The organism is Brinjal little leaf phytoplasma (genome assembly GCF_978563805.1).
Window position 1 is genome coordinate 1 of record NZ_CEAFKD010000003.1, and the last position, 57,671, is coordinate 57,671.

The 57,671-nt window shown below is 23.8% G+C and carries 68 protein-coding genes and 5 tRNA genes (1 of these 73 running past the window's edge); 7 read left to right on the forward strand and 66 right to left on the reverse strand.

Annotated elements, in window-relative coordinates; genetic code table 11:
* Nucleotides 1–235: 235 nt before the first annotated feature.
* Nucleotides 236–445, forward strand: coding sequence for a hypothetical protein (locus ACTCUI_RS00890; RefSeq protein ID WP_463430882.1), 210 nt, complete (start codon nucleotides 236–238; stop codon nucleotides 443–445).
* Nucleotides 446–1,145: 700 nt separating this feature from the next.
* The gene (gene truB, locus ACTCUI_RS00895) at nucleotides 1,146–1,997 is read left to right on the forward strand and encodes a tRNA pseudouridine(55) synthase TruB (protein ID WP_463431037.1); all 852 of its coding nucleotides are present in this window, start codon (nucleotides 1,146–1,148) and stop codon (nucleotides 1,995–1,997) included.
* Between the two features lie 111 nt (nucleotides 1,998–2,108).
* On the opposite strand, the gene metG is transcribed toward truB, so the two are convergent.
* The 48 genes from metG to rpsT form a co-directional block, all read right to left on the reverse strand.
* The gene (gene metG / locus ACTCUI_RS00900) at nucleotides 2,109–3,668 is read right to left on the reverse strand and encodes a methionine--tRNA ligase (RefSeq protein WP_463430884.1); all 1,560 of its coding nucleotides are present in this window, start codon (nucleotides 3,666–3,668) and stop codon (nucleotides 2,109–2,111) included.
* Between the two features lie 20 nt (nucleotides 3,669–3,688).
* The gene (gene rsmI / locus ACTCUI_RS00905; RefSeq protein WP_463430886.1) at nucleotides 3,689–4,537 is read right to left on the reverse strand and encodes a 16S rRNA (cytidine(1402)-2'-O)-methyltransferase; all 849 of its coding nucleotides are present in this window, start codon (nucleotides 4,535–4,537) and stop codon (nucleotides 3,689–3,691) included.
* Between the two features lie 10 nt (nucleotides 4,538–4,547).
* Nucleotides 4,548–5,486, reverse strand: a complete 939-nt coding sequence (locus ACTCUI_RS00910; protein WP_463430888.1) for a hypothetical protein — start codon at nucleotides 5,484–5,486, stop codon at nucleotides 4,548–4,550.
* Complete coding sequence (tmk, locus tag ACTCUI_RS00915; RefSeq protein WP_463430890.1) at nucleotides 5,476–6,099, reverse strand: dTMP kinase; 624 nt, start codon at nucleotides 6,097–6,099, stop codon at nucleotides 5,476–5,478. The genes ACTCUI_RS00910 and tmk overlap by 11 nt, the downstream gene beginning before the upstream one ends.
* A 16-nt stretch (nucleotides 6,100–6,115) precedes the next feature.
* Nucleotides 6,116–6,850, reverse strand: a complete 735-nt coding sequence (truA, locus tag ACTCUI_RS00920; RefSeq protein WP_463430892.1) for a tRNA pseudouridine(38-40) synthase TruA — start codon at nucleotides 6,848–6,850, stop codon at nucleotides 6,116–6,118.
* Nucleotides 6,851–6,904: 54 nt separating this feature from the next.
* Entirely contained in the window at nucleotides 6,905–7,921 is a 1,017-nt protein-coding gene (locus ACTCUI_RS00925; protein WP_463430894.1) for an energy-coupling factor transporter transmembrane component T, read from the reverse strand.
* Nucleotides 7,922–7,940: 19 nt separating this feature from the next.
* The gene (locus ACTCUI_RS00930; protein WP_463430896.1) at nucleotides 7,941–8,780 is read right to left on the reverse strand and encodes an ATP-binding cassette domain-containing protein; all 840 of its coding nucleotides are present in this window, start codon (nucleotides 8,778–8,780) and stop codon (nucleotides 7,941–7,943) included.
* Nucleotides 8,756–9,577 carry an energy-coupling factor transporter ATPase gene (locus ACTCUI_RS00935; protein WP_463430898.1) on the reverse strand — a complete coding sequence of 274 codons (822 nt, stop codon included), beginning with the start codon at nucleotides 9,575–9,577 and terminating at the stop codon, nucleotides 8,756–8,758. The genes ACTCUI_RS00930 and ACTCUI_RS00935 overlap by 25 nt, the downstream gene beginning before the upstream one ends.
* 104 nt (nucleotides 9,578–9,681) lie before the next feature.
* Entirely contained in the window at nucleotides 9,682–10,038 is a 357-nt protein-coding gene (rplQ, locus tag ACTCUI_RS00940; protein ID WP_463430900.1) for a 50S ribosomal protein L17, read from the reverse strand.
* A gap of 223 nt (nucleotides 10,039–10,261) precedes the next feature.
* Nucleotides 10,262–11,215 carry a DNA-directed RNA polymerase subunit alpha gene (locus tag ACTCUI_RS00945; RefSeq protein ID WP_463430902.1) on the reverse strand — a complete coding sequence of 318 codons (954 nt, stop codon included), beginning with the start codon at nucleotides 11,213–11,215 and terminating at the stop codon, nucleotides 10,262–10,264.
* A 30-nt stretch (nucleotides 11,216–11,245) separates the two neighbouring features.
* Complete coding sequence (rpsK, locus tag ACTCUI_RS00950) at nucleotides 11,246–11,659, reverse strand: 30S ribosomal protein S11 (RefSeq protein ID WP_463430904.1); 414 nt, start codon at nucleotides 11,657–11,659, stop codon at nucleotides 11,246–11,248.
* Between the two features lie 2 nt (nucleotides 11,660–11,661).
* The gene (gene rpsM / locus ACTCUI_RS00955; protein WP_463430906.1) at nucleotides 11,662–12,057 is read right to left on the reverse strand and encodes a 30S ribosomal protein S13; all 396 of its coding nucleotides are present in this window, start codon (nucleotides 12,055–12,057) and stop codon (nucleotides 11,662–11,664) included.
* A gap of 25 nt (nucleotides 12,058–12,082) precedes the next feature.
* Nucleotides 12,083–12,199, reverse strand: a complete 117-nt coding sequence (rpmJ, locus tag ACTCUI_RS00960) for a 50S ribosomal protein L36 (RefSeq protein ID WP_273585182.1) — start codon at nucleotides 12,197–12,199, stop codon at nucleotides 12,083–12,085.
* Entirely contained in the window at nucleotides 12,196–12,408 is a 213-nt protein-coding gene (locus ACTCUI_RS00965; protein ID WP_463430909.1) for a S1 domain-containing protein, read from the reverse strand. The genes rpmJ and ACTCUI_RS00965 overlap by 4 nt, the downstream gene beginning before the upstream one ends.
* 37 nt (nucleotides 12,409–12,445) lie before the next feature.
* Entirely contained in the window at nucleotides 12,446–13,189 is a 744-nt protein-coding gene (gene map, locus ACTCUI_RS00970; protein ID WP_463430911.1) for a type I methionyl aminopeptidase, read from the reverse strand.
* 48 nt (nucleotides 13,190–13,237) lie between these two features.
* Nucleotides 13,238–14,500 (reverse strand): preprotein translocase subunit SecY, encoded by a 1,263-nt coding sequence (gene secY / locus ACTCUI_RS00975; RefSeq protein ID WP_463430913.1) that lies wholly within the window; start codon nucleotides 14,498–14,500, stop codon nucleotides 13,238–13,240.
* A gap of 7 nt (nucleotides 14,501–14,507) precedes the next feature.
* The gene (rplO, locus tag ACTCUI_RS00980) at nucleotides 14,508–14,951 is read right to left on the reverse strand and encodes a 50S ribosomal protein L15 (protein ID WP_463430915.1); all 444 of its coding nucleotides are present in this window, start codon (nucleotides 14,949–14,951) and stop codon (nucleotides 14,508–14,510) included.
* 5 nt (nucleotides 14,952–14,956) lie between these two features.
* Entirely contained in the window at nucleotides 14,957–15,154 is a 198-nt protein-coding gene (gene rpmD, locus ACTCUI_RS00985) for a 50S ribosomal protein L30 (protein WP_463430917.1), read from the reverse strand.
* Nucleotides 15,151–15,687, reverse strand: a complete 537-nt coding sequence (gene rpsE / locus ACTCUI_RS00990; protein WP_463431039.1) for a 30S ribosomal protein S5 — start codon at nucleotides 15,685–15,687, stop codon at nucleotides 15,151–15,153. Before rpsE ends, rpmD begins: the two co-directional genes overlap by 4 nt.
* Nucleotides 15,687–16,040: a 50S ribosomal protein L18 gene (gene rplR, locus ACTCUI_RS00995; protein WP_463430919.1), complete on the reverse strand. Its 354-nt coding sequence runs from the start codon at nucleotides 16,038–16,040 to the stop codon at nucleotides 15,687–15,689. The genes rpsE and rplR overlap by 1 nt, the downstream gene beginning before the upstream one ends.
* 21 nt (nucleotides 16,041–16,061) lie before the next feature.
* Entirely contained in the window at nucleotides 16,062–16,604 is a 543-nt protein-coding gene (gene rplF / locus ACTCUI_RS01000; protein ID WP_463430921.1) for a 50S ribosomal protein L6, read from the reverse strand.
* A gap of 18 nt (nucleotides 16,605–16,622) precedes the next feature.
* Entirely contained in the window at nucleotides 16,623–17,003 is a 381-nt protein-coding gene (gene rpsH / locus ACTCUI_RS01005; protein WP_463430923.1) for a 30S ribosomal protein S8, read from the reverse strand.
* Nucleotides 17,004–17,018: 15 nt separating this feature from the next.
* Nucleotides 17,019–17,288: a 30S ribosomal protein S14 gene (rpsN, locus tag ACTCUI_RS01010; RefSeq protein ID WP_463430925.1), complete on the reverse strand. Its 270-nt coding sequence runs from the start codon at nucleotides 17,286–17,288 to the stop codon at nucleotides 17,019–17,021.
* Nucleotides 17,289–17,321: 33 nt separating this feature from the next.
* Nucleotides 17,322–17,876, reverse strand: coding sequence for a 50S ribosomal protein L5 (rplE, locus tag ACTCUI_RS01015; RefSeq protein WP_463430927.1), 555 nt, complete (start codon nucleotides 17,874–17,876; stop codon nucleotides 17,322–17,324).
* A 15-nt stretch (nucleotides 17,877–17,891) separates the two neighbouring features.
* On the reverse strand, nucleotides 17,892–18,245 hold the full coding sequence (gene rplX / locus ACTCUI_RS01020) for a 50S ribosomal protein L24 (protein ID WP_463430929.1): 354 nt from the start codon (nucleotides 18,243–18,245) through the stop codon (nucleotides 17,892–17,894).
* Between the two features lie 13 nt (nucleotides 18,246–18,258).
* Nucleotides 18,259–18,639, reverse strand: a complete 381-nt coding sequence (gene rplN, locus ACTCUI_RS01025) for a 50S ribosomal protein L14 (RefSeq protein WP_463430931.1) — start codon at nucleotides 18,637–18,639, stop codon at nucleotides 18,259–18,261.
* A 1-nt stretch (nucleotide 18,640) separates the two neighbouring features.
* Entirely contained in the window at nucleotides 18,641–18,907 is a 267-nt protein-coding gene (gene rpsQ, locus ACTCUI_RS01030) for a 30S ribosomal protein S17 (RefSeq protein WP_463430933.1), read from the reverse strand.
* A 112-nt stretch (nucleotides 18,908–19,019) separates the two neighbouring features.
* On the reverse strand, nucleotides 19,020–19,313 hold the full coding sequence (gene rpmC / locus ACTCUI_RS01035; protein WP_463430935.1) for a 50S ribosomal protein L29: 294 nt from the start codon (nucleotides 19,311–19,313) through the stop codon (nucleotides 19,020–19,022).
* Entirely contained in the window at nucleotides 19,310–19,738 is a 429-nt protein-coding gene (rplP, locus tag ACTCUI_RS01040; RefSeq protein WP_463430937.1) for a 50S ribosomal protein L16, read from the reverse strand. The genes rpmC and rplP overlap by 4 nt, the downstream gene beginning before the upstream one ends.
* Before the next feature lie 28 nt (nucleotides 19,739–19,766).
* Nucleotides 19,767–20,519 (reverse strand): small ribosomal subunit protein uS3, encoded by a 753-nt coding sequence (gene rpsC, locus ACTCUI_RS01045; RefSeq protein WP_463430941.1) that lies wholly within the window; start codon nucleotides 20,517–20,519, stop codon nucleotides 19,767–19,769.
* A gap of 5 nt (nucleotides 20,520–20,524) precedes the next feature.
* Nucleotides 20,525–20,878, reverse strand: coding sequence for a large ribosomal subunit protein uL22 (gene rplV / locus ACTCUI_RS01050; RefSeq protein WP_463430944.1), 354 nt, complete (start codon nucleotides 20,876–20,878; stop codon nucleotides 20,525–20,527).
* 20 nt (nucleotides 20,879–20,898) lie between these two features.
* Complete coding sequence (gene rpsS / locus ACTCUI_RS01055; protein ID WP_463430946.1) at nucleotides 20,899–21,180, reverse strand: 30S ribosomal protein S19; 282 nt, start codon at nucleotides 21,178–21,180, stop codon at nucleotides 20,899–20,901.
* 18 nt (nucleotides 21,181–21,198) lie between these two features.
* Nucleotides 21,199–22,029, reverse strand: a complete 831-nt coding sequence (gene rplB, locus ACTCUI_RS01060) for a 50S ribosomal protein L2 (protein WP_463430948.1) — start codon at nucleotides 22,027–22,029, stop codon at nucleotides 21,199–21,201.
* Between the two features lie 51 nt (nucleotides 22,030–22,080).
* Complete coding sequence (gene rplW / locus ACTCUI_RS01065) at nucleotides 22,081–22,374, reverse strand: 50S ribosomal protein L23 (RefSeq protein WP_463430950.1); 294 nt, start codon at nucleotides 22,372–22,374, stop codon at nucleotides 22,081–22,083.
* A complete protein-coding gene (rplD, locus tag ACTCUI_RS01070) occupies nucleotides 22,371–23,000 on the reverse strand; it encodes a 50S ribosomal protein L4 (RefSeq protein ID WP_463430952.1) in 630 nt (209 codons plus the stop codon). Before rplD ends, rplW begins: the two co-directional genes overlap by 4 nt.
* Nucleotides 23,000–23,653 (reverse strand): 50S ribosomal protein L3, encoded by a 654-nt coding sequence (gene rplC, locus ACTCUI_RS01075; protein WP_463430954.1) that lies wholly within the window; start codon nucleotides 23,651–23,653, stop codon nucleotides 23,000–23,002. The genes rplD and rplC overlap by 1 nt, the downstream gene beginning before the upstream one ends.
* 70 nt (nucleotides 23,654–23,723) lie before the next feature.
* Nucleotides 23,724–24,053 carry a 30S ribosomal protein S10 gene (gene rpsJ / locus ACTCUI_RS01080; RefSeq protein ID WP_463430956.1) on the reverse strand — a complete coding sequence of 110 codons (330 nt, stop codon included), beginning with the start codon at nucleotides 24,051–24,053 and terminating at the stop codon, nucleotides 23,724–23,726.
* Between the two features lie 352 nt (nucleotides 24,054–24,405).
* Nucleotides 24,406–25,332, reverse strand: a complete 927-nt coding sequence (gene rsmH, locus ACTCUI_RS01085; protein WP_463430958.1) for a 16S rRNA (cytosine(1402)-N(4))-methyltransferase RsmH — start codon at nucleotides 25,330–25,332, stop codon at nucleotides 24,406–24,408.
* 76 nt (nucleotides 25,333–25,408) lie between these two features.
* Nucleotides 25,409–25,624, reverse strand: coding sequence for a DNA-directed RNA polymerase subunit omega (rpoZ, locus tag ACTCUI_RS01090; RefSeq protein ID WP_463430960.1), 216 nt, complete (start codon nucleotides 25,622–25,624; stop codon nucleotides 25,409–25,411).
* A 3-nt stretch (nucleotides 25,625–25,627) separates the two neighbouring features.
* Nucleotides 25,628–26,260 (reverse strand): guanylate kinase, encoded by a 633-nt coding sequence (gene gmk, locus ACTCUI_RS01095; RefSeq protein ID WP_463430962.1) that lies wholly within the window; start codon nucleotides 26,258–26,260, stop codon nucleotides 25,628–25,630.
* A 40-nt stretch (nucleotides 26,261–26,300) separates the two neighbouring features.
* Nucleotides 26,301–28,754, reverse strand: a complete 2,454-nt coding sequence (leuS, locus tag ACTCUI_RS01100; protein WP_463430964.1) for a leucine--tRNA ligase — start codon at nucleotides 28,752–28,754, stop codon at nucleotides 26,301–26,303.
* A 48-nt stretch (nucleotides 28,755–28,802) separates the two neighbouring features.
* Entirely contained in the window at nucleotides 28,803–29,084 is a 282-nt protein-coding gene (locus tag ACTCUI_RS01105; protein WP_463430966.1) for an acyl carrier protein, read from the reverse strand.
* Between the two features lie 119 nt (nucleotides 29,085–29,203).
* Nucleotides 29,204–29,806 (reverse strand): lambda-exonuclease family protein, encoded by a 603-nt coding sequence (locus ACTCUI_RS01110; protein WP_463430968.1) that lies wholly within the window; start codon nucleotides 29,804–29,806, stop codon nucleotides 29,204–29,206.
* 45 nt (nucleotides 29,807–29,851) lie between these two features.
* Nucleotides 29,852–31,549: an arginine--tRNA ligase gene (gene argS / locus ACTCUI_RS01115; protein ID WP_463430970.1), complete on the reverse strand. Its 1,698-nt coding sequence runs from the start codon at nucleotides 31,547–31,549 to the stop codon at nucleotides 29,852–29,854.
* A gap of 130 nt (nucleotides 31,550–31,679) precedes the next feature.
* Complete coding sequence (locus ACTCUI_RS01120; RefSeq protein ID WP_463430972.1) at nucleotides 31,680–32,588, reverse strand: RluA family pseudouridine synthase; 909 nt, start codon at nucleotides 32,586–32,588, stop codon at nucleotides 31,680–31,682.
* Nucleotides 32,589–32,855: 267 nt separating this feature from the next.
* Entirely contained in the window at nucleotides 32,856–34,796 is a 1,941-nt protein-coding gene (gene ftsH / locus ACTCUI_RS01125; protein ID WP_463431041.1) for an ATP-dependent zinc metalloprotease FtsH, read from the reverse strand.
* A 111-nt stretch (nucleotides 34,797–34,907) separates the two neighbouring features.
* On the reverse strand, nucleotides 34,908–36,185 hold the full coding sequence (serS, locus tag ACTCUI_RS01130) for a serine--tRNA ligase (protein ID WP_463430974.1): 1,278 nt from the start codon (nucleotides 36,183–36,185) through the stop codon (nucleotides 34,908–34,910).
* 116 nt (nucleotides 36,186–36,301) lie between these two features.
* The gene (gene rpsT, locus ACTCUI_RS01135) at nucleotides 36,302–36,574 is read right to left on the reverse strand and encodes a 30S ribosomal protein S20 (protein WP_273585214.1); all 273 of its coding nucleotides are present in this window, start codon (nucleotides 36,572–36,574) and stop codon (nucleotides 36,302–36,304) included.
* Nucleotides 36,575–36,831: 257 nt separating this feature from the next.
* Here rpsT and ACTCUI_RS01140 point away from each other — a divergent pair, with 257 nt between their 5' ends.
* The 3 genes from ACTCUI_RS01140 to nrdF all read left to right on the forward strand — a co-directional run bounded on the left by ACTCUI_RS01140 (nucleotide 36,832) and on the right by nrdF (nucleotide 39,625).
* Nucleotides 36,832–37,482, forward strand: coding sequence for a CDP-alcohol phosphatidyltransferase family protein (locus ACTCUI_RS01140; protein ID WP_463430976.1), 651 nt, complete (start codon nucleotides 36,832–36,834; stop codon nucleotides 37,480–37,482).
* Nucleotides 37,483–37,556: 74 nt separating this feature from the next.
* Nucleotides 37,557–38,555, forward strand: a complete 999-nt coding sequence (gene recA, locus ACTCUI_RS01145; RefSeq protein ID WP_463430978.1) for a recombinase RecA — start codon at nucleotides 37,557–37,559, stop codon at nucleotides 38,553–38,555.
* Between the two features lie 35 nt (nucleotides 38,556–38,590).
* The gene (gene nrdF / locus ACTCUI_RS01150) at nucleotides 38,591–39,625 is read left to right on the forward strand and encodes a class 1b ribonucleoside-diphosphate reductase subunit beta (protein ID WP_463430980.1); all 1,035 of its coding nucleotides are present in this window, start codon (nucleotides 38,591–38,593) and stop codon (nucleotides 39,623–39,625) included.
* A 103-nt stretch (nucleotides 39,626–39,728) separates the two neighbouring features.
* Here nrdF and ACTCUI_RS01155 read toward each other — a convergent pair.
* The 4 genes from ACTCUI_RS01155 to ACTCUI_RS01170 form a co-directional block, all read right to left on the reverse strand.
* Nucleotides 39,729–39,803 (reverse strand) — tRNA-Trp (locus ACTCUI_RS01155).
* An 11-nt stretch (nucleotides 39,804–39,814) separates the two neighbouring features.
* A tRNA-Leu gene (locus tag ACTCUI_RS01160) sits at nucleotides 39,815–39,897 on the reverse strand.
* A gap of 17 nt (nucleotides 39,898–39,914) precedes the next feature.
* Nucleotides 39,915–39,989 (reverse strand) — tRNA-Gln (locus ACTCUI_RS01165).
* A gap of 38 nt (nucleotides 39,990–40,027) precedes the next feature.
* Nucleotides 40,028–40,103: transfer RNA gene (locus tag ACTCUI_RS01170), tRNA-His, on the reverse strand.
* Nucleotides 40,104–40,413: 310 nt separating this feature from the next.
* Here ACTCUI_RS01170 and ACTCUI_RS01175 point away from each other — a divergent pair.
* Nucleotides 40,414–40,839 carry an Hsp20 family protein gene (locus ACTCUI_RS01175; protein ID WP_463430982.1) on the forward strand — a complete coding sequence of 142 codons (426 nt, stop codon included), beginning with the start codon at nucleotides 40,414–40,416 and terminating at the stop codon, nucleotides 40,837–40,839.
* A 65-nt stretch (nucleotides 40,840–40,904) separates the two neighbouring features.
* Here ACTCUI_RS01175 and ACTCUI_RS01180 read toward each other — a convergent pair whose 3' ends face one another.
* Nucleotides 40,905–41,666, reverse strand: coding sequence for a hypothetical protein (locus tag ACTCUI_RS01180; protein ID WP_463430984.1), 762 nt, complete (start codon nucleotides 41,664–41,666; stop codon nucleotides 40,905–40,907).
* 280 nt (nucleotides 41,667–41,946) lie between these two features.
* On the opposite strand from ACTCUI_RS01180, the gene mscL reads away from it, so the two are divergent.
* Nucleotides 41,947–42,357, forward strand: coding sequence for a large conductance mechanosensitive channel protein MscL (mscL, locus tag ACTCUI_RS01185; protein WP_463430986.1), 411 nt, complete (start codon nucleotides 41,947–41,949; stop codon nucleotides 42,355–42,357).
* Between the two features lie 14 nt (nucleotides 42,358–42,371).
* On the opposite strand, the gene ACTCUI_RS01190 is transcribed toward mscL, so the two are convergent.
* From ACTCUI_RS01190 to rpoC, 13 genes are all read right to left on the reverse strand, one after another.
* Complete coding sequence (locus ACTCUI_RS01190) at nucleotides 42,372–43,232, reverse strand: DegV family protein (RefSeq protein ID WP_463430988.1); 861 nt, start codon at nucleotides 43,230–43,232, stop codon at nucleotides 42,372–42,374.
* Nucleotides 43,233–43,277: 45 nt separating this feature from the next.
* Nucleotides 43,278–44,039, reverse strand: coding sequence for a diadenylate cyclase (locus ACTCUI_RS01195; protein WP_463430990.1), 762 nt, complete (start codon nucleotides 44,037–44,039; stop codon nucleotides 43,278–43,280).
* A 547-nt stretch (nucleotides 44,040–44,586) separates the two neighbouring features.
* Nucleotides 44,587–45,186 (reverse strand): 30S ribosomal protein S4, encoded by a 600-nt coding sequence (gene rpsD, locus ACTCUI_RS01200; protein ID WP_463430992.1) that lies wholly within the window; start codon nucleotides 45,184–45,186, stop codon nucleotides 44,587–44,589.
* Between the two features lie 293 nt (nucleotides 45,187–45,479).
* On the reverse strand, nucleotides 45,480–46,295 hold the full coding sequence (locus tag ACTCUI_RS01205) for a lysophospholipid acyltransferase family protein (RefSeq protein ID WP_463430994.1): 816 nt from the start codon (nucleotides 46,293–46,295) through the stop codon (nucleotides 45,480–45,482).
* Between the two features lie 3 nt (nucleotides 46,296–46,298).
* Nucleotides 46,299–46,793, reverse strand: a complete 495-nt coding sequence (locus ACTCUI_RS01210; protein ID WP_463430996.1) for a dihydrofolate reductase — start codon at nucleotides 46,791–46,793, stop codon at nucleotides 46,299–46,301.
* Entirely contained in the window at nucleotides 46,790–47,656 is an 867-nt protein-coding gene (locus ACTCUI_RS01215; RefSeq protein ID WP_463430998.1) for a thymidylate synthase, read from the reverse strand. Before ACTCUI_RS01215 ends, ACTCUI_RS01210 begins: the two co-directional genes overlap by 4 nt.
* Nucleotides 47,657–47,748: 92 nt before the next feature.
* Nucleotides 47,749–47,837: transfer RNA gene (locus tag ACTCUI_RS01220), tRNA-Ser, on the reverse strand.
* Nucleotides 47,838–47,924: 87 nt separating this feature from the next.
* Nucleotides 47,925–49,112: an acetate kinase gene (locus tag ACTCUI_RS01225; protein WP_463431000.1), complete on the reverse strand. Its 1,188-nt coding sequence runs from the start codon at nucleotides 49,110–49,112 to the stop codon at nucleotides 47,925–47,927.
* A 423-nt stretch (nucleotides 49,113–49,535) separates the two neighbouring features.
* Complete coding sequence (gene tuf / locus ACTCUI_RS01230; RefSeq protein WP_463431002.1) at nucleotides 49,536–50,726, reverse strand: elongation factor Tu; 1,191 nt, start codon at nucleotides 50,724–50,726, stop codon at nucleotides 49,536–49,538.
* Between the two features lie 45 nt (nucleotides 50,727–50,771).
* Entirely contained in the window at nucleotides 50,772–52,844 is a 2,073-nt protein-coding gene (gene fusA, locus ACTCUI_RS01235; protein WP_463431004.1) for an elongation factor G, read from the reverse strand.
* A gap of 30 nt (nucleotides 52,845–52,874) precedes the next feature.
* The gene (gene rpsG, locus ACTCUI_RS01240) at nucleotides 52,875–53,345 is read right to left on the reverse strand and encodes a 30S ribosomal protein S7 (protein ID WP_463431006.1); all 471 of its coding nucleotides are present in this window, start codon (nucleotides 53,343–53,345) and stop codon (nucleotides 52,875–52,877) included.
* A 44-nt stretch (nucleotides 53,346–53,389) separates the two neighbouring features.
* A complete protein-coding gene (gene rpsL, locus ACTCUI_RS01245) occupies nucleotides 53,390–53,809 on the reverse strand; it encodes a 30S ribosomal protein S12 (RefSeq protein WP_463431008.1) in 420 nt (139 codons plus the stop codon).
* A gap of 179 nt (nucleotides 53,810–53,988) precedes the next feature.
* On the reverse strand, nucleotides 53,989–57,671 hold the 3' portion of the coding sequence (gene rpoC, locus ACTCUI_RS01250) for a DNA-directed RNA polymerase subunit beta' (RefSeq protein ID WP_463431010.1). The gene runs 484 nt beyond the window's last position; 3,683 of the gene's 4,167 nt are visible here — the last part of the coding sequence; the start codon falls outside the window, past its right edge; its stop codon occupies nucleotides 53,989–53,991.

Here is a 57,671-nt window from a genome sequence, read left to right on the forward strand (position 1 = left end):
TTTTTCTTTTGGTTCTTTTCTTTTTTTCTTTTTTCTTTGTTTAGTTAAATTTTAAAAAAAATAAAAAACTTTTAAATTTAACTTGACATAATGTTTTTTTATGTTATGATAAGTTTACAAACTATAAAAAACGTTTTGTTTAAAAAGATATAAATAAATTAAAAATTATATTTTTTTAAATAAAAATGTGGATTACCAATTGTACCGTTTTTAAGTAACGCTTCAGGCATCAGAAATGCTATTTTATGAAATCCCCAATAAAAGTCAAATTGCTAAAGGATGTTGTGACGATTTTAAACAAGTAAGAGAAATATTACAACAAAATCATAATAATTGCTCTTTCCAAGAATTTAGACAATATACTTTAGAATCAGAAAAAATTATTTCCCAAAATATAAAGATTGTAGAAAAAATGTTTGACAAATTAATAAATAAAAAAAAATGACAACTGAAAACGAAGAAGATTTAAAATTATTTAAAGATTGGTATGATGAAATTAATAAGATCGAATGAAATTAAATAAAAAAATAAAGCTTTATAGCTTTATTTTTTTGTATATATTAAAATTTATATACAAAAAAAATATAATATTTAGTGAAAATAAAATGTTTTATTAAATAAAATCATTAATACACTTTCAATTTTGAAATGTTAAATTGACAAAATTAACATTTCTTTTCTATTAATTTTTTTCGTTTTCATTAATTAAATTAAAATTGTTTTTTAATTAAAGTAATTTATTTTATTATGCTCAAAATTTTAAAATATTCACTGTTTTATTTTTACTTTAAAATAATAAATTATAATAATTTTTCTTTACAACGAAAAAATATCCCTTATAGATATAGGGATGTGCATAGAAACCCCCATCAGCAAAGGAAAGTTCCATAAATTAAAAATATCATCATTTATCTCTAAAAAAATAAAAAAAGAAAGTAACTTTTTTTAAGTAGAAAAAATATAATATAAAATTAATAGCTAAATAAATTCGAATAAACTTTTATTGTTTATAATTATAATTAGTTATCTCTAAATTTTTATATTATGGATAATATAAAAAAAGATAAATAAAATAATAATTTCTACAAACAACTTTTCATAATTTCATCAACCCAACAGAAAGATATAATTTTAATATGGCAGTTATAACAGGTTTTTTTTTAATTAATAAAGAAAAAGGAATGACATCCCATGATGTAGTTCATAAAATGAAAAAAAAATTTAATTTTATGAAAGTCGGTCATACTGGAATTTTAGATCCATTAGCTGAAGGATTATTAATTATTTTAATAAACAAAGCTACTAAATTATCTTTTTTATTCGAAAACTTAGATAAAACATATCAAGGTAGTATGATTTTTAATAAACATTTTGATACTTTAGATATAACAGGTAAATTAATTTATACAAAAGAAAATATTTTATGTTTAGAACAAATCAAAAAAAATTTTGCTTTCTTTAATAAAAAAAAATATTTGCAAACACCACCCATGTTTTCAGCCATCAAAATCAAAGGGAATAAAATGTATGATTTAGCAAGAAAAAATATTCAAATAGATATTCCGCCTAGAGAAGTTAATATTAAAAATTTAAAAATAACTTCTGCTTTAGTAAATGATTCAATCCATTTCGAAACTAAAGTCTCTAAAGGCACTTATATAAGAAGTTTAATCAGGGATATCGCCTCTAAAATGAATACATATGGCTCATTAAAAACTTTAAATAGAATTAAAGTAGGACCTTATAATATTAAATATGCTCATAACATTGATTCAATTGACATCAAACATTTAATAGACATTAAAATGCTTTTTAGAAAAGAACAAAAAATTATTTTAAATGATTACTTAATTAAATTAGTTAAAAATGGGATTGTATTAGATGAAAGACAAATTATAACTCAAAAACCTTTTATTGTTTTAAATCAAAATAAAAATTGGATTGCTTATTATACTCCCAAAAAAAAAAATAAATATTATCCTAAATATTTTTTTTAAAATTTTTTGCTTCGTACAAAAAAATAAAATAAACAAAAAGGATTCTTTATTTCAAAGAATCCTTTTATATTATGAAAAATAAAAAAATATTTTTTACAAATCAATTAAAAATTAAATAAAGTCTTCTGGGTTTAAACGTTGAAATAATTTTGTTTCTAATTTGATTTCTTTATCTTTAGTAATGCCAAAATTTTGTAAACTTTCAAAAGTATTTGATTCAGATTTAATTTGTTTTAAAATATTTTTAGATGTTTCTGGTAAAAAAGGTTTTAATAAAACACCTATAAAACGTATTGTTTCTACTAAATTATATAAAACAAAATCTAATTTATCTAAATTATCTTTATCTTTGTTTAAATTCCATGGTTGTGTTAAATCAATATATTTATTGCATAAACGAGATAATTTTAATATACATTCTAAAGAATCTCCTATTTTATATAATTCCATAAAACGGCGAACAGATAACAAAGTTTGAAAAGCTTCTTTAGATAAATCAATAACTTTGAATTCTTTAACAGGATTTAAATTTTTTCTTAATTTACCGTTTTTATATTTAACTATCATACCTAAAGTACGACTCAATAAATTACCTATAGTATTAACTAAATCAGTATTATATCTTTGAAATAAAAGATCATAAGTTAAAACACCATCAGAATTATAAGGGATTTCATGTAAAACAAAATAACGAATAGCATCTACAGAAAAAATTTTTAATAAATCATCTACATATAAAACATTATTTAAAGACTTAGACATTTTTTTATCATTAAATAAAATCCAAGGGTGAATTAAAAATTTTTTCGGCAAAGGTAAATCTAAAGCCATTAATAAAATAGGATAATAAATCAAATGAAATCTACTAATATCTTTGCCTATGACATGAAGACTACAAGGCCAAAATTCTTTAAATTTATAGCTTGAGTAATTATTCAAAAAAGGATAATTTAAACCTGTAATATAATTACTTAAAGCGTCTATCCAAACATAAACTACATGTTTTGGATCGAAAGTTAAATCAATGCCCCATTTAAAAGAAGTTCTAGAAATAGATAAATCAGCAAGAGGTTCTTTTAAAAGATTTAAAATTTCTTTTTTAATATGTGAAGGTAAAATTAAATGAGGATCATCATTTAAATATTTTAATAATTGATCTTGATATTTAAATAATTTAAAAAAATAAACTTCTTCTTTAGTCCAAATAGGTATTTCGCCATTAACTGTTTTACCATCAATTAAATCTTTTTCTGAAATATAACTTTCTTCATTAACAGAATACCAACCTTCATATACACCTAAATAAATATCACCTTTTTTTAAAAGTTTTTGAACAATATTTTGAACTCTTTTTTTATGTAATGGATCACTTGTTTTAATAAAAAAATCATATTCAATATTCATTTTTTTATAAATAGCTTTAATTTGATCAGAAATTTGATCAACATAATCTTGCGTCTTTAATTTTTTTTGTAATGCTTTTTTTTCTATTTTTTGTCCATGTTCATCTGAACCTGTTTGAAAATAAACATTATAACCTTCTAATTTTTTAAATCTTGCTACTACATCAGCTAAAATCATTTCATAAATATTACCGATATGAGGAATATCAGAAGCATAAACAATAGAAGTCGCGATATAAAAATTTTTTTTCTTAGATAATGCATTCATTCAACTTTACGCAACCTTTTTTAATTTTTTTGAACTTTAATTTTATTATAAATTATTTTTTTAGATATTTTACGCGCTTTAGAGACTTGAATTAAAGATTCTTTTTCGCTATAACCTTGTTCTAAGAAAAAAGAAACATGCTCTTCTAAAGTTACATCTTCATATAAATGATTTTGTTTATTAGTTTCTATCACTAAAACATATTCACCTTTTAAACATAATTCTTCTTTTACAATTTCACATAAAGAACCGTCAATAATAGTTTCAAATTTTTTAGTTAATTCTCTAGAAAGAGAAATATTTCTGTTACCATAACAATCATGAATCAAGGTTAAAGTATCTTTTATTCTTTTAGATGATTCATATAAAATTAAAGAACCTTCAAAAAAACGATATTTTAATAAAAATTTTTTTTTCATTTCTTTTTTTTTAGGCAAAAAACCTAAAAAAATAAAAGGAGCCTCAAAAGAAGAAAGAACAAAAGCAGATAAAAAAGCAGATGGACCTGGCACAATAGTTACATTAAAACCAGCTTTTTTTACTTCTTGAACCAAAAATAAACCTGGATCGCTTATCAAAGGAGTACCAGCATTACTGATCAAAGCTAAATTTTTTTGTTCTTTTAATAAAAATAAAACTTTTTGAATCCGTTCTTTTTCATTATATTTATGCAAAGAAATCAATCTATTTTTAAAATTATAAAAATTTAATATTTTAGAAGCTATTCTAGTATCTTCGGATAAAATATAATCAACCGTTTTTAAAATTTCTAAAGCTCTAAAACTCAAATCTGACATATTTCCTATAGGTGTTGCTACTAAATATAAAAGATTTTTCTTTTCAAAAAAAGTTTTTTGAATAATCACCATATATTTAAAATCAAACTTCCTTATAAGATTCTACTTTTTTCTCTATTTTAATTAATAAAAATATAAAACAAAAACGATGTTCTAAAATATTTTGATCTTGTTCTATTTGAATTAAAAAATTTAAAATATCTAAAGTTGATTGCATAGATAATTTATTATAAAACAAATGATCTAATAAAAAATTAGGCCAAATATAAACAAAATTATTTTTTTTATAATATAAATCTAAAAAAAAACTTATCAAAAGACATAAAAAATCATTAACAAAATATTTATTTTGAATCAAAAAACGAATATGAAAATATAATTGAGAAACTACTGTTTTTTCAGCCAAAGTATTTAAAAAAAATAAAAAAAAATCTTTTAAATCATAAAAATAATTATCTATTTCTATTTTACGATTTTTTTGTAAAATTGAAATAAAAGTTTTATCTAATTCATTTAGATCTTTTTTCGCAACTAAATCATAATTATATTCATCATCTAAAGAAAAAAACTGAGCCCGAGATAAAATAGTAGGAAGGACAACATAATGATCCCTTGTAAATAAAATACCTAAATTATTTTCGTTAATAGGATTTTCTAAAAAATAAAGCAAACTATTAGATGCTTTATAAGATATATTTTCTATGCCATCTATCACATAAACTTTTCTTTCTTGTACCAAAGAAGTTTTACTAAAATACAATTTCATTTCTAAAATTTGTTCTTTTGTTATATTCGTGTCATTAGCATCTAAATAATAAAAATTAGGATAAGAAAAAGTTTGTATATGTTCTTTGTTTAAAAATCCAGAAGAATTTTGGTTTTTTAAAAAATCATATACCAATTCAAACATAAAAGTTTTTTTATCTTCATCATTATTGCTTTCTATTAAATAAAGATGAGTTAATTTTTTATTTTTAATAATAATTTTAAATTTCTGTAATAAATTGTTTTTATCTTGCATATTTTTTTTCAATAATTTGATCAATTTTATGCTCAATAATTTTTTGAATTTTATCCCAAGGAAGAGCAGCATCTATTTTATAAATTCTATCAGGATATTGATTACAAAGTTCTAAATAGCCTTTTCTAACTTCTTCATGAAAATTATTAGGTTGCAAATCAAAATATTCTATTTTATTTTGTCTTTTAGTTTTTAATCTTTTAATTCCAATCATTGGATCTAAATCTAAATAAAAAGTTATTTTGGGTAAATATTGCATAGCTAAAAAATTAATTTGTTGAATAAAATCTATGCCTAGTTTTCTAGCATACCCTTGATAAGCCATAGATGAATCAAGATAACGATCACAAATAACAATTTTATTTTCTTTTAACGCAGGAATAATAACTTGTTTTAAATGTTCCGTTCTATCAGCTGCATATAATAAAGCTTCTGTATAAAAATCAATTTTTTTATAATATTGCATTAAAATTTTTCTAATTTCAATATTAAACAAACATCCGCCTGGTTCTTTGGTTAAAAGAACTGAATATTTTTTACTCATTTTTTTAAATAAAAAATGAGATAAAGTTGTTTTTCCTGTGCCTTCGCATCCTTCGAAAGAAATAAACATTATCATTTTCCTTTTTTTAATAAAAAATTTTTGTTAAACAAAGACCATTAGCCGGAGCTACAAAAGAGAATTTTTTATTATTTTGAATTTTAAACATATTCAATAAATCTTTTAAATTTTTTTTTCTTTGACCTATAAAAATCAAAAAACCTACTAAAAAAAGAATCATTTGTTTCAAAAATCCTTTTCCATGAAAAAATAAAATAAAATTATTTTCATTTTCTTCGTAAAAAACTTTATAAATTAATTTAACTGTATTTTTTTTAGAATCTTTATTACTAGTGAATAAAGCAAAATCTTTTTCGCCTTCTAATAAAAAAAGAGCTTCAACAATAAGAGAAAAATCAATATTTTCAATATATACTTGAAAACGATAATTAAAAGGATTTAATTGTTTTTTTGAAAAAACATATTTATAAATTTTAGATTTTGCATCATAACGAGCATGAAAAAGAGACTTTTTAAACTCAATGTTTAACACTTTAATATCCTTAGGCATTACTTTGTTTAAAGCTTTTTTTAAATAATCGGGTTCAATCCAAAAATAAGTATTAAAATGAAGAGTTTGTCCTTCAGCATGAACCCCTTTATCAGTACGACTAGCCGCTATAGTTAAAATTTTCTGTTTAGTAATTTTAAATAAAAAATATTCTAGGACTGATTGAATTGTTATCACATTAATCTGTTTTTGATAACCATGATAATTAGTCCCATCATAACTCAAGATTAATTTATAAGTAAATTTTTTCAAATAAAAAAACCTCTTCATTATTATTTTCTCATAAATTCAAAAATAATATTTTTTTTAAGCATAAAAACTAAATATAAAAAAAGACAAAAATAAAAAAAATATAAAAATATCATTTCTTTTTATTTTATAAACATTAAATTTAGTTTTGGGTTTGCCTAAAACATATCCTCTAGTTTCCATTGCGTTAGCCAAAGCAAAAGATTTTTTAAAAGTTAAAATAAGAATAGGAATTAATATTGAAACTAAATATAAAATTTTTTTCAAAATATTTTTAGTATAAAAATTAAGGCCTCTAGATAACTGAGCTTTTATAATTTTTTGACTTTCTTCTATCAAAAAAGGCATAGACAAAAAAATTAAAGATATCATAAGAGAAAACATTTCAACAGGAAATTTAATTATTTTAAAAGGTTTTAAAAGTAGTTCTAAACCATCTTTTATTTCGACGAAAGAAGTTGTTTTGCTAATTAAAAAATTAACCATAAAAAATAAACAAACACGAACAAAAATAAAAAAAATATTTAAAAGAAGTTTTTTATTGTAATATAATTTCAAAAAAAATTCTTGATCTTTATGTAAAACAGAAGGTAATAAACAAAAAAATATAAATATAAAAATAAAATAAATATTTTTATAAACTCTATTTGTAAAAAGCAAAAAAGATACAAAATATAAAAATAAAATAAGAAATAAAAATAAACTCAAATTATTAGGAAAAATAGAAAAAGAAAAAAAATTTTCTGTTTTAGGATTATTACTAGACACATTAAAAAAAAAACTTAAAAAAACAAAAAATTTTAAACTCAAAATTTGTCTTATTAATATTCTAAAACAATTAGAAACAATATTTGATAATAAATAAAAAATAAAAAGAAAAAATATAAAATAACAAATATAAAACAATATTTTATAAGATGTTAATTCAGAATTTAAATCTAAATTTAAACTAAAAATAATTTTAAAAATAAAAATAAATAAAATAATTTTTATAGAAGGATTAATTTTATATATAAAAGATTTTCTTTTTAAAGTAGATTCATATTTATCATTTTTTTTATTAATCATTTCCATAAAAAAATTATAACCTTTATTATAAATTTTGTTTAAGATATTTTAATAAATCTTCATAAGAAAATTTATATTCAAAAGGAATACCTAATTCATGATTTAAAAATTTTAAAAGTTGAAAAGTTTGCGGTTCAGATAAACCAAATTGTGATAAATTATGATTTTGAAAAAAATCTTCTTTTGGGCCGAAAAAAATAATTTTACCTTTATCCAATAAAATAATTTTATTAGCATATTCAGCTATTAAATCCATATCATGAGTAATAAAGATAATAGTATTGCGTTTTTTTTGATTTGTTTTTTTTAAAAAATTCATAATATCTTTTTTACTACAAACATCCAACCCTCTAGTAGGTTCGTCTAAAATTAAAATAGATGGTTCTAAAGCTAAAACACCAGCAATCGCAACTTTTCTTTGTTGTCCTCCAGATAATTTAAAAGGAGACTTTTCAAATAAATCTTGAGTTATTCCTACTTGTTTTAAAGCTTTTATAGCTTGCTCTTTTGCTTCTGCATCAGTTTTATTAAAATTTTTAGGCCCAAACATAACATCTTTTAAAATAGTGTTTTCAAAAATCTGATTTTCTGGAAATTGAAAAACCAATCCTATTTTTTTTTTCAAAGAAATTAAATTTTGTGGTAATACTCTTTTATCTATTATCTCTCCGAAAATATCTAAATATCCTTTTGAAGGCAACAATAAACCATTCATTAATTGAACTAAAGTAGATTTTCCTGACCCTATTTTTCCTATTATAGCTATAAAATCATCTTTAGATTCTATATTTAAATTAATATCGTTTAAAGCTGGTTTTTCTTTTTTATTATAATAAAAAGTTACATTTTTAAATTGTATTGCCACAAACAATCCTTTAATTCTTGTAATTTTTTTGGATTTATTTTAAATAAATCTTTATCTTTTTGCAATTCATAATAAATCTTCATTCCTAAAGGTAAATAATTAAAATATTTTTTTAAAAAAGAAAAATCTTTCAATAAATTTGAAATTTTATCATATTTCCATAAACAACATTTATCTAACGCCATAATTTTATCACTTCGAAAAGCAAAAGACAAATCATGAGTTATAGTAATCAAAATTTTATTTTTTTGTTTATGAATATTTTGAATAATATCGTAGATTTCTTTGGAACTTTGAGGGTCTAAAAAAGATGTAGGTTCATCAAAAATAATAATATCTGGTTCCATAGCTAAAACAGAAGTTATTGCTACTTTTTGTTTTTGTCCTCCAGATAATTCTTGAGGTTTTTTATGTAATAAATGCTGAATATCCAACATACTAGCATATTCATCAATTTTTGTGCGAATTTGTTCTCGAGGTAACAATTTATTTTCTAAACCGAAAGCAATATCATTTTCAACATCGAAACCTACAAATTGATAATCAGGATTTTGAAAAACAATGCCCATCGAAGAACGTAATTCTAATAAATTATCTTCTGTAGATTCTTCATTATTAATAAAAATTTGACCTGTATTAGGTCTTAATAAGCCAATTAAAAGTTTAGCTAAAGTAGTTTTGCCTGAGCCATTATCTCCGATTAAGGAAACCCATGTTCCTTTAGTAATTTCAAAATTCAAATTGTTTAAAATTTTTTTATCTTTATAATTAAAATTTAAATTTTTAACAATTATCATTTGAATAATTCCTATTTAATCATTTTTGTTTTAATTTTTAATATTTTTTTAATTAATATATAACAAAATATTGTAAATATAATGAAAAAAACATTATTAAAACATTAAACAAATAAAATAAAAGCCATCGGAGCTGAATCGCCTCTACGGCATTCACTTTTAATAATTCTTGTATAACCGCTTATTCTATCCTTATATTTAGGAGATATATCTTGGAATAATTTTTTTAAAACCGTTGTATTTGAATCAATTCTTTTATTAAATAAAAAAGTTGAAGCTAATCTTTTAGAACTTAAAGTATTTTTTTTACTTAATGTAATTAATTTATCAATTACTTTTCTGATTTCTTTAGCCCTAGATTCAGTAGTAAATATATGTTCATTTATAATTAAACTAGCAACTAAATTTTTTAATAAAGATTTTCTATGAGATGAATCACATCTTAATTTACTATAAGCCATAATATCACTATATATATTTACACCTTTTTTTAATTATTATAAATGCTTTTATTTAATTCTTTATTTATAAAAAAGTTATAAATTTTTTTCTATTATAAATAAAGAATTCTAAAAAAAATAAAATTCAAAAAAATTTATTTAAATAAATTTACATAAATAAATTCAAAAAGTTTTTATTAATAAAAAAAATCATTATTATGATATTTAAAAAAAATAGAAAAATCTAATTATTGCTATCTTGAAAATGCAAATCTAATTCTTTCATTTTTTGTTTTAATTCTTCAAAAGATTTTTTACCTAAACTATTTAATTTACAAATATCTTTTTCGTTTTGTTTAACTAATTCTTGAACTGTATTAATACCTGATTTTTTCAAACTATTAAATAATCTTACTGATATCTCTAATTGATCGATTTTTAAATTTAAAGCGTGATTATAACTTTCTATTTTAGGTTCATAAATAAAATTTTTATTGTGAACTTGTGGATTCAAATCAGTTAAAATATTAAAATGATCAATTAAAATTTTAGATGCTGTAGATAAAGCTTCTTTAGGAGAAATAGATTTATTTGTTTCAATTGCTATAACTAATTCTTCTTTATTATGTATTTTTTGTTCTACATTATAAGCTACTTTTACAACTGGACTATATAAAGAATCAATTGCAATAACTCCGAATTGATTTTTAATATAACTCTTATTGTTATCGGCAGATACATAACCAATACCTTTTTTAATAGTAACTTCCATTTTAAAAGGAATACCTTTAGATAAAGTAGCTATTGTTTGATCTTTATTAAAAATTTCAACGCCTGTAACAGATTGAAAATCAGCAGCTGTTACTACTTTTTCACCAACGACATCTATTTTTAATTTTTCTTCAAAATCTTCTTCTTCTGAATTAACTCTAATAACAACTTTTTTTAAATTTAAAATAATAGACATAACATCTTCATAAATTCCTGGTATAACACTAAATTCGTGATCTACACCTTCAATTTTAACATTTACAATAGCAGCCCCTGGTAAAGAAGATAATAAAATTCTTCTTAAAGAATTACCTATTGTAAGTCCTAAACCTCTTTCTAAAGGTTGAATAACAAACTTCCCGAAAGATAAATCTGATTCTTCTTGTTTAATTAGAAAATTAGGTTTTATAAATTTTAATTTTTTCATTATAATAATCCTTTTTTTATAAGTTAGTTATTATCCACGAGGACGTTTAGGCGGTCTACAACCATTATGTGGTATAGGTGTAACATCTCTAATAGCAGTAATTTCTAAACCAGATTCTTGTAAAGAACGAATAGAAGTTTCTCTTCCTACTCCAGGACCTTTTACAAAAACTTCAATCTGTTTCATTCCTTTTTCTTTTGCTAAAGAAGAAACTTTTTTAGCCACTTGTTGAGCAACATATGAAGTAGATTTTTTACTATTTTTATAACCTACTAAACCACCACTACACCAAGAAACAGCATTGCCTGCTAAATCTGTAATAGTTATAATAGTATTATTGAAAGTAGCTTTAATATGAGCTATTCCCACAGGAACATTTATTTTATTTTTTTTTAATTTAGTTCTTCTTTTTTTCTTAACATTTGAAATATTTTTTTGAGACATAATTAAACTGTTCTGCCCGCCCCTTTATTGAATTTTTTATCTCCTGCAATAACTTTTTTACGACTTTTTTTAGCTGTTTTAGCATTATTTCGAGTTTTTTGACCTCTAACAGGTAAACCTCTCCAATGATGAATGCCTCTATCACATCTTATTTCTTTTAATCTTTTAATATTTAAAGCAATCTCTCTTCTAAGATTACCTTCTATATTCAATTTATTACATTCGTTTCTAATAATAGATAATTGATTTTCATTCAATTCACCAATTCTAACATTTTCCTCAATATTTAATTTATTCAATATTTTCTTGGCAGTGGAAAGTCCGATACCATAAAAATTATTTCTTAAAACAATAAGTATTCTTTTATTACTAGGAAATGTTTTTAACATTTTGGCCATTCTTCAAAACACAACTCCTTTACTTTTAACCTTGTCTTTGATTATGACGACGTTTTTTTTTATTTATAACATAAACCCTTTTTTTACGACGTACAATAATATCATCAGGACTAATTTTTTTAACAGAAGCTCTAACCTTCATTGAGTGCTCTCCTTTTTTAAACGATAAATAATACGACCTTTATAATCTACTTGTACTTTATCACCTACTAATATATTTATTCTACGAGTTCTTATTTTACCAGAAATATGAGCAATAATAACTCTATCATCAGGGAGTTTTAATTTAAAAGTTGCGTTAGGTAATGCAGCAATAACTATAGCATCGGAAACTTTATTATCATTAACCATTTTTCTTAATACTTTCCTTAATTAATATTTTTTTTATTTATGTTAAAATTTCATATCCTTCATCAGTTACTAAAATAGTATGTTCAAAATGAGCACTTAAACTTGAATCTGAAGTAACAGCGGTCCAACCATCTTTTAATATTTTAACTTCTTTGCTTCCTAAAGTAAACATAGGTTCAACACAAAAAGTCATCCCTGGCATTAAAACATGATCTTTATCCACGAATTCAAAATTAAAAATATAAGGTTCTTCGTGAAGTCTAGTGCCTATACCATGACCTGAAAAAACTTCTATTATACCATAATTATGAATACGTCCCATTTCAGCAATAGCACGAGAAATATCTGAAATTTTATTCCCAGGTTTTATTTGATTTATTCCTAAATATAAAGCTTTTTCAGTATTTTCGATAAATCTTTTTACTTTCATAGGAACTGTTCCTAAAATATAAGTATAAGCGGAATCAACAAAATAACCTTTATATTTGATACCTAAATCAATAGTCACTATATCTCCGTTTTTTAAAAATTTTGTTTTAGAAGGTAATCCGTGAACCACAGCTTCATTAACAGAAATACAAATATGACCGCCAAAACCTTGATAATCTTTAAAAGCAGAAACAACTCCATTTTTTTTCATTAATTCGAAAGCGATCATATCTAATTCAAAAGTAGAAATACCTACTTTTAAAAAATTTAATAATTCTTTTCTTATACAGGATAAAATTTGACCTGCTTTTCTCATTATAACAATTTCATGAGAGGATTTAATCGATAACATAAAAAAATAAATAACCTCTAATTTATATATGATTCGCTTTTCGCAAATTTAAAAAAATTTACTATAAGTATTTTTTACATTCTTTTCTTTTTTAATATTTTGTATAGTTTCTATAGCGACACCAACAACAATTAAAAGACTAGTTCCGCCAAATTTAATATTTCGAGATATTTCGTTATTAAAACAAAAACTAATTACATCAGGAGCAGCAGCTAACAAAGTTAGAAAAAAACTCCCAATACAAGTTAATTTAAATATTTCGTAAGTTAATTTTTTAACAGTAGGTAAGCCTGGTCGAACATCTTTTAAATAAGCGTTTTGTTTTGATAAATGTTCTGAAAGTTCCATAGGATTAATAGTCATAAAAGATGAAAAGAAAGAAAACAACATAACTAATAAAAGATAAACAAAAAAATATATTCCTAAATAAGAACGTGATTCAATAAAAAAATTCATAAAATTAGTAGATTTAGGAAAAAACATTTTTATATAATTAGTTATATTTAAAAAAGTATCAGCAATAATAATCGGTAAAACACCAGATGTATTTAATTTAAAAGGAATATGATTATCTATTTTATCATTATGTCGGTCTACAGCGTAATTAATAGGAAGTTTTAAATAAGCTAAAGATAAATAAATAGTTAATATTAACAAAATAAAAAAAGAAAATAAAATTAACAAACGTTGAGTTAAAAACGGTTCATTGTAATCTAATAAATACTTAAAGGTATTAAATAATTTATCAATTATTCCTATAACTATTAAAATAGAAATCCCGTTTCCTACTCCTTTAGAAGTTATTAAATCAGCTAACCAAATAGAAATAAAAACACCAACCACTGAAAAGAAAACAACAATAAAATGAAATGCAATCAGGTTTTCATCTTTTATCGTAAATAATTTAGCCAAATGAATCGGATTTTGTTGTAACATGAAAAAACTTTGAGTTATAGCAATTAAAATTGTTAAAACTCTAGTTACTATATTAATTTTATACTTACCTTTATCTCCTTGTTTTTGCCATTCTTGAAAGAAAGGAAAAACTTTTTGAGCAAATTGAATTATGATGGAAGCGGTAACATAAGGTATAACACCTAATGCTAAAAGAGAACAAGAATTATTTGAAAACAAAAACTCATTTTTGCTAGATGTTTTTTTTAATTTTGATAAAAGCGAATAAAAATCTTCGCCTAGTAAAGGGATAAAAATTTTAGTACCAATAATATAAATAAAAATAATAAACAAAGTAAAAAAACATTTTTGAATTATTTTTTGTCTATCTTCTAAAAAATTAATCAATTTCGCCATCATAAAATTACCTTATTATTTCTGTATGGCTGCTACCATTTTTATCGATAATATCTTTTGCCTTCTGGGACATTTTACAATCTTGAACAATTATTTTTTTAGTAAATTCACCTTTAGATAAAATCTTAACAGGTAATTTATCGTTTTTAATTATTTTCTTTTTCAATAATAATTCTTTTGTTATTAAAGTACCGTTTTCAAATATTTCTAAATCTTTTAAATTAACTATATTATATTTAACTTGATTAAAATTATGAAAACCTCTTTTTGGAATTCTTTGTGAAAAAGGTGTTTGACCGCCCTCGAATCCTAATCTAGTGCCTCCGCCAGAACGAGCTAATTGACCTTTATGACCTTTACCTGAAGTTTTTCCATTTCCGCTTCCAGGGCCGCGTCCTAAACGTTTAATTGTTTTTCTAGCGCCTTTAACTGGTTTTATCAAATGTAACATTTTTTTTAATCACTCTCTTTGCTACAAATTTCTTTAATCAAAACTAAATGATTAATTTTTTTAAGAATTCCTCTAACAACTTGAATATCTTCTTTTATAACTTTTTGATTAATTTTTTTTAAACCTAAAATATTAGCATTTTTAACTTGATTAGGCGTTCTACCAATTAAACTTTTTTTTAATGTGATTTCTAATTTAATCATTTATTTTTACCTTTAAATCTGGAAATCAAATCAATACCACGAATTTTTTCAATATCTTTTACAGTTCTTAAACTTTGTAATCCATTCATTATAGCTCTTAAAACATTGATAGGAGTTCTTGATCCTAAAGATTTAGCTAAGATATCGTTGACTCCTAATAATTCGAAAACAGTTCTAGCTGTTCCGCCAGCAATAATTCCTGTTCCTTTAGCAGCAGGTTTTAATAAAGTTTTAGATGCTCCAAATTTACCAACAACTTCATGAGGAATAGTAGTACCAGAAAAAGAAATTTGGATTAAATTTTTCTTAGCTTTTTCTAAAGCTTTTCTAATAGCATCTAAAATTTCTTGAGCTTTAGCGCTTGCAAATCCAACTTTACCTTTTTTATCTCCAACAACAACTAAAGCAGAAAAACGTAAACGGCGACCACCTTTTACAACTTTAGTAATTCTATTAATCAGAATTACTTTCTCTTGAAAAACATTATTTACTTTTCTAGGATTAAATTTATCTCTTTGAATATTTGCGTTTATCAAAATATTAATCCTTTCTCTCTTGCAATATTTGCTAAAGCTTTTATACGTCCATGATATAAACGTCCATTACGATCAAAAACAACTTCCTTGATTCCTTGTTTTAAAGCTTTTTGAGCAATAACCCTACCAATATCTAATGCTACTTTTGTATTAACAACATTAGCTTTTAATTCTTTACTATGAACACTACATAAAGTAACTTTATGTTGGTCATCGATTATTTGAGCATAAAAATATTTGTTTGAACAAAAAACATTTAAACGAGGTCTAACTGGTGTACCTATTATTTTTTTTCTTAAACGTAAATGACGTTTTTGGCGCAATTTTTTTGATGATTCTTTATTTATCATTATATAAATAAATGCCCTTTCTTATTTTTTAGCACTTTTTCCTGCTTTACGATGAACATACGCACCAAATAAACGTATACCTTTACCTTTATAAGGTTCAGGTTTGCGTAATTTTAATATTTTGCCTGCTATTTCTCCTACAAATTGTTTATCTATACCTTTAACAATAATTTCTTTATTTTTTATAACTTCTATTTCTATATCAGAAGGAATAGGTAAAGTAACAACATGAGAAAAACCTAAATTAAAAATTAAATTAGAGCCTTCTTTTTTAGCAGAATAATCTAGACCAACGATTTCAATTTTTTTTACAAAAACATTATTTAAACCTGAAATCATATTAAATAATAAAGCTCTAGTTGTCCCATGAATTTTTTTCATAAAAAAATGATCATTAGGTCTTGAAACTTTAATCAATTTATCTTGAATATCAATATTTAAAAGAGGGTTGATTTGATATTTTAAATGATGTTTAGAAGATGTAATATATATTAAATTTTGTTCTTTAAGTTCCACCTTTATTCCTTCAGGAATAAAAATTGGTTTTTTGCCCACTCTCGACATTATAATCTCCTTATATAATTACCAAATATAAGCTAGTACTTGTCCACCTATATTATTTGATATAGCTTCATAATCTGTCAAAATACCTTTTGAAGTGGAAATAAAAGCTATTCCTAAACCATTCAAAACTCTAGGTATTTTTTTAACAGAAACATTTTTAGATACTCTTTTTAAACCTAAAATGGCTCTTTGTTTTTTACCATGATATTTTAGATAAATAATAATATTTTTTTTAGAAGATCCTTCTACACGAAAATCCTGAATAAAACCTTCTTTTTTCATAACTTTTAAAAGTTCTATTTTTAATTTAGAAGCGGGTACCGAAACTTTATTGTAAAACATTATATTAGCGTTTCTTATTCTTGTCAATAAATCAGCGATAGGATTTGTTATCATCATTATTTAATCTCCTCCTTACCAACTTACTTTCTTAACGCCAGGTATTTCACCTTTATTAGCTAATTCACGAAACTTAATTCTAGATATCCCAAACTTTCTCATGTACCCTCTTGATCTCCCATCAATTTGATCTATATTTTTAAGACGTACTGGGGAAGATTGTATAGGAAGTCGTGATAAGCCTTCATAATCTCTTTTTTGTTTTAATTCAAGACGTTTTTCTATATGTTTAAAAAATAATTCTTTTTGTTTTTTATTTTTAACAATTTTAGATTTTTTAGCCATTAAAAACTCCTTATTTTTGTTGCTTTATATCTATTAAAGATTTTTTTTCTTAAAAGGCATTCCATAAAACTCTAATAATTTTTGGGCATCTTCATCATTTTTAGCTGTAGTAACAATACAAATATCCATACCACAAACTTTTTTAACTATATCAAGATCAATTTCGGGAAAAACAATTTGTTCTTTTAGTCCTAATGCATAATTACCTCTGCCGTCAAAAGATTTAGTACTAAGACCTCTAAAATCTCTTACCCTAGGTAAAACTATTTTAATTAATTTATTTAAAAAAAATTCTTTTTTATAACCTCTTAAAGTAACTTTTAATCCAATCGGCATACCTTCTCTTAATTTAAAATTAGAAATTGATTTTTTAGCTTTAACAACAACAGGTAATTGACCACTAATCAAAGTTAATTGTTGGTAAAAATCATCTATAATTTTTACATCAGCGACAGCTTCAGCGCCAACACCCATATTAATAACTATTTTGTCAATTTTAGGAATTTGCATAACTGATTTAAAATTAAAAATTTCTTTTAAAGCAAAAAATGAATTTTTTGTGGTATTTTCAATACTTTGTTTTTTCATTTAATATATACCTTCTTAATTATGAAAATTTATCAAAGTGCCACTTTTTTTAGCATAACGAACTTTTTTTCCTGATTCATAACGAAAACCAACACGAGTTGGAATTTTTTTCTCAGGATCGATTAAAGCCACATTGGAAATATGAATAGGCATTTCTTCTTTAACTATATTTCCTTTTTCTCCATCTTTGGAAGAACTTTTATGTTTAGAAACTATATTTATGCCTTCGACCAAAACTTTTTGTTCTTTAAAAAATATTTTTATTACTTTTCCAGTTTTAATATTTTTAGTTTTATTACCTTTTTCATCAACACAAAAACGATCTTTGCCTGAAATAATAGCAACTATATCTCCTGTTTTAATATACATCACTTGTAATCCCTCATATTACGAAAACTTTTTCAGCTAAAGACAGAAATTTAAAAAATTTGCTATCTTTTAATTTTTTATTTTTTACTACAGGTCCAAAAATTCTTGTTCCTTTTAAAGTCATATCATCTTTAATAATAACTACAGCATTATCATCGAATTTAATATAAGAACCATTTTTACCTGATAAACCTTGTTTAGTGCGTAAAATTAAAGCTTTAGATTTTTCGCCTGCTTTTATCATACCAGAAGGGATGCTTTTTTTAACAGAAACTACAACCACATCGCCTATCTGAGCATAACGTTTTTTACTTGAACCCGGCATATTAATAACTAAAACTTCTTTAGCACCGCTATTATCAGCTACTTTTAAGCGACTATTTATTTGAATCATATTATTTTTTTACCTTATCTTTGCCCAAAATAATATTTAATAAACGAAATTTTTTATTTTTAGAAATAGGTCTAGTTTCTTCGAAAGATACAAGATCTCCTAATTTAGCAATTTCATTTTCATCATGAATATAAAATTTACTAGTTTTTTTAATTTTTTTATCATATAATCGATCTTTTTTATAATAATCAACTGCAACGATAATTGTTTTTTGCATTTTATCAGAAACAACAACACCTGAAAAAACTTTTCTATTATTATCACGCATACTCTTCACCCTCTTTTATAAAAATATTTTATAAATTATAAAATGAAAAATTTGTGAATGTTTTGGAATTATCCACAAATTTTCAAACACAAATCATAATTAAAAAGAAAAATTAATTGTTTTCTAAATATTTATCTTTTTGAATATCTTTTTCAGTATCTTTATCCAAAACAGAATCATTTTTTAATTTTATATTTTTGTTGAAATTTTTAATTTTGGAAATTTCTTCTTCTCGGATAATCGTCTTAATTTGTCTAATGATTTTTTTTATTTTACGAATACTAGATGTATCTTTTAATTTAACTAAATTTAATTGTATCCTAGCATCAAACAATTCTTTTTTTAAAGAAACGTATTTTTTATTCATTTCATCTATAGACATTTTACGAATTTCTTTAATTGTCATGATTCCTGGCCTCTTTTAACTATTTTTGTAGCAATAGGTAATTTATGAGAAGCCAATCTTAAAGCTTCTATTTCTGCTTTATCTAAATTATTGGCATCTTTTACTTCAAAAAGAATTTTTCCTTTTTTTACAACTGCAACCCATAGTTCAGGACTACCTTTACCAGAACCCATCCTAACCTCTAAAGGTTTTTTTGTTAAAGACAAGTAAGGGAAAATATTAATCCAAACTTTTCCTTCTCTTTTCATATGACGAGTCATTGCAATACGAGCAGATTCTATTTGTTGGCTAGTAATCCATGATCCTTGTTTAGCAATTAGACCATAATTACCATTAATAATTTTATTTTTGCCTTTCGCCTTGCCTTCATAACTTATACGATGAGGACGAAGACGAGATTTATTAGTCTTTTTTGGCATTAACATAATGATTTTTTTTACCCCTTTTATTATATTAAGACGTATTTTTTCTAAAATATTTTTTCTCAGCGAAATTCTTTTTATTAAAATGTTTTTTATTATCATATTGAGAAGCAAATATTTGTCTAGTATCAGAAATAGTCTTATTAGGTAAAACTTCACCATGATTAATAATCACTTTAACCCCTAAGACGCCATAAGTAGTATGAGCTTCTTCACAAGCATAATCAATATCAGCTCTCAAAGTGTTTAAAGGAACAACACCCATTGAAATAGATTCTTGTCTAGCTTTTTCAGCTCCACCCAAACGACCTGTAATAATAATTTTAATACCTTTAACACCGCTTCTTAAAGCTTTTTGAACAGCTGATTTTTGAACAGCTTTATAAAAAGCTCTTTGTTGTAGTTGTATTGCTATATTTTGAGCTACTAAAACAGCAATTTTATTAACAGCTTTCACTTCGAAAATATTAATTTGAATTTTCTTTTTAATTAAATTTTCTATTTTACTAACTAAACTATTTTTATTTTTATTATCTGGACCTTGAATCAAACCTATTTTAGAAGTATACAGTTCGATCTCAATAACTTCATCATTCGATTTTTTTAAACGTTTTATTTCTATTTGAGAAATAGTTGCTTTAGGATAATGATTTTTAATTAAATTTCTAATTTGAAAATCTTCGCAAACCAAAGAAGGAACTTGTTTATCTTCAGCATACCATTTAGATTCCCAAGTGCGAATAATTCCTAATCTTAAACCATTAGGATTGCTTTTTTGACCCATTTATATTATATCTCCTGAGTTTCTTTTTTATATTTAGAAACAAATATTTTGATATGACTAGTTCTCTTTTTTCTTTTATCTGTTTTTCCTTTAGCTCTAGGAAATAAACGAGGTAAAGAAATACTTTCATTAACAAATATTTCTTCTACATATAAATCATCTTTATTTAAATTAAAATTATTAACAGCATTAGCTACCGCACTTTTTAACAATTTTAAAACAATAGGAGCAGCTGATTTTGAATTTAAAGTTAAAATAGCTTCAGCTTCTTTAATTTTTTGACCACGAATTAAATCAACAACCAAACATACTTTTCTAGGAGTAACAGGTATTTGACTTGCTACAGCTTTAACCTTCATATATAAATACCTTCTTTAAATTATTTTTTTGGATTTTTCTTATCACCTTTAGCATGACCACGAAAAACACGAGTAGGTGAAAATTCTCCTAATTTATGACCAACCATATCTTCTGTAATAGAAGAAATAATATATTCTTTACCATTATAAACAGCAACTTTATGCCCGACAAAACTAGGTAAAATTACACTTGAACGAGAATGAGTTTGAATAATTTTTTTATTTTTATTCTGGCTTTGTTTCATTATTTTAGATAAAAGGGATTTGTCACAAAAAGGACCTTTTTTAATCGAACGAGTCATATTTATACACCTCCAAATCTATTTTTTACGACTTTTTAAAATTAATTTATTAGAATTTTTATTTTTTTTACGTGTTTTAACACCAAGAGCTTTTTTGCCCCAAGGAGTCATAGGAGCTTTACGTCCAATAGGTGCTCGTCCTTCTCCACCGCCATGAGGGTGATCATTAGGATTCATCGCTGAACCTCTAACTGTAGGTCTTATAGATAAATAACGAGTTCTACCTGCTTTACCATTACGAATTAATTTAAAAAATTCATTACCTAGTACTCCTATTGTGGCTTTACATTCAGCTAATATTTTTCTTGTTTGTCCAGAAGATAAAGTTAAAACAACATATTTATCTTCTTTTTTAACTATTCGAGCTGAAGTACCTGCACTGCGTGCTATTTGACCACCTTTACCAGGTTTTAATTCAATATTATGAACCAAAAAACCTTCGGGAATGTCCTTTAAAAGTAAAGTATTTCCTATTCTAATATCAGATTTTTTTCCTGAATTTATTGTATCGCCTATCTTTATATCTTTAGGAGTTAAGATATATCTTTTTTCTCCATCTACATAATGAATTAAAGAAATATTACAATTACGATTAGGATCATATTCTATAGTAGATAATTTACCAGGTATATTTTCTTTATTACGTTTGAAATCAATAATACGATATTTTTGTTTAACTCCGCCACCTCGATGTCTTACTGTTATTTTACCTTGATTATTTCTGCCGCCTGTACTTTTTTTAGGTACTAATAAACTTTTTTCAGGTACCGAAGTCGTAAGTTCTTTGAAATCTTGTAATCGCATATTACGATGTCCATTAGATGTAGGCTTATATTTTTTAATAGCCATGAATAATAAAACCTTTCTTAGATTTAAACAAATGAAAATAAATTCTTTTTATTATTTATCTTCGTTAAAAACTTTTATTCTTTGACCTGGAATCAATTTAACAATCGCTTTTTTACAAGCAGAAGTATAACCTTGATATTTACCTTTTCTTTTAAATTTAGGTAATACATTAATAATATTAACAGAAGCAACTTTTACTTGAAAAATTTTTTCTATAGCTTTCTTAATTTCTATTTTATTAGAATCTTTTTTTACTTTAAAAGTATATTCATTATGAGTTTCCATTTTTTTATTAGTTGATTCAGTAATAATAGGAGATTGAATTAAATCATAATATTTAATCATTTTTTAAACACCTCTTCTAAAACATCAACGGCCTTTTTAGTCAAAATAAGATGTTTTGTATTTAAAATCTGATAAACACTAACATGCGAAACACTTTCTAAAGTGACTTGAGATAAATTATTAGTACAACGAATTAAATTATTATTTAATTTATCAACTATTATTAAAACTTTATCTTTTTTAACTTTAATTTTATCTAAAAAATTTTGAAATGTTTTTGTTTTATGATTTTCCTTATCAAAAGAGTCGATTATTATTAAATTATTTTTTTCTTTATGCAAAGATAAAGAAGATAAAAAAGCTAGCCTTCTAACTTGAGTATTATTTTTAAAACTATATTTTCTTGGTTTAGGACCGAATGCCACTCCTCCACCTCTCCATAAAGGCGAACGAATAGTTCCGTGACGAGCATTTCCTGTTCCTTTTTGAACCCAAGGTTTTCTACCACCGCCAGCAACAGCAGCTCTATTTTTGGTACAATGATTTCCTAATCTCATTGCTGCCATTTGTTGCAAAACAACATCATATAAAGATTGTTGATTCAACTTAATACCGAAAATATTTTCATTTAAATTTATCTCTGATATAAGTTCTCCTTGTTGATTTAAAACATTATATTTAGACATTATAAAACTTCCTTATAATTTTTTTTAACAGCAGATTTTATAACTAAAAAACTTTTTTTAGGACCAGGAATACTTCCTTCAATTAAAAATAATTTTTTATCTGAATCAACATTATAAAGTTTTAAATTTTGTAAAGTCACTTGTTCATGACCTAATTGCCCTGGTAATTTTTTACCTGTAATATTTCCTTTAATAGGACCCATAGAACCAGGTCTTCTATGATATCTAGAACCATGACTTTCAGGACCACGACTTTGATTGTGTCTTTTAATAGAACCTGAAAAACCTTTACCTTTGCTAATACCTGTTACATCTATAATTTCTTTTGGAGCAAATAAATTTATATCTAAACTTTGCCCTTCTTTTAAATCTTTTAACTCATTAATTTCATTTGATGCAAAAGAAATTTCCTTAATAAAATATTTAGGTTCAGAGTTAACTTTATTAAAGTGTCCTAAAAGAGGTTTTGTTGTTAATTTATCTTTTTTAGAGCAAAAGCCTAATTGAGTTGATTGATAACCATCTTTTTCAACAGTTTTTTGTTGTAAAACAACATTATCACAAACATCAACTACAGTAACAGGTATTGAAACTCCTTTTTCATTAAAAATCTGAGTCATACCTAATTTTTTTCCTAAAATCCCTTTAGCCATTTCATCCTCTTTCTTAAATTAAAAAAATAAAATAATTTTCTTAAAATAAAATATTCATTTTAAATTTTTTTTAAACTTTTTTTAAATTTTTTTTTAAAAAAATATTAACAGCAGAAGGTAAATTAATATACATTAAAGCATCTATTATTTGAGCATCAGGATCAATAATTTGAATCAAACGTTTATGCGTGAAACGTCCGAATTGTTCTCTACTGTCCTTATTAACAAAAGGAGAACGATTTACAGTAAAAATTTCTCTTCTTGTTGGTAATGGTATTGGACCTTTAATTTTTGCTCCTATTTTAGAAACACTATCAATAATTTTCTTTGCCGCTTGATCGATTAAAAGATGATCATAAGTCTTTAAAATAATTTTAACAATTTCCTGACCTTTAGCCACTTTTATAAACACCTTTCATAAATAATATTATTCAAAAAAAATATAAAAACATTTTTTTACATTTTTTTGTGCTTAATAAAAAAAAATAATTTTTAAATAATAAGTTTTTTTAATAAATCAATAAATAAATTTTATATTTTTCTTTTATAAGAAGAAAAAAAATATTAAAAAAGACAATCATTTTAATTATATATTAAAATAACGTCATATATTAAAAAAAATTTTTATTTTTCATCAATATATTATAAACAATAATATAAAAATTTCAATCAATAAAATAATAATTAATAAAAATAATATTAAACAAATATTTAGCTCTCAAATTATTCAAAAAAAATAATACAAATAATATTTAAAAATTTTTACTAGCAACTCTTAATTTAGCAGAACAACTTCTGGGATTTATTCTCATTTCTTCTTTGCTAGGATAAATAATTTTTTTATTAATAATTTTTAAAGGTTTAAGGGGTATATTTTTTTCTAGAATAGGAATTTTTGGATGAATGTCAGATTGACTATTTTTTTTAAAAAATTTTTTGACTAAACGATCCTCTAAAGAATGAAAACTAATTACAACAATTCTACCATTAGGTTTTAATAATTCAAGGCTTTGTTGCAATGCTTCCTCTAAAAACTTTAATTCTTGATTAACTTCGATCCTTAAAGCTTGAAAAATTCTTTTAGCGCTATGACCTCTTTTATTTTTTCTATAAAAAGGATAAAATTTATCGGTAATTGAAACTAATTCTAAAGTGTTATTCAAAGGTCTTTTTTTAATAATTTCTTTAGCTATCAAAGCAGCTTTAGGTTCTTCTCCATAAAATAAAAAAATTTTTTTCAATTCAAAAAAATTATAGTTATTAACGATATAATGAGCATTTATTTTTTTCCTATAATCCATTCTCATATCTAAAAAAGAATCACATAAATAACTAAAACCTCTTGTGTAATCTTCGATCTGAAAAGAAGATAAACCTAAATCAAATACAATACCATCAATAGAAGAAATATTATGTATCGATAATTCTTCTTTTAAAAAAGCAAAATTATTATTAATTAAAACTATTTTATTATTATTCTCGAACTTTTTCTGACATTCTTTAATCGCAAATAAATCACAATCAAAAGAATATAAACGACCTTTATTAATTTTATTTAAAATTAATTGACTATGGCCGCCGCCACCTAAAGTAGCATCGACATAAATACCTTTAGGATTTATATTTAAATATTCTATCACTTCATCACTTAAAACCGAAATATGTTTAGTGGATAACAATTTTATAACCTCTTTTTTATCATTTCGATTAAACAAATAATAAAGTTTACATTTTTATTAATTAAAATGATCTATTTTACTTAAAAATAATTTTAAAATTACCATTAATAATTTCTGATAAAGCTTTGCTTAATATTTTATTACCTTCAATATCAGAAACATCTAATTTTAAATCTTCTATAACATGAGCAATTTTGCTAGATAAATAAGCTAATTTATATTTAGAATCAATTTGTTTTAATAATTTATCAATAGAAGGATGATTTAAACCCTCTTTTTTTTCTACCAACATAATTTAATTTCCTTTTTGTAAGATTTCTTTTAAATAAAAATTAATGATATTTTTAGTTTTAGAATATTCAGCCGAAAGAATAGAAATAATTTTGTTTACAGTATTATCGATTTCATCATTAATCACAATATAATCATATTTATAAGCTAATTTCATTTCTTCATCGGCTCTCAACATTCTTTTATGAAGTTCTTGTTCTGTTTCAGTATTTCTTTTTTTTAAACGTTTATATAAAACTTCTTTATATAAAGGCGCGATAAAAATAAAAACGCAATCTTTATTAACTTTATGTTCCCTAATTTTCAAAGCACCTTCGATATCCATTTCTAAAAGAATTTTTTTTCCTTCTTCTAATTTTTGTAAAATTTGTTTATAAGGGGTTCCATAATAATTATTTAAAAATATATTATATTCTATAAAAAAATTTTCTTGAATTTTCTTTTTAAAATCTTCTTTATTTATAAAAAAATAATCTTTTCCTTCTTTTTCTCCTCTTCTAGGTTCTCTTGTAGTATAAGAAATAGAACAAAAAAAATCATTATTAATTTTCTTTAACAATTTTTTTTTAATTGCGCCTTTTCCAACTCCCGATGGACCTGAAATTACTATCATCAAACCTTTCCTATATAAGTCCATATAAAAAAACCCTCTATAATTTTTATAAATTTTTTAAAATTTAAACAACTAAATTTAATAATTTGTTTTTAATGTAAACAACTTTTAAAATTGAACGGTCTTTAATTAAAAAATTAATTTTAGAATTTTTTAAAGTTTTCTGAAGAACTGTCTCCTGTTCTTCATCTTTTAAAATAAAAAATTTAGTTTTAAACTGACCATTTATTTGAATAACAATTTCAATTTGTTCATCTAAAAATGATATTTCTTTATAAGAAGGCCAACAAGAATAAACTAATTCTTCATTACACTTTAAAAACATCACATTCAATTCTTCTGTTAAATGGGGAGCGAGAGGATTTAATAATTGTAACAAAATTCTAATTTGATTAGAATTTATTTTCTTCTCTTTATAAACATAATTAGTAAAAATCATCAATTGACTAATGACTTTATTAAATTTTAATTTTTCATAATCTTCAGTAACTACTTTAATAGTTCTGTTTAATAAAGGTTCTAAATTAGGACACTCTTCATCTACTAAAAAAAGGGAAAACATATTATAGACTCTATTTAAAAAACGTTGAATCCCTTTAAAACCATCTTCACACCAAGCTTTATCATCTTCTAAAGGTCCTAAAAACATTATATACAACCTTGTAACATCTGCGCCGTATTTTTCTAAAACTGAAGAAGCGTGAACGCTATTATTTTTGGATTTACTCATCTTCAAATTATCTTGACCTAAAATCATTCCTTGATTAACGATTTTTTTAAAAGGTTCTAAAGTAGAAACGATTCCTAAATCATATAAAAATTTATACCAAAAACGAGCGTATAACAAATGACCTACTGCATGTTCTTTGCCGCCAATATAAAGATCTACAGGTAAAAAATAATCTAAAATTTTTTTAGATTCTGGGCTATTTAAAACATCCATACCCAAAGAATTTTTTAAAATATAACCTATATAATACCATGAACTTCCAGCTGTTTGTGGCATAGTATTAGAATCTCTTTTATATTTTTTTCCATCTTTTTCAAAATATAACCATGAAATAATCTTAGATAAAGGTGATTGCCCATCTCCTGAAACTTTAATTTGATCTATCAAAGGTAATTCTAAAGGAAGTGACTTATCATCTTCTAAATAAACATTTTGATTTTCATCATAATATACAGGAAAAGGTTCTCCCCAATATCTTTGACGAGAAAAAATCCAATCACGCATTTGATAAGTAAAATAAATACGACCTAAATTATTTTTCTCAGATATATCCATAATTTTATCATTAGCTTCTTCAAAAGCAAATCCGTTTAAAAAAGAACTATTTGTCAATATATCTGTTTCTGATATTAAATGAAAATTTTTTAAATTATTTTTTAAACAATCTGCATCATTAGTCGTGTCGGAAGGTTTACAAATCGGAATTATTTCTAAATTATGTTTTTTAGCAAAAGCAAAATCTCTTTCATCACAAAAAGGAACAGACATAACAACACCGGTACCATAATAAGGCAATACATAATCGGATACCCAAATAGGAATTTTTTTCTTAGTAAAAGGATGAATAGCATAACTACCAATAAAAACTCCTGTTTTATCTTTGTTCATATGCCTATTTAATTCTGTTTTTTGTTTAGTTTGGTCTAAATATAAATTTACGCCTTCGACAAAATCTGTTTTAGTTAAATCATTTATTAAAGGGTGTTCAGGAGATAAAACTAAAGCGCTAACTCCAAAAATAGTACTTGGTTTTGTTGTAAAAACTTCCAAAACATAATTCTTATCAGATAAAACAAAAAAAGAAAAAATAAACCCTTTTTTTTTGCCTATCCAATTTGTTTGAATATCTTTTAATTGTGAAGGCCAGTCTAACAAATTTAAATCTTTTAAAAGTCTATCAAGGAAATGAGTAATTTTTAAAACCCATTGTTTCATTTGTTTTTTAACAATCGGATAATTTCCTCTTTCAGAAAAAATACCTTTTTCTGTTACAACAATTTCATCATTAGATAAAACTGTTCCTAATGCAGGACAAAAATTAACTTCAACATCTTTTAAAACTGCTATTTTTTTTTCATAAAGTTTTTTAAAAATCCATTGTGTCCAACTATAAAAAGAAGGGTCAGAAGTTGATAATTCTTTATCCCAATCAACTCCTTTACCCAACATTTGTATTTGTTTTTTGAAATTATTTATATTTTCATAAGTAAAATATTTAGGATTTTTACCTGTTTTTAAAGCATACTGTTCAGAAGGTAATCCAAAAGAATCCCAACCAAAAGGATGTAACACATTATAACCTTGCATTCTTTTGAATCTATTAACTATATCGCTAGCGGTATAACCTTCGATATGACCAACATGCAATCCAGAAGAAGAAGGATAAGGAAACATATCTAAACAATAAAATTTTTTTTTACAAAAATCATAACTTGTTTTAAAAATTTTATTTTTTTTCCAATGAATTTGCCATTTTAATTCTATTTTACGAAAATCATAAATTAACATAAAAAAACCTTTTATTCTATATTATTGCATCAAAAAAAAATAATTAAATTATGATAAATTACTTTCAATATATTCGACAACATCTTTTATAGTTTTAAATTGTTGCATAACTTCATCACTAATTTTTAAATCAAAAAAGTTTTCTAATTCAATCACTATTTCAACTGCACTAAAAGAATCTAAATTTAAATCTTCTTTTAATCTTTTATCTAAAGATATTTGATCTTTATTTAAATATTTTTTTGTTGAAATAATTTCTTTAATCTTGTCTAAAACCATGTGAGTTCCTCTAATAAAATAATTCAAAATAATATATAAGCCTATTTTCATCTAAACATAAATTATATAAATAAAACAATAACTATATACAATTATATAATATTTTTTTATGTAATTTATATATAATGAAATGATATAAAAAAATAAATTATAAATTTAACAAAAATATTTTAACTTTGAATTTCATTATTATTTAATTTATTTAAAATATTTTTTGATTCTTGTAAAAGTTTATAAAAAATTAAACATTCTTTATACATTTTTTCAATAAAAATTTTATCTCTTGAAATCTTTTTAACTTTTGCATTTTGATAACTTTGAAATACTAAAAAAAAAGCTTGTTTAGCGTTAGAACAATACATTTGCGTTTGTATTTGAGCATAATAATAAATAGGTATCTCATCATGAATAAAAAATTTTTGCCAAGTATCAGAATTTAAAGACACAGGACATTTAATTTCTAACAAACTTTTAGTTTCGACATTCCAACCATCTAAAGATGCTGATAAAAATTCTTTAACAAAAACTAAAGGTTTAAATTCTGTTTTATTAATATCATTAAAAAAATTTCTAGCTTTAGATTCCAAAGTTCTGCCATGACGCATAAACTCGTTATCTTTTATTTTTTCATCAAAAAGTTTTCTTTTAAAAAGACTTTTTCTATTTTCAAAAGGATTTAAACCCATAATTATTGAAACTTCAGAAGCATTAATATATTTTTTTCTATGTTTGTGCCAATCAGTAGAATTTTGTTTCAAGTCTAAACTATTCATAATAAAAAACCTTTCTTATTCTCAAAAATTAAATTAAATTTTGATTTACATTTCGTCTAAAATAGGTATTCCTAAAATTTTTAATCCTTCTTTTAAAACAACCATAATCCCTTTAATTAATAAAATATTAGCATATTGTAATTTAGGATCATCAATATTCAAAATTTTTTCTTTTTCATAAAATTTATTAGCATTTTTAGCTAATTGAAAAAGATATCTTGCTAAAACACTTGGCATATTTAAATCTTTTACTTTTTCTAATATTGAATTAAATTGATCAAGTAATCTAATTAAAATATAATAATGAAATTTTTCATAATATTCATAGAAATTTATATTATCATATATAAATTCATTATCATGCAAATCAATTTTTTTAATAATAGAATTGAAGCGAACTATCGTATATTGTAAATAAGGACCTGTATTGCCTTCAAATTTTAACATTTTATCTAATTCGAATTTTATATCCAAATGACGATCATTTTTTAAATCATTAAAAACAATAGCGCCAATAGCTATTTTTTGAGATATTTCATTTAATTTTTCTTGATTAAAATTTTTATTTCTTATTATATTTTGAACTTCTGATATTGCTTTATCAATAATATTTATCAATTGAAATTCATTACTTTGTCTTGTGGATATTTTAGTATTTTGGAACAAAATTAAACCAAAATTAATATGTTCCAATTCTAAATTATCGTAACCTATTTTTTTAGTGACTGCCTTTAATTGTTTATAATGTAATTTTTGTTCATTCCCTACTACATACAAACATTTATGAAAATTAAATTTTTGATAACGATATAAAACACATGCTATATCTCTAGTTAAATAAAGTGTACTTCCGTTCTTTTTTTGTATTAAAGCCGGCGGTATATTTTCATCTAAAGGCATAATATAAGCGTCTTTATCTAATAAAAGTAATTTTTTTTCTTTTAAATCTTTTAATAATTCAATTGATTTATCGTGAAAAAAAGACTCTCCTATATAATAATTGAAAGTAATTCCTAATAAATCATAAATTTTATGAAACTCTTTTAAAGAAATTTCTTTAAAATATTGCCACAAATCAGTTATTTCTTTAACTTTTTTTTCCAAAAGATAAAAAATATGTCTCGCTTCATTATTTAAATTTTTATTTTTATTTGCTTCTTGATGAAATAAAATATAAACTCTTTGTAATTCATTAATAGGATCTTTAGACATATTTTCTGGTTTAGCCCAATTTTGATAAGCTAAAATCATTTTTCCGAATTGGGTGCCCCAATCGCCTAAATGATTAATACTAATAGTTTTGAAACCTAATTTTTGATAAGTGTTTTTTAAAGCATTACCAATAACTGTGGAACGTAAATGCCCAATAGAAAAATTTTTAGCTATATTTGGAGAAGAATAATCTAAAACTATTGTTTTATTATTATCTTTTTTTTGACAATAATTTTCTCCACTATTTAAAACATTTAACAAAATTTCTTGAGATAATTTTTTTCTATTTAATTTTATATTTAAAAAACCATTTTGGAAAAAAATTTTTTGTATTTGTTGTAATATCATTAAATCTTTTTGAAAATTATGAAAAATTTCCATTAAATCTTTTTTTAAAATTTTAGAATAGCTAAACAAAGGTAAACAAAAATCAAATGTCTCATCTACAAAATTAGATTTTAAAACTATTGATATAAAATATTTATCATTTAAAATTTGCTCTATTTTATTTTTAATTTTTTGCAAATACATAAAAAAATACCTTTGATTACTTTTATATTTTTAATTTATTTAAAATTATATAATTTTTTTATTCTAGACCGAAAAATTTATTCAATATATTTTTATATTTAATATATTAATAAATATAAAATATTCTTATTTAATTTAAATCTATCTCATTTAAAAAATTTTGAAAATGAAAAGGTAAAGGGATTTCAAATTGTAATTTTTTTTGGGTAAAAGGATGAATAAATTTTAATTTTTTAGCATGTAATAACTGTTTTTGTATTAATTGTTTCTTCCTGGAATATAAACAATCCCCACAAATAGGATGACCTAAATAAGATAAATGAACTCTAATTTGATGCATTCTTCCTGTTTCTAATTTTAATTCCAATAAAGAAAAATTTTTAAATTTCTTTAAAAGTTTAAAATGAGTTACAGAAGATTTTCCTTGTTGAGAAACTTCCATTTTTAAACGATTATGTTCATTTCTTTTAATAGGTAAATCGATAACTCCATGATCATATTTCAAACAACCATTAATTAAAGCCCAATAAATTCTTTGGACTTCTCTTTTTCTAATTAAATTTTGAATTTTTAAAACTGATTCTTCTGTTTTACCAATAATAAGTAAACCTGTAGTATCTTTATCTAAACGATGAACAATACCAGGTCTCATATTGTTTTTTTCAAATTTAAAATCTTTAATTTGATAAAACAATCCATTAATTAAAGTGACCCCTGAATAATTAGTAGAAGGATGGACTATTAAATTATAAGGTTTATCAATAATAGCTAAATATTGATCTTCATAAATAACTTTCAAATTTAAATTAATAGGATCAATAATATTACTAGAAGATTCAGTATTAATAATAGAAGGAGATTGTATTACATCATTTATTTTTAATAAATAACTTTTTTTTAAAACTTTGTTATTATTAATAATAATTTGGCCAGAATTAATCAAAGAATAACAATAATTTCTGCTAATATTTAATTTTTGTGTTAAAAATAAATCCAACCTTATATTTTGTTCTTTATCCTGAACAACAAATATTTTCATAATTCACCTAACAATTTCCAATTTTATTAGAAATTATTCTTTAACAAAAATAAAAGAAAAAATGTACCATGCCAAACACATAAATACATTTTTATCTCTAAATATCAAAATATTTAATTAAACAAAAAATTATTTTTTTTGAACAATAAAAAAATGTTTAATAAAAATTTATTTATTGTTTTTATTTTTATCTGCAAATTCATCATCATCATTATACTCATCTCAAAATGTTTCTAAATTAGATACATCATCTTCATTTGATTCATCTTATTTTGAATCATCTTTATTTGAATCATCTTTATTTGAATCATCTTTATTTGAATCATCTTTATTTGAATCATCTTTATTTGAATCATCTTTATTTGAATCATCTTTATTTGAATAATCTTTATTTGAATAATCTTTATTTGAATAATCTTTAGAAATTTTTTCTTTTAGTTTTTGTTCATCAAACCAACTTAATTTATTTGTTTCTAATATTTCTTGAATATCTTTTTTACTAAGAGTTTCAACTTCTAATAAATACTCTGCAATTCTCAAAAATAATTCTTTATTTTCAGAAATTATTTTTTTAGCTGATTCATAACAATTAAAAATAATTTTTTGAATAGCTTGATCAATTTCTAAAGCTTTAGGATCTGAAAAGTTTTTATGAAAAGTATTGCCCTCTTCAAATTGAGCCAATCCTAAATCACTCATTCCAAATACAGTAACCATTTTTTTTGCAATATTAGTAGCCATTTTTAAATCTTGATAAGCGCCATTAGAAATATCATCTAAAAAGAGTTCTTCTGCTGCTCTCCCCCCTAATAAAGAAGTAATTTCAGCTAATAATTTTTTTTTAGATGAAAAAAAACTTTCTTCTTCGTTAGAGAATAAATTATAACCGCCTGCATTGCCTCGAGGTATAATTGTTACTTTTTGTATTTTTAAAGCATCTGTTAATTTTAAACCAATAACAGCATGACCCACTTCATGATAAGTAACCATCTTTTTTTCTTTTTCTGAATACTTTATACTTTTTTTAGCTAATCCCATTAAAATACGATCTATAGCTTCACTAATAATTTTTTTATCAATTGAAAAAGAATTATTTCTAGTAGCTAACAAAGCTGCTTCATTTAAAATACCTTCTAATTGGGCTCCGCTAAAACCAGATGTTAATCTAGCTAAATCTCCTAAATCAACATCAGGAGAAATTTTTTTATTTTGGGAATGCAATCTTAAAATAGCTTCTCTATCTTTTAAACTTGGTAAATTAACAATAAAACGACGATCAAATCTACCTGGCCTTAATAAAGCAGGGTCTAAAAAATCAGGTTGATTTGTGGCAGCTATAACAATAACTCCTTGATTTTGGTTATAGCCATCTAATTCAATTAATAATTGATTCAAAGTTTGTTCTTGTTCAGTGTTACCGTAACTAGAACCTCTTTTACGAGCAACAGTTTCAATTTCATCTATAAAAATTATACAAGGAGCATGTAATTGGGCTGATTTAAACAAAGATCTAATACGTGAAGCTCCTAATCCTACAAACATTTCTACAAATTCTGAACCTGAAACTGCAAAAAAAGGAACATTAGCTTCGCCCGCAAGAGCTTTTGCTAATAATGTTTTTCCTGTGCCAGGAGGACCAGTTAATAAAACTCCTTTAGGTATCCTAGCACCCATAGAAACGTATTTTTTAGGATATTTTAAAAAATCTACTAATTCTTGTAATTCTTCTTTTTCTTCTTCTGCTCCAGCTACATCTTTAAAATTTAATGTTGATTGCTTAAATTTTTTACTTTGTTGTTTTTTACCTTTATCACCAAACTGTTCCAAAAATTGATTTGCTGCATTAGACATAAATTTAATCATAAAATATGACAAACATAATATAAAGCACAAATGCAAAGACCTAACAAAAGGTCCAAAACCATAATTTGGATCACGTATATCATTTCCTGAAATTATATTATTGCCTTTTGCAGTTCTAATACATTCTTTTATTTTATTAAAATCTGTTTCAGAAACATTATAAAAAGTTTCTGATTTTTCATTATTATAATACTTAACTTCTAAATCATAATAACCTGGACCAACCAAATAAGATTTTATTGACTGAATTTCATCTTTTTTATCTTTAATTAACATTGGGTCTTTATTGTTTTTTTTATTAAATACATTATCAAAAGATAATATTAATCCAACCATTAAAATCATGAAAATAATATAAAAAAAATTAATTTTTTTAAAAAATTGTTTCAATTGTTTCACAATATTTTGTCCTTATAAATAAATTGTAAATATAAAAAAATAAATTATTTTATTCTTTTATTTAATTAACTCTATATTTTGCATATAATTCTGTAAAACTTGAGGTATAACAATATTACCTTTTTCATCTTGATAATTTTCCATAATAGCCATCATTGTTCGCCCTATAGCTAAAGCAGAACCATTTAAGGTATGTAAATATTGTTTTTTATCATTTTTATCTCTCATAAATTTAATATTAGCTCTTCTAGATTGGAAATCTTCAGCATTACTTATAGAAGCTATTTCGCAATATTTATTTTGTCCTGGCAACCATACTTCAATATCATAAGTTTTGCTCATGCTAAAACCCAAATCACCAGTAGATAAAACAACAACTCTATATGGTAATTTTAATTGTTTTAAAATATATTCAGAATCTTCCAATATTTTTTCTAAAGCTAAATAAGAATGTTGAGGCTCCACAAATTGAATTAATTCTACTTTATTAAATTGTTTTTGCCTTACAAGTCCTTTAGATTTTTTACCAGCTGCGCCAGCTTCTTGCCTAAAACAAGTAGTATAACAAACATATTTCAAAGGTAATTGATTCGTGTTCAAAATTTCATTACGATGTAAATTAATCATAGGCACTTCAGCTGTAGGATTTAAATACCAATTTTGTTTATCTGATTTTAATTGAAAAAGTTCTTTTTTAAATTTAGGTAGTTGTCCTGAAGCAAACATAGATTCTTCATTAACAATAAAAGGTGGAAAAATTTCTTTATAACCCCTTAATATATGAGTATCAATCATAAAATTAACCAAAGCTCTTTCTAATTTAGCACCAAGACCTTTTAAAACAACAAACTTACTGCCTGTAATTTTAACTGCTTTTTCAAAATCTAAAATATCTAAATTTATTCCTAACTGAATATGATCTTTAGGATAAAAAGACATTTTTTTAGGTTCAGAAAAACGAGATATTTCGATATTATCTTTTTCATCAGTCCCAAAAGGAACTGAATCATGAGGCAAATTAGGAATATTATATAATATATCTGAAATATTTTGTTTTACTTTATGATATTGTTTTTCTAATTCTTTTAAATTATTTTTAAAAATTTTTTCTTTTTTTAAAAAATCATAATCTAATTTATTATTTTGTTTTAATTCAGTAATATTTTTTGTTAAATTATTTTGACGAAATCTTAATTTATCTATTTTATCAATTAAGTTTTTTCTATTTTTATCTAGATGAATAAGTTGTTCTAAAAAAAACGAGTCTATTCCTCTTTTTTTTAATTTATCACAAACTAAATTCATATTACTAAGAACAAATTTCAAATCCAACATAGACAAAAATTCCTTTATCAAGTTAATTGTATTTTTATGTATTTTATTTTAAATTCATTTAAAATAAATTTTTAATCTAAAATTTAAAATATAAATTCATAATTAACTAATAAATTTTATCTTCCAGAAGAAATACTATTTAATAGTTTAGAAAAATGAGATTTATTCCTAGATACAAAGTTTTTATGATACACGCCTTTTGATTGTCCTTTATCTAATTTTTTATTAATAAGATTAAAGAAAATATTAGCTTTATCTTTATCGGAAGAATTAATACTCTTATTAAAATGATTTATAAAAGTTTTAACAGATGATTTAAAAGATTTTCTAAATAATCTACGCTTTTCATCGGTTTTAATACGTTTTTTTTGTTGTTTAATGTTTGCCATAATTTTAAATATCCTTATTTTTATAAAATTTATTTATTACACATACATTATTATTTTATAGTAATAATTTCAATTATAATAAAAATAATATACAATTAAGTAATTAAAAAAAATAAAAAATATTTTTAATTACATTTTAAATTCTTATATACAATTATAAATAAATTGCATTAATATTTTATATATAATATAAATATGATATTATTTTAAGTTAATATTAATAAGTTAATAATTGAAAGTTATATAATAATTAAATAATGAAGAAATTAATAAAAATATCAGCTAATTTAATCACTCTATTTAGAATCTTTTTAGTTTTTTTTATGTTACCTTTTTTATTTTTAAAACATAAAAATTTTAATTCTAACAATGTTGATCATCGAATACATTTCAGCATAATTTTTGTTCTGGCATCTATTACAGATTTCTTAGATGGATATATAGCCAAAAAATTCAAAACACAAACTATTTTTGGTAAATTTTTCGATCCTATAGCTGATAAATTATTAGTAATTGTTTCTTTTTTTTATATTTATACATTATGTAATAAAGAACCAAATTACAAATTATTTAATGATAATAAAGATAACAAAAAAATCGAAAGACTTATATTAATTACTTTACTCATAAATATTATAAGAGATTTTTTAGTGATGGGATTGCGTTTAATAGCCGTCGAACAAAAAAAAATTATAACTGCTTCTATATTGGGTAAATTAAAAACTATTTTTACTTTTTGTTCTATTCTATTAATACTATTATCAAAACAAATTGGTCAAATAATTATTCCAGAAGTTCAAATAATAAATTTAATTAAATGTTTTTTAATCATAAATATTATTTTAATTATCTGTTCTGGATCGAATTATATAATAAAAAATTTTAAATTTATTCAAAAAAGTTTTTAATTTAAAAAAAATAATAATATAAATTATAATTGTTAAAATTATAAAATAAATTACTGCTATAAAGGTGAAAATAAATGAATAATATAACAGAAACAAACAAAAATACTTTAGAACAAATGTTGAAAGATATTGAAAAGCGTTTTGGAAAAGGTAGCATAATGAAACTAAATTCCAACAAAATCAATAAAATAGAATCTATTCCTACTGGTTCTTTAAATTTAGATATAGCGTTAGAAATAGGAGGTTTTCCTAAAGGTCGAATTATTGAAATTTATGGTCTTGAAAGTTCAGGGAAGACAACTTTAGCATTACATGCTGTAGCTGAAGCTCAAAAAAAAGGTGGAAATGTAGCTTTTATAGATGTTGAAAATGCTTTAGATATCAATTATGCAAAAAAAATCGGAATAAATATAGATAATTTTATTGTATCTCAACCTGATTCAGGAGAAGCAGCTTTAAATATTGTAGAATCTTTAATTAAAAGTGAAATGATGAGTTTAATAGTTGTCGATTCGGTAGCCGCTTTAGCTCCAGAAGCTGAATTAAAAGGCGAAAGTGGTAATTCTTTTATGGGTCTTCAAGCTAGAATGATGGGGCAAGCAATGAGAAAACAATCTCCTATTATATCTAAAACGAACACTACAGTTATTTATATTAATCAATTAAGAGAAAAAGTAGGTATTGTTTTTGGTAGTCCTGAAGTGACTCCAGGTGGAAAAGCTTTAAAATATTTTGCTTCTTTAAGATTAGATGTGAGAAAATCTGAATTTATTAAAGAAGATAATAAAATTATAGGCATCAAATCCAATGTTAAAATTGTAAAATCAAAAGTATCATCTCCTTTTAAAATAGCTAATTTTGAAATAATATACGGAAAAGGAATTTCTAGAATAGGAGAATTATTAGATTTATCAGTTAATTTAGGTTTTATCGAAAAAAATGGTTCTTGGTTTTCTTATCAAAATACAAAAATAGGACAAGGAAGAGAAAAAACAAAAGAATATTTAATTCAAAATAATAAAATCAGTGACGAGTTAGAACAAAAAATTAAAAAATATTATAATTTAATTTAAATTTATAAAAATAAAAAAGAAAGAGTCTTGTATATATGAAATTAAATAATAATATAAAATATAAAGGTGCTAATTGGAATCAATCCGAAGACGAATACACTCAACATTTTTATGAACAAAATTTAAGTCAATTTTGGCGCCCAGAAGACATAAGTTTACAAAGCGATTTAAATATATGGCAAAAATTAACACCACAAGAAAAAGATACTTATTCTAAAAATTTATTAATTTTAACTTTTTTAGATACTTATCAAGGTGATATTGGAATGCCTACAATTTTACGTTCTTGTTTGCCTCATGAACATCAAAAAAAAGCTACTCTTAATTTTATGGGAGCAATGGAAAATGCAGTTCATGCTAAAAGTTATTCTAATATTTTCATGACTTTTTTAAATCAAAAAGAAATTGAAGATTTGTTTAATTGGGGAGAAAAACAAGTTAATTTGCAAAATATTTTAAAAAAAATTGTTAATGTTTATGAAGAATTAGAAAAAAATATTTTGCAAAATCAACCACATTACTTAAATTTAAATAATGAAAAAATCAATGTTATGAAATGGAAGGCTATGGTTGCTTCTGTTTTTTTAGAAACTTGGTTATTTTATTCTGGTTTTTATTATCCATTATACTTTTATGGTCAAGGAATGCTAATGCAAGCTGGTGAAATAATTAATTTAATTATTAGAGATGAAAGTGTTCATGGAGCATATATTGGTAGATTAGCGAAAGATTTATATAATAATTTTTCTTCACAACAAAAACAAAATTTAAAACAATGGTTAAATGATTTTCTTGATGACTTATATAAAGAACAAAATAATTTAACAAATATACTTTATCAACAAGTTGAATTAGTCAATGATGTTCAAGCTTTTGTTCGTTATAACGCTAACAAAGCACTTATGAATTTAGGTTTTGATCAAAAATTTCCTCAAGAAGAAATAAATCCTGTCATTATTAATGGTCTTAATACCGAAACTAAAACAATGGATAATTTCTCAATGAAAGGCAATGGTTATCAAAAAATGATATCCGAAAGCCTTAAAGATGAAGATTTTATCTTTTATTAAATTTAATAAATAAAAAATAATAAATAAAAAAAGAGAGAGTTTCCTAAAAATAACTCTCTCTTTTTTTATTTATTTTGATGTTCAAATTAATTTATTTCTTTAATGGCAGGGATATCAGGATTCGAACCCGAACGATTGGTTTTGGAGACCATTATGCTACCATTAACATCATATCCCTTTTTTAAAAAATGGTACGGGTGACAGGACTTGAACCTGTACGCCTTAAGCGCTAGATCCTAAGTCTAGTGCGTCTGCCATTCCGCCACACCCGCAATTTATATTTACATTTTGGCAGGCCCAGCTGGATTCGAACCAACGAGTGACGGAGTCAAAGTCCGTTGCCTTGCCGCTTGGCTATGGGCCTTCATAAAAAAATAATTCTATATAATTAAATTTAATTAATGGGGCGGTTGATGGGAATCGAACCCACGCATAACGGCGCCACAAGCCGCTGCGTTAACCACTTCGCCACAACCGCCATTTTATTTAATAATTATATTTTATTCATAATAAATATATTTTTATTATAAAGAAAATATTTGCAACATCTATTATTATACATTATTTTATTATTTATCAAAATTAAAAAATTTGTTTTTAAAAAATTATTTATTTTTTTAAAAAATTATTTATTTTTTTAAAAAAAATGTTATAATTTATTTGCGCTTATATCAGAATAAAATTTATTATTGAATGTTATTCTGATATAGGAATAATTTATAGATATCGAATTAAATTCCATAAAAAATTTTATATATTAATTTTATATATTAAAAGGAGTTGATATAATGTCTGTTGTTGAATTAATTAATAAAAATCAAAATTTATTAGAAAATTTATTTGAAGATTTTAAAAAAAATTCTTTATTTGATAATTCTTATTTTTTAATGAGAACTGACATAAAAGAATATGATGATCATTATTGTTTAATCACTGAAGTACCTGGTTTTAAAAAAGAAGAAATTAAAATTTATTTAGAAAACGGTTACTTAATTTTAGAAACTTCTCCTTCAGATGAACCAAAAGAAGAAGAGACTCGTTTTAATTACCTTAAAAAAGAAATAATAAGAGGTGTTATTAGACGTAGTTTTAATTTAGGTGAACAATTTACCATGGAGGACATCGAAGGTAAATTAGAAAATGGTTTATTAATTATAAAAATTAACAAAAAAGAAGAAAAAATTAAACCTAAAGAATATTTAGAATTAAAATAATTAAAAAAATCAAATAATAATTTGATTTTTTTTTTGAAATTTTTTTTATAAAGAATAACAAAAAATTAATTTAACCTTTTATTTTCTTTATTTTTATTTATTAAAAAAAGTTTAAAAAAATCTAAGTCTTTTGGACTCACATATAAAACATTTTTATCGGAATCATAGTAAGAATTATCATTATTATTCATCATCATTTTATTTAACATTAATAATTGAACATTTTCGAGATCCGAAATTTTTTCAAATATTTGTTTTAGGGTATCTGGGATTTTTTTTCTAATTAATTGATCGTTTTTATCATAATTATCATCTTTTGAAAAATTAGAATTTTGATTTTTAGTATTATTCTGATTAGACAATCTTTGGATTTCTTTTTCTAAAATAAACATTTTTTGTTCTAATCTCAGTATTTCAAATTTCTCTTCCATTTTATTTTGATTTATTTTTTGATCCATTTCTAAACGCAAAAAATTATTTTGTTGAAATTGATTATTATCTCTTTGATTAAACTCCATCATTTTTAATTCAATTAAACTTAAATTACTTTTATCAGGAGATGAATGATTATTTATAGAAATTTTAGAAGACTCCGATGAATCTAAATTGTCTGATGAACTTTTATTATTCGAACCTACAAATGTTTTTATAAAATCTAAATTACATTTCATAACAAAATATATAAAATAAATAAATTTAAATAATATAAATAAAATAGGACCGATAAAAACCAAAATAATTATAATTAATAAAAAATAATCTTGAAATGAAGCGTTGCCTGAAAAAATTCTGTTAAAATATTCAAACAAAACTGTACCAAAGTTCAATATTAATATTTCTCCTCTTATCTTATTAATATGAAATAAAAAAATATTAAGTTAATTTAGTCAATATTATTAATGATATTTATAAACATTATAAATGAATATAATTAAATATTATAAATATAATTGAATATTATAATAGAAAAAAATCCAACTATACATATAATTGTATCATATAAGATAATTTTTTTATATTTATAAAATCAATAAAAAAAAATTTATTAAAATTAATATAGTTAATATTATTTTTTACTTATAAAATAAAAAGAGAGAGTTAATTAAAATGCAATTAAAAAATATAAAAAAATTCCAAAGTGGTTTTAAAGAATTTATAAATAAAGGGGACATAATAAAATTATCTATCGCCTTTATTATGGGTCAATTATTTACTAAAGTGATTAGTTCTTTATCTGCAGATATTATAATGCCTCCAATAAATTTATTATTAAATCGTCAATATATAAAATCTTGGAAATTATCATTAAATAATGAAATTACAATTAATTATGGTAATTTTCTTCAAAATTTATTTGAATTTTTATTAGTTTCTTTGGTTATATACACATTCTTAGCTTTTTTTTATCAAAAATTTATAAAAAAAAATGATTCTAATGAAAAACAAAAATTAGAATCACTTGAAACAGAAAAAATAAAAATTCTTAAAGAAATTAAAGAATTATTAGAAAAAAAATAAAATTAAAATTATATTTAAGTTAAAACATTTAAATAAAATCCAAATCCTTTAGAACCTAAGTGAATAGCAAGTATTGGAGAAATAGGTCCATAGATAGAAACTTTTATATCAGGATCATTTAATTGTTTAATCTCTTTAGTTAATTCTTTTAAATAAGAATCATCTTGGACATACATTATTTGAACTTCTATAGGTTTAGAAACTAAATTTTTAAATTTTAAAATACATTCTATTAAATAAAGAAAATAATTTTTCCATAATCTAACATTTTTGTCAATCGTTATTAGTCCGTTTTGAAATTTTAAAATAGGTTTAATTTTTAATAAACTTCCGATAAAAAATTTAAATTTACTAATTCTTTTACTAATAACTAATTGTTTTAAATTTTCTAAAGAAAAATAACAACTACCTAATTTTTGTTCTTTATCAACTTTTTCAAAAATTTCTTTATATTCTAAATTTGTATTATAAGCATATTCATGAATTCTCTTTAAAATAAATAACATTCCTGGTCCGATAATACTAGAATCAATTACTGTAATATTTTCATTATTTAAAATTTGTTTAGCTTTATAAGCGCTATTAAAAGTACCACTAAAATTTCGAGATATTGTGACACATACTATATGTTCATATCCTGATTTGAATTGTTTATTGAATGCTTCAATAAATAATTGTATACTAGGTTGACTCGTAGTAACTTGTTTTTTTTGCCGAATACATTCTAACAAAAATGAATTATCTATTTTTTCTGTAAACTCTTTATTATCTATAATAATAGATAAAGGTACAACACAAATATCAGATAAGAAATCAACATTTATATTGTCGCCTATAGTAGAATCAACTACAAAACCTATTTTTTTTACATTCATATTATTAATTCTTTCCATCAAAATATAAAAAAAATAAAAAATATTTTAAATCATAAAAGTAACTAAATATTCTTGAATTTGATTAGCATCTTTCATTTTCAACATAATACCTTCTAAAGCGATAGAAATATTTCCTGTTTCTTCTGAAACTATAATAGTCATGCTATCAGTGTTTTCGCTAATACCTAAAGCAGCACGATGTCTAGAACCTGTTGTTTTTTTAAAATATTGCTTTTCTGATAACATGAAATAAGCTCCAGCAGATAAAATCCTATCACCTCGAATAATAACAGCTCCGTCATGTAATGGGGTATTAGGTATAAAAATATTAATCAAGAGTTCTTTAGAAATTTTACCATCAATTAAAATGGATTTTTGAGCAAATTGTTCTAAAGAATTATGTTTTTCAATAGTTATTAAAGCGCCTATTTTTTTTTCAGATATTTCTAAAACAGCTTCTAAAATTTGTTTTTGAGTATTATGGCTTACCATAGCAAATTTTTTATTTTTATGCCAAAATTTAGTACATTTATGTAAATAATATCTTAAATAAGGAGCTTTTATAATAACAGGAGCTAATAAAATAAAATTAATTATAGGAATCCTAATATCAAAACCTACTAATTTTGTTAGTAAATTCTTATCTTTTGGAGAGAAATTAATTTCCCACACATAACACAAACAAAGTACTAAAACGAAAGAATAAATAATTTTAAAAAATTCATATTGACTAACGAAAATTCGAAAAGAAATATAGATTAAACAAAGCAAAAAAATAGACAATAAAATGATTCTTATCAAATCCATATTTTATCAAAAAAGCCTTTTCCAATTATTTTATAATTTAGAAAGTTGGACTAAAATTATAATATAAATTATATAAATAACATATTAATATAAAAAAACGAAATTAATTTATATATCGCAACAATTATTTTATCTTAAATAATAATTTAAAAAATTATTATACCTAATCTAAATTAAAAAAATATAATTTTAATTTTTTTTAAAATATTTACATATCGCAAATTAAAAAATAAAAAGAAATATGATTGTGCATCATTTTTTTTATTATCGAAAAATAAATTAAATTATACTAATAATAAATAAAAATATTAAATTAAAAAAAACAAAATAATTTATAAACCAACCAACTAACTAAATAAAAAAACAATAACTATCTTTTGAAAAAAATAATTAATATTTTAAAATATTTACATAACAAAAAAAATAAAAAATTTAATTATTCGAATTCAATTCTTTATCTCAAAAAAAGATAAAAGACAATTTTATATTATATTTTTTTATTAAAATTTAAAAAAGAAAAAAATAACAAAAGAACAAAATATTGTTATTATTTATTATAGAATTCGACAATTAATTGTTCCTTAATATCTGTTAAAAATTCATTTCTTTTAGGATATCTAATATATTTGCCAACTAAGTTTTTTTCATCTAAAGAAACATATTCGGCTTTATTACCTGTTTTATTTTCTAAAGAAAATTTAATAATATTTAAGTTTTTAGATTTTTCTCTAATAGAAATTTGCTGTCCTGGTTTAACACAATAAGAACAAATATCTACTTTTTTGGAATCTACTAAAATATGACCATGAGAAATTAATTGTTTAGACTGTGCTCTAGTTTTAGCTAAATTTAAACGATAAACAATATTATCTAAACGAGATTCTAATAAAATTAAAAAATTTTCACCATGAACACCTTTTAATTTAGCTGAATTATGAAAAAATCTCTTAAATTGTTTTTCTGAAACTCCATAAACAAAACGAACTTTTTGTTTTTCTTTTAATTGAATATGAAAATTACTTTTATTTTGTTTCTTTCTAGATTTATTTAAATGATTTCCCTTTGATACTAATTCTTTGCCTGTTTCGGACAAAGAATATTCTAAACGACGAGAAAGTTTCCAACTTGGATTTGTATAACGAGACATGTTTTTAGATAAAACTCCTTATTTAAAGTTTACATAAATAATTTATTTATTTGGATTTTCAAAAATAATCAAATTAATAAATTTTTAATGAATAATAATTGAATTTATAAAATTTTTTAATTTATATTTTTCATAAATCAATAATTTTAATATAATAACAAAAATTATAAATTTAATATAATAATACTTATTTTATCATATTAATAATGGATTTATAAAATAAAAAAATAACTTATATAAAAAAATCAATAATAAAAACTAATAAAAAAATAAATAAAATATAAATTTGTTATTTATAAAACGGAATTAATTGTATCAGTGACTATTTTATTTATTTCTTTAGTATCTTTTGTTTTATAATTTTCAAAATACAAAGGCGAATGAATAAAAATATCTACTTGTTTTTTTCGGAACCAACATTTGCCTCTCATAGCGCAAGATCCTTTTAAAGTTATAGGTAAAATATTAGCTTGACTTTTAAGAGCGATGTGGAAAGATCCATCTAAAGAATGAACAATTCTATCACTAGTTTTGTATTTAATGCCTCCTTCGTGAAACACAACCATGGCTAAATTTTTCTTAATATCATCGATGCTTTTTAAAATATTTTTAATCGCCTCTCTATTATTGCCTCTCGTAATTTTTATACAATTAGACATATTAAAATAATAACTTAAAAACCATCCAAATTTACCATGATATAATTCATCTTTAGGTGAAAAAGCAATTGTTCTCGGAAAAATAGAAGCGATAATAAAAGGATCAAAATTAGTTTTATGATTTGAATAAACAATTAACTTACCTTCTAAAGGCACGAAATCTTTATTATGCACATTAACTTTAATTCTAAAAAAACTTCTAATCAATTGAGATATACTAGCAATAATTTTTTGTCTAAAAGGATGATCAAATCTTAAATTTTTAGTAAACCACATAACTAAAAATAAAAAAATGAAAATAAAGATCCATGTTAAAATAACACTTAAACAAAAACTTATACTATAAAATAACAATTGACAAAACCAAGGAAATTGAAAAATACTTATCCATTGAAAAGGCAACAACCAAAAAAACAAAAAAGATAATATAAAAAGAAAACTAAAAAACATATTTTAAAATCCTTCACATCTATTTTTTCTTATATAAGTAACAAAAATTAATTCAGGTTTGATTTCCTTCTCTTTAATAAAATATTTAGAATAATCAAAACGAGGAAAAAAAGAATCACCTTGGTATCTTCTTAATATATGAGTGATATACATAACTTTAACATAATCCAAAGATTGTCGATAAATTTGACCACCACCTATCACAATAATATCCTTTTTGTTATTTTTGTATTTATCTAAAAAATTTTTTAAATCTAAAACTCCAATAACATCGGGAATAGAAATAAATGAACGACTTGCAACATAAACTTTTTTAAAAGGTAAAGGTTTATTTTTGTAATAACTTTTTAAAGATTGATAAGTTTTAAGACCCATTAAAACATTTTTATTTGAAGCTTTTTTTTTGAAAAATAAAAGATCTTCATGATAATGCCATGGTAATTTATCATCTTTGCCAATTAAAAAATTAGAATCTAAAGCTGAAATTAAACTAATCATACTGCTACCTCTCCTTTTAAAACATCGTGACAAATATAATCTTTTAATTTAAAATCTGAAAATTGAAAATTTTCTATATCTCTAATATTAGGATTTAAGATAATTTGAGGTAAAGGATAAGGTTTACGTTGAATTTGAATTTTAATTTGTTCTAAATGATTTTCATAAATATGCGCATCACCCAAAGTATGAATGAATTCGTATGGTTGTAAATTAGTTACTTGTGCTACCATCATCAATAATAAAGAATAAGAAGCAATATTAAAAGGAATTCCCAAAAAAACATCTCCGCTTCTTTGATATAATTGTAAAGAGAGTTTATCATCTTCAACATAAAATTGCATCATAACATGACAAGGAGGCAAAACCATCTCATTTATTAAAGAAGGGTTCCAAGCAGAAATAATTAAACGTCTAGATGAAGGATTCTTTTTGATTTCTTGAATAATCTTTTTTAATTGATCTACTCCATAACAATCACGCCATTGTTTACCATAAATAGGTCCTAATTGACCATGTTTAGAAGCAAACAATTCATCATTTTTAATTTTTTGAATAAATTCTTTTAAAGTTTCTCCTTTAAAACTAAGAGTTTGAGTATATTTTTTATAAGGCCACTCATTCCAAATATTAACATTATTTTGAACTAAATAACGAATATTAGTGTCGCCTTTAATAAACCATAACAATTCATGAATAATGCCTTTTAAATACAATTTTTTAGTAGTTAATAAAGGAAAACCTTTATTTAAATTAAAGCGCATTTGATGACCAAAAATTCCTTTGGTTTTTATAGAAGTTCTATTTATTCTTGTAATACCTTTTTTTAATATTAAAAAACATAAATCTAAATATTGATACATTAAAAATATCCTTTCTTTTAAAATTTTTTTATTTTAAAAAAAGATATTATCATAAAAATAAATTAAAAAAAATAAAATAAATAAATTTTATTTGGCGGAGGAAAAGGGATTCGAACCCTTGCATCTATAAAGATCTACACGCTTTCCAAGCGAGCCTCTTAAACCACTTGAGTACTCCTCCATTTTTTAAAACATAAAATAATCTACTTTAGTTAAATAACTAAAGTAGATAAGTAAAAATAATTGTAAAATTTAAAAAAATAAATCTTTAATTTTGTTTTTGAATTAAAGTAAAAACATCACGAGCAATTGTTATTTCTTCGTTAGTCGGGACAACCATTACTTTAACATGAGAATTTTTACTAGAAATAATTCTTTCACCTTTTTGTTTATTCAATTCTAAATCTAAATGAATATTTAAAACTTCTAATCTTTTAACTATTTCTTGACGGAAGAAAGAAGAATTCTCTCCTATTCCAGCAGTAAAAACTAAAGCATCTATTCCTTTTAATAAAACATAATAACTAGCTATATAATCTACTATTCTTTTGATTTGAATTTGAAAAGCTAAAATAGCATTTTTGTTGTTTTTTGATAATTGTTCTTCTAAAATACGACAATCATTAGATATGCCTGAAATACCTAACATTCCGGATTTTTTATTTAAAATATCTAAAATTTCTTGATTATTTTTATTTTCTTTTTTAGCAATAAAAGAAATAACAGTTGGATCGATATTCCCGCTTCTAGTTCCCATAGGAACCCCTTCTAAAGGTGTAAATCCCATAGATGTATCTACAGATCGACAATTTTGAATAGCAGCCAAAGAAACACCATTACCTGCATGACAAACTATCATTTTTAAATTAGAATTATTTAAAAGATGTTCAACTCTTTTAGAAACATATTGATAAGAAATACCATGAAAACCATATTTTCTTAATTTATATTTTCGATACCATTCATAAGGAGTAGCATATAAATAATTTTGTTGTGGCATAGTTTGGTGAAAAGTAGTATCAAAAACTCCTACTTGTAATACTTTTTGAGATAATTTTTTTTTAAATAATCTAATTCCCAAAACATTAGCAAAATTATGTAAAGGAGCTAAATCATTCAAACTTTCTATTTTATCAATATTTTCATCCGTCAAAATAACTGGATTTTGAAAAATTTCTCCACCTTGAACAATTCTATGTCCTGCTCCTTCAATATCATCTAAAGAATTAATAATTTTATTTTCTATTAAAGATCCTAATATTAATTCTATAGCTTGCTGATGGTCTTTAACTGACAAAATATTTTTTATTTTTTTATCTTGGAATTCAAGAGTAAAAATAGCATCACTATAACCAATTCTTTCAATCGATCCCAAGCTACAAACCTTCTCTTCAGGCATATTTAACAATTTAAATTTTAAAGAAGAACTACCTGAATTAATTGATATAATTTTCATAAGAATATAAAAAATCCGTTTCCCCAATTTGTTTATAATATAAATAAAACAATAATAAAATATTTTTTATTAATGTATATAATTATTTTAAAATAATTATATACATTTTTTGTAAAATAATTTTTTTCTATTTAGTTTCCTCTTAAATTTTTATATATTTATAATATATATTTATAATAATTAAAATTATTTAATTAATCATCATAAGAAAAAACAGCACCTATTATGAATATAAAAAGTATGAAAAATTTAAGAATGTAATTTAAATAATTAAAATTATATAAAAAAAATACCATAAAATAAAAAACACCTCTATAAATGAATATATCAGTGTTTTTTTTATTATTGTTTTAAAATCCAAAATATTTTGAAATAAAAAAGTAAATTAAATAAATATAAAAAATTTATTAAATTCAAATATTTTTATTCAAGTACTTCGATAACTGTTCCAGCTCCGATAGTTCTTCCGCCTTCACGTACAGAAAAGCTTGTTCCTTTTTCTAACGCAACAGGGTGAATCAAAGTAACAATAAGTTCCACTAAATCACCAGGATTAACTATTTTAAGACCATCTTTTAATTGTATTACTCCAGTTACATCAGCAGTTCTTAAATAAAATTGTGGACGGTAATTATCTCTGAAAAAAGTAGTTCTTCCACCTTCTTTAGCTGTTAAAATATAAATTTTAGCTACAAATTTAGAGTGAGGTTTTAAAGAGTCTTTTTTAGATATAACTTGACCACGTTGAATATCTTTGTAATTTATACCACGTAATAAAATACCAATATTATCTCCTGCAAAAGCTCCTTCTTTATCTAAATTTTTATGAAACATTTGTAAACCAGTTACTATAGATTTTTGTGTTTCTTTGATTCCCACAATTTCTACTTCTTCTGAAAGTTTAATTTGTCCTCTTTCTACGCGTCCTGTAGCAACTGTTCCTCTTCCTTTAACGTTAATAACGCCTTCTATAGGCATTAAAAAAGGTTTATCTAAATCACGTACTGGATCTTCAATATATGTATCTAAAGCATCAAGTAAATCTTGTATACTTTGAACATATTTAGAATCACCTTCTATAGATTTCAAAGCAGAACCTCTAATTATAGGTATATTCGGATCATTAAAACCATTAGAAGATAAAAGATCTCTAATTTCTAATTCTATACATTCTAAAATATCTGCATCATCCATCATATCACATTTATTTAAAAAAACTAATAACTTAGGAACTCCTACTTGTTTAGCAAGTAAAATATGTTCTCTTGTTTGAGGCATTACACCATCAACAGCAGAAACTACTAAAATACCTGCATCCATTTGAGCAGCTCCTGTAATCATATTTTTAATATAATCTGCATGCCCAGGGCAATCTACATGAGCATAATGTCTTTTAACTGTTTGATATTCAACATGTGAAGTACTAATTGTAATACCACGTTCTTTTTCTTCAGGTGCTTTATCTATTTGATCATAAAGGTATTTTTCTGCTAACCCTTTAGAATATAAATAAGAAGTTATAGCAGAAGTTAAAGTAGTTTTTCCATGATCTACATGACCAATAGTTCCTACATTTAAATGTATTTTTTCTCTTGAAAATGTTGTTATAGCCATTTTAAAGGCCTCCTTTTATTATTTTTTTTTGAAAACATTAAAATATTATATACTACGATCTTTAATAATTTTTTCTGTAATACTATTTGGTGTTTTTGCATATTTAGCAAATTGCATAATAAAACTTGCTCTTCCTTGGGTATTAGAACGTAAATTCGTAACATAACCAAACATTTCAGATAAAGGTACTGAAGATCTAATTACAACTGCATTACCTCGATTTTCTTGATTTTCTAATTTTCCTCTTCTGGATGTTAAATCACCAATAACGTTTCCTACATAATTATTAGGTGTTACGACTTCTACATTCATAATAGGCTCTAAAAGAATTAAACCTCCATTATTTTTGGTTTCTTTTAAAGCGATAGAAGCAGCGATTTTAAAAGCAAGTTCTGATGAATCAACATCATGATAAGAACCATCAAATAAAGTTGCTTTTACATCTATAAAAGGGAAGCCAGCAATAATACCATTAGCTAAAGATTCTTCTAATCCTTTTTTAACAGATGGGATATATTCACGAGGAATAGAACCGCCAACAATTTTATTAACGAATTCAAATCCTTTTCCTTCGTTAGGTTCAAAACGGATACAAACATGACCATATTGACCGCGTCCTCCAGATTGACGTATATATTTGCCTTCTGTTTCTACAACTTTAGTCAAAGTTTCTCTATAAGAAACTTGTGGCTCTGCTGCATTAGCTTGAATTTTGAATTCTCTTTTTAAACGATCCATAATAATATCAAGATGTAGCTCTCCCATGCCTGCAATAATAGTCTGACCTGTTTCATGATTAATATAACATCTAAAAGTTGGATCTTCTTCAGCTAATTTACTTAAAGCAACAGCAATTTTATCTTGATCATTTTTAGTTTTAGGTTCTACTGCGATCTCTATAACTGGTTCAGGGAAATTCATAGTTTCTAAAATAACGAAATCATTTTCTTCATTTAAAGTATTGCCAGTAGTAGTATTTTTTAATCCTATAACAGCAATGATATCTCCGGTACTAGCTTCTTGAATTTCTTCTCTTTTATTGGCATGCATTTGCAACAAACGACCTATACGTTCTTTAACATTTTTAGAAGAATTTTTAATATAAGTTCCAGTTTTTAAAACACCTGAATAAATTCTTAAAAAAGTTAAACGTCCTACGAAAGGGTCAGTCATAATTTTAAAAGCTAAAGCTGTAAATTTTTCATCATCAGAAGCTTTACGAACTATTTCTTTATTATTAATATCTAATCCTGTTATAGGTGGTACATCGATAGGAGACGGTAAATAATCTACCATAGCATCTAAAATTTTTAAAACCCCTTTATTTTTAAAAGCGGATCCGCATAAAACAGGAAAAAAATCAACACTTAAAGTTGCTTTTCTGATGACTTTTTTTAACAATTCTGCATTAATTTCTTTATTTTGGAAAAACATTTCCATCAAATCATCATCAAAATCAGCTAATATTTCAATTAATTCTTGTCTTTTTTGAGTAGCTATTTCCAATAAATCTGACGGAATATCTATTGATTTACCACTTTCTGTAGCAGAATTATTATCATATTGAAAAGCAGTCATATCTAATAAATCAATGATACCGTTAAAACTACTTTCTTTTCCTATAGGCCATTGAATAGCAGCTACTTTGACGCCCAATCTTTGTTTTAAAGTATCAATAGCATAAGCAAAATCTGCTCCTATTTTATCCATTTTATTTACAAAAACAATTCTTGGTACTTTGTATTCTGTAGCTTGACGCCAAACAGTTTCAGTTTGCGGTTCTACTCCTGCTTGTGCATCAATAACAACTACAGCACCATCTAAAACTCTTAAAGAACGTGAAACTTCAACTGTAAAATCTACGTGACCAGGGGTATCAATAATTTGGATTTTATTATCTTTCCAAAAAATAGTAGTAGCTGCAGAAGTAATTGTAATTCCTCTTTCTTGTTCCTGCGCCATCCAATCCATTTGAGAAGCTCCTTCATGAGTCTCTCCTATTTTATGTATTTTGCCAGTATGAAATAAAATTCTTTCTGTAGTTGTAGTTTTTCCAGCATCGATATGTGCCATAATACCGATATTGCGTATTTTATGAATTTTGAATTCGCGTCCCATAAATATTACTCCTTGATATTTGTATCGATTTTACCAACGATAATGAGCGAAAGCTTTGTTAGACTCGGCCATACGATGAGTATCTTCTCTTTTTTTAACTGTTATTCCTGTTTTAGCTGCGGCATCGATAATTTCTTTTGCTAACTTTTCTTTCATAGTTTTTTCATTTCTTTTTTGAGAATATTGGATTAACCATCTTAACCCTAAAGATTGACGTCTTTCTGGCCTTACTTCAGAAGGTACTTGATAATTTTGGCTTCCTATAGTACGTGTACGAACTTCTAAAATAGGCATAACATTATTTAAAGCTTCGTTAAAAACATCTATTGGTTCTCTTTGAGTTATTTTTTTAACTATTTCTAAAGCGCCATATAAAATAGATTGAGCAACATATTTTTTGCCATCTTTCATGATAGTATTTATAATTTTAGTTACTAATGTAGAATTATAAATAGGATCTGGCGATATATTTTTCTTATAAATATGTTTTTTACGTGACATTAATTAAAACCTTTCTTTATTAAAATAAAAAAAACATTATATCTTTATTTTTTAACAACGGATCTTTTTGTGCCATATTTAGAACGTCCTTGTTTTCTATTGGCAACACCTGTAGCGTCTAAAGCACCTCTAACTATATGATAACGTACTCCAGGCAAATCTTTAACTCTTCCGCCACGAACTAAAACATTACTATGTTCTTGCAAAGAATGATCTATTCCTGGGATATAAGCATTAACTTCAGTTTTATTGCTTAAACGTACTCTAGCAAATTTTCTTAAAGCTGAATTAGGTTTTTTAGGAGTCATTGTTGACACTTTAATACAAACTCCTGATTTTTGAGGTGAATTAAATTTTTTACTTTTTTTCTTTAAATTATTAAAAATAAATCTTAAAGCTGGTGATTTACTTTTATAAATTTTATCAACTCTATTTTTTTTTATTAATTGAGGTATAGTAGGCATTAAAAAAACTCCTTAATTTAATTTATAATACATAAAAAATTTTAATATTAAAAATTATTTTAATATGTAAATTTAAACGAATTATAATAGCGTAATCTTATACACATAATTATAACTTTTTTTATAACAAAAAACAATAAAATTATATTTTTTAAAACAATATTAAATATAATATTGTTTTAATCTAAATTATTTTCTTTCTTATCAGATAAAGGATATTGAAAATTAGTAGATTCTAAAATACCTGTACCAGCAGGAATTAATCCACCTACAATAACATTTTCTTTTAAACCATATAAATAATCTGATTGACCTTTAATAGCAGCGTCAATTAAAATTTTAGTAGTTTCTTGGAAAGAAGCAGCAGAAAGAAAAGAATCGCTTTTTAAAGAAGATCTAGTAATACCTAATAAAATCGGTCTTCCTACAGCTAATTTTTTATTTTGTTTCAACATTTCAAGATTAACTTGTTTAAATTGTTTAAGAGTAACTTCTGTGCCTGTTAAAAAATCAGTATCTCCTTCATAAATAATTAAAATTTGTTTAAACATTTGACGAATAATAATTTCTATATGTTTATCGCTAATAGTTACACTTTGAGATTGATATACTTTTTGAACTTCTTCTAAAATATATTTTTGTGTTTCTTCTACATTAGAAACTCTTAATAATTCTCTCAAATCGATAGAACCTGTTGTTAATTTTTGTCCAGTATAAACGCGCATATTTTTTTGTATTAAAATTTCTGAATTTGAATAAACATCATAAATACATTTTTTATCTTTATCGTGTTCAGGAGAAACAATAATTTGCGAAAAATAAGAATCTATATTTTTAATATCTTCTACAATACCATCATATTCGCTAATAACTGCTTTACCTTTAGGTTTTCTAGCTTCAAATAATTCTTGGATTCTTGGTAAACCTTGAGTGATATCAGAAACTGCTAAAACTCCACCTGTGTGAAAAGTTCTCATTGTCAATTGTGTACCGGGTTCACCAATAGATTGAGCTGCTATTACCCCAACAGCTTCACCTATTTCAACATTTTTATTATTAGCTAAATTCAAACCATAACACTTACCACAAATACCATGTTCTGAGTTGCAAGTTAAAGCGCTTCTGATTTTGACTTTTTCTATTTTTAATGAAATAACTTTTTCAACAATTTCTTTATCAATCATTTCATTCTTTTTAAGAATAACTTGTCCTGTTTGAGGATCTAAAATATCTTCAGCAGCAAAACGACTAAAAATACGTTGTCCTAAAGAAATAATTTCTTTATCATCTCTTTTAATCGATTGAATAACAAATCCTTTATCACTTCCACAATCTTCTTGAGTAATAATATTATCTTGAGCTACATCAACCAATCTACGAGTTAAATAACCTGATTCAGCTGTTTTTAAAGCAGTATCGGTAGAAACCTTACGAGCTCCATGAGTAGAAATGAAAAATTCAGATACCGTCAATCCTTCTTTAAAAGAATTTTTGACAGGGATTTCTAAAATTTCTCCTCTAGGGCTATTCATTAACCCTCTCATCCCTGATAATTGAGAGAAATTAGAAGTATTACCGCGAGCACCGCTATCACTTATCATAAATAAATTATTATCTTTATCAAATTCTTTCATTAAACCTTCTTGGATTGTATCACGAACAGTTTTCCATTCTTGAATAACTAAATTTTTCTTTTCAGAAAGAGTCAAAAAACCATTATCATAAAATTTTTCTATTTCTATTATTTTATTTTCAACAATATCTAATAATTTTTCTTTTTGAGAATATACATTAATATCGCTATGAGAAATAGTAATACCAGCGATAGTAGAATATTTGAAACCTAAATCTTTAATATCATCTAACATCTTAGATGTCTCTGTAATATTGCTTTTTTTAAAAACACGATCTATAATCATAGAAACAAATCTTTTTTTGAAAGGTTCAATATCTAATGATTCAGATAAAATTTTTTCAGGATTCACTCCTTTAGGAACAAAATAACAATCCGGAGTTCTAACTTCTAAATTAAAAAGTGTTGGTTCTTGAATATAAAGAAAATCAGAAGGTAATATATTATTAAAAATTAATTTTCCTAAAGTAGTTACCAAATATTTCTCTTTTTGTTCCTTAGTAAAAGAAGAATTAATATTACTTGTTTGAATTAAAATTTTTGTATGAAGATGGATTTCTTTATTATAAAAAGCTAATTCTGCTTCTTTCAAATCAGAAAATATTTTTCCTTGATTACGGTGTTTATATCTATGTTCCTGAGTTTTAATATTACCATTAAAGCCGCCTATAATACGATCTTTTTTTTCTTCAATAGTTAAATAATAATTACCTAAAACCATATCTTGAGAAGGAGATAAAACCGGATTGCCATTTTTAGGATCTAAAATATTATTAGAAACTAACATTAATAAACGAGCTTCAGCTTGGGCTTCTAAAGAAAGAGGTAAATAAACAGCCATTTGATCGCCATCAAAATCAGCATTAAAAGCTGGAGTTACCAAAGGATGTAATTTAATAGCTTTACCATCAATCAATTTAGGTTCGAAAGCTTGAATCCCTAAACGATGCAAAGTAGGAGCTCTATTTAATAAAACAGGATGTTCTTTAACAACTTCTTCTAAAACTTCAAAAACATATTCATTCATCTTATCATATAAAGTAGTAGCGCTTCTTCTATCGATCCCTTTAACTTCTTGTAATTTATTTAAAATAAAAGGTTTAAATAAAATAACAGCCATTATTCTTGGAATTCCACATTGATGAATCTTTAATTCAGGCCCTACAATAATAACTGATCTTCCCGAATAATCAACTCTTTTGCCTAAAAGATTCTGACGGAAACGCCCTTGTTTACCTCTTAACATTTCTGATAAAGATTTTAATGTTTTATTTTTTTCTATATTAGAAGTATTTTTTTTATTAACTTTAACATTATCAAATAAAACATCTACAGCTTCTTGTAACATTCTTTTTTCATTATTAATAATCAATTTAGGAGCTTTTTGTTGTTTGTGTTTTTTTAAACGATTATTACGATTTAAAATTCTTCTATATAAATCGTTTATATCAGTAGTAGCGAAACGTCCTCCATCTAAAGGAACAATAGGTCTTAAATCAGCAGGTAAAACAGGTAAAACATCCATAACCATCCATTCAGGTTTATTATCAGATTTGTTAAAAGATATAAGAATCTCTAATCTTTTAATAATATTATCTCGTTTTTGTTTTGAAACATATTTTAAAAGTTTTTTTAGTTCCGCTATTTTAGCATTTAAATCTAATTCTTCTAGCAATTTTTTTATAGCTTTAGCTCCTGTGTAAGCCAAAAAATTAATACTATTTTTAGAATGTTCTTCATATTGCATTCCTGAAATGATTTGTTTTTTTTCTAAATCAGTATTACCTGGGGAAATAACAATATAAGAAGCATAATAAACTATTTCTAATAATTCTTTAGCTTTGATACCTAAAAGAATAGCTAATCTACTAGGAGAGCTGTTTAAATACCAAGTATGAACCACAGGAGAAGCTAATTTAATATGTCCCATTCTTTCACGACGTACTTTTTGTTCTGTTATTTCAACTCCACATTTAGGACAAACTTTAGAGGACATTGATAATTGTTTTTTTAAACAAGCACATTGAAAATCTTTGGACGGACCAAAAATCCTTGGACAAAAAAAACCTCCCATTTCTGGTTTTGCAGTACGATAATTAATAGTTTCATAATTAACAATTTCCCCATAAGACCATTTTTCAATCTCATTAGGAGAAGCTAAACGAATTTTAAAATATTCATATTCACGATTACCATATTTTTTATCAAAAGACGACTGTTCATTATTTT

Coding starts and splice junctions, on each gene's coding strand:
- rplR (WP_463430919.1), bottom strand. CDS start 16,040: ATGATAAATAAAGAATCATCAAAAAAATTGCGCCAAAAACGTCATTTA.
- rplX (WP_463430929.1), bottom strand. CDS start 18,245: ATGTATATTAAAACAGGAGATATAGTTGCTATTATTTCAGGCAAAGAT.
- ACTCUI_RS01215 (WP_463430998.1), bottom strand. CDS start 47,656: ATGTATCAATATTTAGATTTATGTTTTTTAATATTAAAAAAAGGTATT.
- rpsT (WP_273585214.1), bottom strand. CDS start 36,574: ATGGCAAACATTAAACAACAAAAAAAACGTATTAAAACCGATGAAAAG.
- rplF (WP_463430921.1), bottom strand. CDS start 16,604: ATGTCGAGAGTGGGCAAAAAACCAATTTTTATTCCTGAAGGAATAAAG.
- gmk (WP_463430962.1), bottom strand. CDS start 26,260: ATGGACTTATATAGGAAAGGTTTGATGATAGTAATTTCAGGTCCATCG.
- rplE (WP_463430927.1), bottom strand. CDS start 17,876: ATGAAAAAACAAAGTATTGAAAATACCACAAAAAATTCATTTTTTGCT.
- map (WP_463430911.1), bottom strand. CDS start 13,189: ATGTTATCGATTAAATCCTCTCATGAAATTGTTATAATGAGAAAAGCA.
- tuf (WP_463431002.1), bottom strand. CDS start 50,726: ATGGCTATAACAACATTTTCAAGAGAAAAAATACATTTAAATGTAGGA.
- rpsC (WP_463430941.1), bottom strand. CDS start 20,519: ATGGGTCAAAAAAGCAATCCTAATGGTTTAAGATTAGGAATTATTCGC.
- rpsQ (WP_463430933.1), bottom strand. CDS start 18,907: ATGCGTGATAATAATAGAAAAGTTTTTTCAGGTGTTGTTGTTTCTGAT.
- rplO (WP_463430915.1), bottom strand. CDS start 14,951: ATGTTACATTTGATAAAACCAGTTAAAGGCGCTAGAAAAACAATTAAA.
- rpsM (WP_463430906.1), bottom strand. CDS start 12,057: ATGGCCAAAATGTTAAAAACATTTCCTAGTAATAAAAGAATACTTATT.
- ACTCUI_RS01140 (WP_463430976.1), top strand. CDS start 36,832: ATGAAGAAATTAATAAAAATATCAGCTAATTTAATCACTCTATTTAGA.
- leuS (WP_463430964.1), bottom strand. CDS start 28,754: ATGTTAATTTATGATTTTCGTAAAATAGAATTAAAATGGCAAATTCAT.
- nrdF (WP_463430980.1), top strand. CDS start 38,591: ATGAAATTAAATAATAATATAAAATATAAAGGTGCTAATTGGAATCAA.
- rpsK (WP_463430904.1), bottom strand. CDS start 11,659: ATGTCTCAAAAAAATATTTCAAATGTTAAGAAAAAAAGAAGAACTAAA.
- recA (WP_463430978.1), top strand. CDS start 37,557: ATGAATAATATAACAGAAACAAACAAAAATACTTTAGAACAAATGTTG.
- rpsL (WP_463431008.1), bottom strand. CDS start 53,809: ATGCCTACTATACCTCAATTAATAAAAAAAAATAGAGTTGATAAAATT.
- ACTCUI_RS01225 (WP_463431000.1), bottom strand. CDS start 49,112: ATGAAAATTATATCAATTAATTCAGGTAGTTCTTCTTTAAAATTTAAA.
- rpoZ (WP_463430960.1), bottom strand. CDS start 25,624: ATGTTGGTAGAAAAAAAAGAGGGTTTAAATCATCCTTCTATTGATAAA.
- rplC (WP_463430954.1), bottom strand. CDS start 23,653: ATGGCTAAAGGGATTTTAGGAAAAAAATTAGGTATGACTCAGATTTTT.
- ACTCUI_RS01205 (WP_463430994.1), bottom strand. CDS start 46,295: ATGTTTTTTAGTTTTCTTTTTATATTATCTTTTTTGTTTTTTTGGTTG.
- argS (WP_463430970.1), bottom strand. CDS start 31,549: ATGTATTTGCAAAAAATTAAAAATAAAATAGAGCAAATTTTAAATGAT.
- rpsD (WP_463430992.1), bottom strand. CDS start 45,186: ATGTCTCGTTATACAAATCCAAGTTGGAAACTTTCTCGTCGTTTAGAA.
- ACTCUI_RS00925 (WP_463430894.1), bottom strand. CDS start 7,921: ATGGAAATGATTAATAAAAAAAATGATAAATATGAATCTACTTTAAAA.
- rpmJ (WP_273585182.1), bottom strand. CDS start 12,199: ATGAAGGTTAGAGCTTCTGTTAAAAAAATTAGTCCTGATGATATTATT.
- rplB (WP_463430948.1), bottom strand. CDS start 22,029: ATGGCTATTAAAAAATATAAGCCTACATCTAATGGACATCGTAATATG.
- rpmD (WP_463430917.1), bottom strand. CDS start 15,154: ATGATTAAATTAGAAATCACATTAAAAAAAAGTTTAATTGGTAGAACG.
- secY (WP_463430913.1), bottom strand. CDS start 14,500: ATGGCGAAATTGATTAATTTTTTAGAAGATAGACAAAAAATAATTCAA.
- rpsN (WP_463430925.1), bottom strand. CDS start 17,288: ATGGCTAAAAAATCTAAAATTGTTAAAAATAAAAAACAAAAAGAATTA.
- rplQ (WP_463430900.1), bottom strand. CDS start 10,038: ATGGCTTATAGTAAATTAAGATGTGATTCATCTCATAGAAAATCTTTA.
- rplN (WP_463430931.1), bottom strand. CDS start 18,639: ATGATTCAAATAAATAGTCGCTTAAAAGTAGCTGATAATAGCGGTGCT.
- metG (WP_463430884.1), bottom strand. CDS start 3,668: ATGAATGCATTATCTAAGAAAAAAAATTTTTATATCGCGACTTCTATT.
- ACTCUI_RS01120 (WP_463430972.1), bottom strand. CDS start 32,588: ATGAAAATATTTGTTGTTCAGGATAAAGAACAAAATATAAGGTTGGAT.
- ACTCUI_RS01190 (WP_463430988.1), bottom strand. CDS start 43,232: ATGAATGTAAAAAAAATAGGTTTTGTAGTTGATTCTACTATAGGCGAC.
- rpsH (WP_463430923.1), bottom strand. CDS start 17,003: ATGATGATAACAAATCCTATCGCTGATTTATTGACAAGAATAAGAAAC.
- ACTCUI_RS01175 (WP_463430982.1), top strand. CDS start 40,414: ATGTCTGTTGTTGAATTAATTAATAAAAATCAAAATTTATTAGAAAAT.
- ftsH (WP_463431041.1), bottom strand. CDS start 34,796: ATGATTTTAATGGTTGGATTAATATTATCTTTTGATAATGTATTTAAT.
- serS (WP_463430974.1), bottom strand. CDS start 36,185: ATGTTGGATTTGAAATTTGTTCTTAGTAATATGAATTTAGTTTGTGAT.
- ACTCUI_RS00890 (WP_463430882.1), top strand. CDS start 236: ATGCTATTTTATGAAATCCCCAATAAAAGTCAAATTGCTAAAGGATGT.
- ACTCUI_RS00945 (WP_463430902.1), bottom strand. CDS start 11,215: ATGAAAAAATTAAAATTTATAAAACCTAATTTTCTAATTAAACAAGAA.
- ACTCUI_RS00965 (WP_463430909.1), bottom strand. CDS start 12,408: ATGGTTAATGATAATAAAGTTTCCGATGCTATAGTTATTGCTGCATTA.
- ACTCUI_RS00935 (WP_463430898.1), bottom strand. CDS start 9,577: ATGATAATTGTTAAAAATTTAAATTTTAATTATAAAGATAAAAAAATT.
- rpmC (WP_463430935.1), bottom strand. CDS start 19,313: ATGACAATTAAAGAAATTCGTAAAATGTCTATAGATGAAATGAATAAA.
- rplV (WP_463430944.1), bottom strand. CDS start 20,878: ATGAAGGTTAAAGCTGTAGCAAGTCAAATACCTGTTACTCCTAGAAAA.
- rplW (WP_463430950.1), bottom strand. CDS start 22,374: ATGATTAAATATTATGATTTAATTCAATCTCCTATTATTACTGAATCA.
- rplP (WP_463430937.1), bottom strand. CDS start 19,738: ATGTTAATGCCAAAAAAGACTAATAAATCTCGTCTTCGTCCTCATCGT.
- rplD (WP_463430952.1), bottom strand. CDS start 23,000: ATGTCTAAATATAATGTTTTAAATCAACAAGGAGAACTTATATCAGAG.
- rpsG (WP_463431006.1), bottom strand. CDS start 53,345: ATGTCACGTAAAAAACATATTTATAAGAAAAATATATCGCCAGATCCT.
- ACTCUI_RS01105 (WP_463430966.1), bottom strand. CDS start 29,084: ATGAAAATAGGCTTATATATTATTTTGAATTATTTTATTAGAGGAACT.
- fusA (WP_463431004.1), bottom strand. CDS start 52,844: ATGGGACGCGAATTCAAAATTCATAAAATACGCAATATCGGTATTATG.
- ACTCUI_RS00910 (WP_463430888.1), bottom strand. CDS start 5,486: ATGCAAGATAAAAACAATTTATTACAGAAATTTAAAATTATTATTAAA.
- ACTCUI_RS01210 (WP_463430996.1), bottom strand. CDS start 46,793: ATGATTAGTTTAATTTCAGCTTTAGATTCTAATTTTTTAATTGGCAAA.
- ACTCUI_RS01195 (WP_463430990.1), bottom strand. CDS start 44,039: ATGGATTTGATAAGAATCATTTTATTGTCTATTTTTTTGCTTTGTTTA.
- rsmI (WP_463430886.1), bottom strand. CDS start 4,537: ATGGTGATTATTCAAAAAACTTTTTTTGAAAAGAAAAATCTTTTATAT.
- tmk (WP_463430890.1), bottom strand. CDS start 6,099: ATGTTTATTTCTTTCGAAGGATGCGAAGGCACAGGAAAAACAACTTTA.
- ACTCUI_RS01110 (WP_463430968.1), bottom strand. CDS start 29,806: ATGAATAGTTTAGACTTGAAACAAAATTCTACTGATTGGCACAAACAT.
- mscL (WP_463430986.1), top strand. CDS start 41,947: ATGCAATTAAAAAATATAAAAAAATTCCAAAGTGGTTTTAAAGAATTT.
- rpsS (WP_463430946.1), bottom strand. CDS start 21,180: ATGACTCGTTCGATTAAAAAAGGTCCTTTTTGTGACAAATCCCTTTTA.